We start from the raw sequence: 56,049 nt of genomic DNA on the forward strand, positions 1-56,049 counted from the left end.
GCCGGCCGCAAGAGGTCCGTCATCCCCGCGTCGACACCGACGACCGTCTCGTCCGGCGTCGGCTTCACGGTGTTCGCGCGCGTCAGGAGGACGCCCGCGTCGGCGACGACGTAGCGCCCGGGCTCTATCGCGAGGTCGACGACGTCGGGGAGCGGCGCGACCGCCTCGCGCGTCGCCTCGGCGACCGCCGGGAGGTCGAGCGCCGGGGCGTCTTCCTCGTAGGGGACGCCGAAGCCGCCGCCGACGTCGACGTATTCGAGGTCGAGGGGGTCGACGTCCGCGGTCGGTTCCTCTCCGCTCGGTTCGGCCAACTCCCGCGCCAGTTCGCCCATCCGCGCGACAAGCTCGCGGTGGCTGTCCAGCTGGTCCGGGTCGATGCCGGAGCCGGCGTGGGCGTGGATTCCGACCACGTCGAATCGCTCGGCCGCGTCTCGCGTCGCCTCCGCGGCGCGGTCGTACGGGATCCCGAACTTCGCGGCGCCGCCGGTGGTGACCTTCTCGTGGTGGCCCGCGCCGACGCCGGGGTTCACGCGAACGCAGACCCGACCGTCGTAACCCCGCGCCGCGAGGCGGTCGAGGGTGTCGACCGCGCCGACGGTGACGGTGAGGTCGGGCTCCGCCTCGGCGACGCCGGCGACGTAGTCGAGGTCGCGGGCGGGCGGGTTGACGGCGGTGTAGTGGAGCCGCGAGCCGCCGAAGCCGGCCGCGAGCGCGCGGTCGACCTCGCCCGCCGAGGCGCACTCGGCGCCGAGGCCGGCGTCGCGGACCGCCTCCAGCACGGCCCGGCCGGTGTGCGCCTTGACGGCGTACCGCACCTCGGCCTCCGGGAACGCCGCGAGCAGGCGCTCGCAGTTCTCGCGGACGCGGTCGAGGTCCTGGACGTACAGGGGCGTCTCGTACTCGGTCGCGAGCCCGCGGAGCCGCTCGGCGTCCCAGTCGCTCACGCGGCGGACCGGGGGGTTGTCGGCGGCGGGCTCGCCCGCTGCCTCCGTGCCTGCGTCGCCCCTACCACCCGCGTCGCCGTCGCTCATTCGCGGAGCGCGTCCTCCCGCCGCGTCGCTTCGAGGGTGTCCTCCTCGACGTGCGTCGCGACGACCGCGGGCTTGTACGCGCCGCCCTCGAAGAGGTCGTGGTCGCCGACGGACGATTCGACCATCCGGGTGAACGCGCGGCGCTCGGCAGGGAGGTGGCCGTAGATCACTTCCTCCTCGACGAGGTCGTAGACCGGGATCCGGGGCGTCAAGAGGGTGTTCTCCCCGACGATCGAGTTCTCGCCGACGCGGAACCCGGAGGTGACCCGGCAGCCGGCGCCGAGCGAGACGCCGTCCTCGAGTATCACCGGCGCGTCCTCGACGGGTTCGAGGACGCCGCCGATGAGCGTGTTGGCGCCAAGCTTGACGTTCTCGCCGAGCTGCGCGCAGGAGCCGACGGTGTCACAGGAGTCGACGAGCGTGCCGTCGCCGACGTACGCGCCCATGTTGACGAACGAGGGGCTCATCATGATGCAGTCGCTGCCGAGGTACGCGCCGCGGCGGATCGCCGTGCCGTCCGGCGTGTTCCGGGTGCCGCGCTCCGCGAGGTCGTCGGTGTCGCGCAGCGGGAGCACGTCGTGGTAGGTGACGCCGCCGTACTCGCGGGGCTCCGTCTCGCGCAGGCCGAAGTTGAGCAGGATCCCTCGCTTGACCCACTCGTTGGCCGCCCACGAGGTCACGTCGTCGCCGGTCTTCTCGGCGGCGCGGACCTCGCCGGCCTCCAGCGCGGCGAGGAACTCGTCGATGACCGCGGCGTCGGCGTCGGTCGCGTCCGCGGCGGTCAGCCCGTCTTGATAGCGGTTCCAGAGGTCGGTGACGTCGGCTTCGAGGCTCATTGGATGGCGTATAGATGAGTGACGGTATTTACCCGTCGATATCCGGATACTCGACGGTTATTCATCGACGGCCTCGTCGGCCCGGTCGTCGCCGGCGCCGCCCGCGTCCAGCACGTCGCCGAACCCGTACCAGCCCGTGTCGCGGTCGGCGAGCCACGCGGCGGCGTCGAGCGCGCCCTCGGCGAACACCCCGCGGTCGCCCGCGCGGTGCGTGAGTTCGAGCGTCTCGCGGTTGCCCGCCAGCAGGACCTCGTGCTCGCCGGTCACGTCGCCCGCGCGGCGGGCGTGGACGCCGATCTCGCCCGGGCTCCGCGGAGCGTCGCCCTCGCGGCCGTGGACGCGCTCGTCGAGGTCGTCGCGGGCGGCCTCCACGTCGTCGAGGATCGACTTCGCGGTGCCCGAGGGTGCGTCGCGCTTCGCGTTGTGGTGCGTCTCGGTCAGTTCGACGTCGTAGCCGGGCAGCGCCGCGGCGGCCTCGCGGACCGCCCGACGCAGCGCGGCCACGCCGCGCGCGAAGTTCGACGCCTTGAGGACGGGCACCGCCTCGCTCGCGGCCCGGAGGTCGTCGATCTGCGCGTCGGCGAAGCCGGTGGTCCCGGTGACGAGCGGGACGCCCGCGTCGGCGCACGCCTCGGCGTACGCGACCGCCGAGGCCGGCCCGGTGAAGTCGACGAGGGCGTCCGGCGTCTCGCTCGCGAGCAGGTCGTCGAGGTCGTCGGCGTCGTCGACCGCGACGCCCGCCACTGGGTCGGCCGGGGTTCTGTTGACCGCGACCGCGACGGCGACGCCCTCGCGGTCGGCGGCGGCTTCGATCACTTCTCGACCCATCCGGCCGCCGGCACCGGTGACGGCGATCCGGAGGTCGCCGTCGCCCGCGCCGCCGGCTGCGCCGCCCGCGTCGCTCATTCGGCGCCCTCCGTCGCCGGGGGTTCGAGAGCCGTTTGGTCGAGCGCTCCCGCTGCGTGCTCGTCGTACGCGGCCAGCAGCTCGCGGAGCGGCTCGCGACGATCCTCTGAGAGCCGCGAGAGCGGCGGGCGGACGCGGGGGCCGCCCCGCCCGCGGAGGTGCATCGCCTCCTTCACCGGGATGGGGTTCGTCTCGGCGAACAGCTCGCGGACGAGCGGCGACAGCTCGTGGTGGAGCGTCCGCGCGCGGTCGTAGTCGCCCGAGAGCGCGGCGCCGACCATCGCGCAGGTCCGCTCGGGCTCGACGTTGGCGACCACGCTGATCGTCCCCGTCCCGCCCACCGAGAGGACCGGGAGCGTGAGGCCGTCGTCGCCCGACAGCACCGCGAACGCCTCGTCGCGGGTGCGCTCGATCACCTCGCTTATCAGGTTCAGGTCGCCGGAGGCGGCCTTGTACCCCCGGATGTTCGGGTGTGCTGCGAGCTCGACGGTGACGTCGGCCGGGATCGACTGGCCCGTCCGGCTCGGCACGTTGTAGACGATCTGCGGGAGGTCGACCTCGTCGGCGACGGTCCGGTAGTGGTCGAGGAACCCCTGCGGCTCGGGCTTGTTGTAGTACGGTGAAATGAGAAGTAGGCCGTCGGCGCCGGCGTCGGCCGCGCGCTGCGACAGCGAGAGCGCCTCCGCGGTGTTGTTCGAGCCGGTGCCCGCGATCACGGGGATGTCGTCGAGCGCGTCGCGGACCGTCTCGATCACCGCGACGTGCTCGTCGTGGCTCATCGTCGCCGACTCGCCGGTGGAGCCGACGGGGACGACCCCGTCGACGCCGGCCCGCTCCAGGTAGCGGGCGTTCGCGGCGAGCTGCTCGTGGTCGACCGCGTCGTCGTCGGTGAAGGGGGTCGTCATCGCGGGGTAGACGCCCTCGAAGGGCGCGTCCGTCGGTTCGCTGTTCGTCTCCTCGTGCGTCGCGTATGGTGTCGTCGTGGTCGTGTCTGTCATGGGTGCTGCCGCGAGTCCGGGTCGGTAAGCGGACCTGTGCGCGCGCCGGGGGTCGTCCGGGACGGGGTCGCCACTCCCGCCGGCGGACGGTTCACGCGCGTTTCTTCGAGAAGAGCCGCGCCGCTGGCGTCGACGGCTGACCGCGTACGGACGCGGGACGGGTCACACCGGTGTATGGATCGGTCGCGCGCTTATAGGTTGTGCCTCGGGTCGAAACTGCCGCCGGGGTCGGTCGCGGGTCCGGCGTTCACTGGCGCGTCGGTCGCGGGTCCGGCGCTCGCGGGCGCGTCGGTCGCGGGTCCGGCACTCGCGGGCGCGTCGGTCGCGGGTCCGGCGCTCGCGGGCGCGTCGGTCGCGGGTCCGGCGTTCGCGGGCGCGGTCAGGCCCCGAGCAGGTCCGCGAGCTCGTGGAGCGTCTCGACGGTGACGTCCGGGTCGCCGCCGAACGGCTCCCACGGCGTTCCCTTCCGGTCGATCCACGCGGCCTGCATCCCGGCGTGGCGCGCGCCCAGCACGTCGAACCAGCCGGCGGTCGCGTGGACCACCTCGTCGATGGGCGTCCCGGTCCGGGCCGCGCCGTGGCGGTAGAGCTCGGCGGCCGGCTTGAACGTCTCCACCTCGTCGGCGCTGATCGTGTCCGCGACGAGGTCCGCGATGTCGGCGTGGTCGACGAGCGACGCGAGCATCTCGGGGTCGCCGTTCGAGAGGACGTAGCAGTCGTAGCCGGCGTCGCGGAGCCGCCCGATCGCGTCGCGCACGTCGTCGAACACCTCCAGCTCGTGGTACACCGCGAGGATCTCGTCGCGCTCCGCGTCGGGGAGGTCGACGCCGTGTGCGGCGAGGGCGTGCGTCAGCGCGTCGCGGTTCATCTCGTAGAACGGCTGGTAGGCGTCGACCGCGTTCGCGACGAACGTGTACGCCAGCGACCGCGACCGCCACAGCCGCGACACCGGCTCGGGGTCGGCGACGCGGTCCGCGAGCGCCGCCTCGGCGGCCTCCACGTCCACGAGCGTGCTGTACGAGTCGAACGTCACCGTCGAGACGCGGTCCGGGTCGAGCGCCATACCCGGGGCCACACCGGGCGGCCGGATAAGCGGTCGGGGCGCCGGCAGGATCCGTCGCGGTTCGGGCACCGAGTCGCCCGCTCCGGGCGCCGAGGGCGCGCGCCTCGCACATTTATCCCTGCCGGGCGACTGGTTGAGACGCATGAACGACCCCGCCGACGGCTCCGGCCCGACCGACCGCGACGACTCCTCCGACCGTGACGAGCCCGCCGACCCGACCGCGGATCACGATCCGACCGCAGAGGGCGCGCCGGCCGCGCGCGAGGGAGTCAACGCCGGCACCGACGCCGACCGGCACGAGTACGACCCGGACGCCGACCACGCGTTCCCGGACGACCGGCTCAACGAGGTCATGTCGCGGCTCACGTCGGACGAGGAGATCGTCACCTACCTGGAGGCGCAGAACGTCAACCCGGTCGCCCGGAAGGGGTATAACGACCACGGCGCCAAACACGTCGAGATCGTCCGGGACCGCGCGCTCCGGCTCTACGACCTGCTCAAGTCCGGCGGCGTCGAGTTCAACGGCGCCCGCCAGCAGGGGCTTGACGAGGCGGACGAGCCGGTGATCGTCGCGCTGGCGGCGACGCTCCACGACATCGGCCACGTCGTCCACCGCCACGACCACCCGTACTACTCGATCCCGCTGGCGGCGGACCTCTTAGACGATCTCCTCCCCTCTTTTTACGACGTGGCCGATCAGGTCCGCGTGAAGGCCGAGGTGCTCCACGCGATCTTATGTCACCACACGGAGGAGCAGCCGCTCACGCTGGAGGCCGGCGTCGTCCGGATCGCCGACGGCCTCGACATGGAGCGCGGGCGCTCGCGCGTCCCCTACGAGGAGGGCGGCCGCGGGATCAACACCGTCTCCTCGCAGGCGATCGAGCGCGTTTCGCTCCGCGAGGGCGACGAGACCCCGGTACAGGTCGTGATCCGGATGAACAACGCGGCCGGCGTCTACCAGGTCGACTCGCTTTTGAAGGCGAAGATCGACGGGTCGTTGCTCGAAGACCGGGTCCGGACCGTCGCGATCAACACCCACAGCGACGGGAACGACGGGAACGGGTCGATCGTTGATCGGATCGAGCTCTGACCGGTCGGCGAGGCGGGGTAGGGCGGTGGGGTAGGGCGGGGCGTCCCCGGCTCAGGGTCCGCGAAGCGTGTCGCCCGCCCCGTTCCGGTGGGCGGCCTCGTCGACGACGCTCGTCGCGGCGACGGTCGTCGTCCGCGCGAAGTACTCCGGCGTGAGCCCCCCGCACAGCTGGCTCCCCTCTGCGGTTCCGCCGCCCAGCACGGGCGCCGCCTCGAACCCGTTTGAGCGAGCGCCCGTCGCCGCGATCCCCGGCTGGTTGACGACGAGGCGCCCGGGGGCGAGCCGCGCCGCGACCCGGCGGGCGCGACGCTGTTGGGTGGTGTGGACCGCCGCGGCGTGCGATGAGCCGATCTCGGCGGCGAGGTCGAGCGCGGCGTCGAACCCGCTCCGACCGTGGACCGCGACCGCGGGGATCCCTGGCAGCGTCGCGAGCCGGTCGTCGGCGCCGTCGGGCTCGGCGACGAGGAACGCCGCTTCGCGGGCCGGGGTCGGGAGGTCGAGCGCGGCCGCCAGCCGGCGCGGCGAGTTCCCGCGGGGGTCCGCCTCGTCGCTTCCACCTCCTCCGAGCAGCGCGCGGAGGCGGTCGCGCTCGGCGGCGTCGAGGACGTACCCGCCCTCGGCTTCGAGCGCAGAACACAGCGGGTCGACCGCCGGGGAAACCGTGACGACCGCGGCGTCGCCCGCGGGGTGGGCGCCGAAGTCGTAGGTCGCGCCCACCGAGACCCGCGTGGCCACGGCCTCCGCCGGGACCGAACCGTCCGCGACGGCGACGACGCCGTCGGCGCTGGTCGCGGCGTTCGGCGTGCCGCACCGCTGCCCGGCGGCGACCGTCGCCGCGGAGCCGGCCGCGACGACGAAGTCCGCACGCTCGAACAGCGCGTCGGTCCCCGGCTTCGAGGCCGGCGCCGGCAGCATCGAGACCGCGCCGGTCGGCGCCCCCGCGTCGGCGAGCGCGCGCCTGACGGTCTCGACGACGACGTCGCACGTCTCCACGGCCGAGGGAGAGGGCGCGAAGACGACCGCGTTCCGGCCGGCGAGCGCGTACAGCGAGACGACGGCGGGGATCACGACCGGGTGCGTCGCGGGGACCGCCGCGCCGACGACGCCGATCGGTCCGGCGAGCGTCACCGTGCCCGTCGCGCCGTCGCGGTCGACCACGCCGGCGGTCGGCGCGTCCCGCAGCGTCCGTCTGGCCGCGTCGAGCGCGGTAGCGACCTTCTCGGTCTTCGTTCCCGGGTGGCCGCGCCCCGTCTCGTTGGCCGCCGACCGCGCGAGGCGACTGACCGTCTCCCTGTCCGCCAGGCGCTCGCCGACCGACCGCACGAGCGCGGCGGTGTCGTCGGGGTCTCGGCATGCGAGTTCGTCCGCCGCTTTTCGCGCGGCCGCGACGGCACGCGACGCGCGGTCGGGCAGCTCGGAGGTGCTCGCTCCGTACCGGCCGCGCGCCGGAGTCGCTCCGTCCGGGTCGGTCCCGGCCGCCGCGTTGACACGCTTTCGCCCCGTCTCGTCGCCTCGGTCCGCTTCCGTCTCACCGGTCCCGTTCGCCGCGCCCGGATCGTCGCTCTCGCCCGCGGGGTCCCCGTCCATGGGTCCGATTGCGGCGTCGTCCGGCTTATTCTCACCCCGTGAAACACTGTGTCACCGCGCGCGGCGAGTCGTCACCGAAGAAACAGTTATGTCGGTGGGGTCGGTGCGGGGTGACGTATGACGGAGCCGTCGGAGCTCGTGGGCGTCGTCGAACGCCGCCTCGACTTCCTCGAACGGCTCGCCGCGGAGCCGCTGCGGAAACACGAGCTCGTCGACGCGCTCGGCCACTCCCGGTCGACGGTGAACCGCGCGATAGACGAGCTGGAGGCGGCGGGGCTCGTGGCCGGCGAGACGGACGGCTACCGCACGACGCTCTCCGGCCGCCTGCTCGCGAACGGCTACCGCGAGTTCCTGACGGTCGCCGACGACCTCGCGGCCGCGGGCGACGTGCTCGACCCCCTCGGCGCGGACGCCGACGTCGACTCCGCGGTCCTCCGCGACGCGGAGACGTACCGGGCCGCGGCCCCGGACCCCTACCGGCCGCTCGAGGTCCTCGACGACGCGCTCGCCGACGCGGACGCGATCGCCGCCGCGCTGCCGGCCTTCCCGTACCCCCAGGTCGCGGAGCGGCTCCGGCGCGCGGCCGGCGGCGGCGGGACCGTCGACCTCGCGCTGGCGGACCGGGCGTACGGACACGCGGCCGAGCGCTTCGCGGACGACCTCGCCGCCGTCGCGTGCCGGGAGGGCTGTCGGGTCGCCGCGGTCGACGCCGTCGACGCGGGGGTGGTCGCGGCCGACGAGACCGCGCTGCTTCTCACCTTCGACGGCGACGGCACGCTCCACGGCGCGGCGGCGTCGACCGACCCCGAGGCGGTCGCGTGGGCGGAGGCGGCGGTGCGCGAGCTGGTCGACCGCGGACGCGACGCGGGCGAGGCGCTCGCGGCGATGGACCGGGCCGAGTCGGAGACGGCCGGCGGCGAACGCCCCGACGGCTCGCGGGGGGCGGACGAGAGGGGCACGAGCGCCGCCGGCAGCCTCTTCGGACAGATCGGTCCGAGCGACGCCGGTCCGGGCACGCTCTCGACGCAGGGGTTCCACGCGGTCGACGAGGACCGGCTCACCGGCGACCCGGACCCGTACGGACCGCTCCGCGCCACCGCGTCGTTCTCGGAGGTGGACGCAGGATACGTCCTCGACAGGACCGCGGCGCGGGGCCGCGACCGGCGTTCGCTCGCCGGGCTGCTGGTCGACGGCCTCGCCGAGGGAACCGACCACGCGCTGGTCGGCCCGCCGGGGAGCGGGAAAAGCACCGTCTGCCGGAGCGTCGCGGTCGAGTGGTTCCGGTCGGGACGCGGCCCCGTGACGTACCGCCCGAGCGACGGCGGCGACCCATTTTCCGCGACGGAGCGGCTGCGCAAGCGCGTCACAGAGGGCGACGGCCACCACCTCGTCGTCGTCGAGGATGCCGTCGATCCGGGGGCCGCGGAGGCTATCGGCGTCGCCCGCGAGCTGGCCGACCGCGACGACGTGTCCTTCCTGTTCGACGCCCGCGAGGGGCCGTACGACGACCCCGACGGACTCCCGCTGTCGCCCGCCGACCTCCGCTACCGCCGAGCGATCGAGACCGTGCGGATGCCGCGGCTCGACGAGCGCGAGGTGGAACGGTTCGTCGACCACGTCGCCGACCGTACCGGAACCGTGCCGGCGGCCGACCCTGCTGCGCTCCTCGATGACGTGCGGCGCACCGACGACGAGCGCGTCGGCGAGCTGCTCGCGCTCGTCCACCGCCTCGTCCGCGCGACCGGCGACGGCGCGGGCGGCGTCGGCGATGGCGGCGGCAGCGCCGCGGCCGGGTCGTTGGCCGGCGGCGACGCCGGCAACGCGAGTGGTGCGACGGGCGTGCGCGACGGCGACGCGGGCCCCCAGTCCGGGCTGGAGGCGGCGGTCGCGGAGGCGGTCCGGGAGGTCCGGAACCGCCCGCCGCCGACCGCCGACGTCGCGGTACTCGTGAACCTCCTCAACGTCGCCAGCGTGGGCGAGGTCTCAACTCTGGCGTACGCGCTCGTCGACGGGCCGGAGCGGAGCGATGGATCGGAGGCCGGCGGGTCGGGGGCCGACGGCGATCCCTCGACGACCGCCGACCGCTCGCCGACCGTCGACGGGGTTCGCCGCGCGCTCGACCGCCTCCTCGGGAGGGTCCTCGTCGGGTCGGGCGACGGGGAGTACCGCGCCGTCCACGACGAGTGGTCGGTGCTGTTCTTAGAGCGGCTCGTGGAGCGGGAGCCGGCGCCGGTGGTCGCCAGACGCGTGGGCCGGACCGTCTCTCGGGTGCTCGCGCTCGCGGACGATCCCGCGCGTCGCTCCCGAGTCCGGCGGGCCGTCGGCGGTGACGCGCCGACGGTGAGCCGGATCGAGCGCGACCCGGCCGCGTGGGCGGCGGAGACGGTCCGGGCGGTGTACGGCGTCGGGCGGCGCTACCCCCGGCTCGCGGCGCTGTACGGGCGCGTCCGCTACGCCTGGATCGACCTCCCGGACGCGTGCCCGGACGACCTGCGCGACCGGCCGCCGGAGTGGGTGGCGCGGATGTACATCGACGCCGGCGACCTCGGCGGCGCGACGGAGGCGCTCGACGCGTGGCGGCCGGTCGACGAGGCGGGAGCGGCCGAGCGGCAGCGCGGGTACGGCGACGTCGCGCGGCGGCGCGGCGAGTACGACGTGGCGCGCGAGCGGTACGAGCGCGCGGAGGAGCTGTTCGACGCCGCGGGCGACCGCGGCGGCCTCGCGGCGGCGGTCCGGGGCCGAGCGCAGGCGGCGCACTTCGACGGCGACTACGAGGTCGCCTACGAGGCGGCCTCGAGAGCGTACGCCATCGCGGCCGAGGTCGGCGACCCGATCGCGACGGCGAAGGCGCTGATGGACGTCGGGAACGCGCTTGACGGGCTCGACGGGACCGACGCCGTCCTCGATCACTACCGGGTCGCCGGCGGCCTGTTCCGGGCCTACGACGACACCCACGGGGCGGCGAACGTCCGGGCGAACCTCGCGGTCGCGCTGCGGCGCCGTGGTGACCTCGACGCGGCCAAGCGTTCGGCGAGCCGCGCGCTCGACGGCTACCGAACGGTCGGCGACAAACACCGCGAGGCCATCTCGCTTTTGAACCTCGCGGTGGTCGCCGAGCAGCGCGGCGCGGTCGGCGAGGCGATCGCCCGCGCGGCGGAGGCCCGAACCATCGCCGAGCGGATCGGCTCGGAGCTGTACGAGGCGTTCGCGCTGAGCCACCTCGGCAGCGCGGCGCACGTCGCCGGCGATCTCGACCAGGCCGAGCGGTTCCTGACCGCCGCGCTGGATCGCCTCGACGCGCTCGACGCCGACACGCGCTGCGCGATGGTGACCGCGATCCTGGCGGAGGTGGCGATCGACCGCGGCAACCTGACCGAGGCCGAGCGGCGGATCGAGCGGACCGCGTCGCTGCTCGACGACCACGCGGGCCGCAAGCGGCTGGCCGAACTGGACCGGGTCCGGGGGCGGCTGGCGCTCGCCCGGGGCGATGGCGACGACGCGGCGTCGGCGCTGGAGTCGGCGGTCGAGTCGGCCCGTGACGGCGGGTTCACGCAGGTCGAGGCGCAGGCGCTCGCGGCGCTGGGGGCCGCGGCGGCCGAGCGCGGCGACGCCGTCGCGGCGGTCGACCGGCTGACCGCGGCCCTCGATCTGGGCCGCCGGATCGAGGGCGCGCGGGCGACCGTTTCGGCGGCCGATCGGCTCGCCGACCTGCTCGCGGGGAGCGCCGCCGGGTCGAGTTCGATCGACCGCGAGGCCCTGACCGAGGCGCTCCGGGAGTCGCCGCCGGAAGCGGTCCCGGCGGAGTCGGCCGCGGACCCCGAAGCGTACAGGGAGATCGCCGACCGCTGGCGCGTCGACGGCGAGGACGTCGCGGCGGCGTACCCCCCGCTCGGCTGAGGGGAGCGGTCACGGTACAACCGGGAACCGGTGTCGCAACCGCTTTCAGCGCGCGCGGGGAACCGCGACCATGACCGACGCCGACACGCTCGCGGACCTGCGGACCGCCGCCGACTACCAGTTCGGCGCCGGCGCGGGCGAGGCCCTGTTCCCGCCGGACGACGCCCTCACCGTGCGCCGATCGAGCGGCGGCCGCCCGCGGCAGGTGATCGACGGCGACGTCGACGACACCCCCGGCAGCAGCGAGGGCGACCGGCTCGTCTCGTACGGCACCGACGGCCGGTTCACGCTCGGGCTCGCGGGCGGGAAGCGGATCGCCGACGCGTTCCCCGAACCGCGACACCGGATGGTCGTCGGCGAGGAGAGCGAGCCGTTCGTGCGCGAGGGGCGCAACACGTTCGCGAAGTTCGTGACCGCAGCCGACGACGGGATCCGCCCGGGCGACGAGGTCCTCGTCGTCGACGAGACGGACGAGATATTCGGGGTCGGCCGCGCCGAGCTCTCCGGCACTGAGGCCGAGGAGCTCGGCTCCGGCGTCGCCGTCAAGACGCGCGACGGGAACCCCGCGGACGACGACTAACGAATTTCTCTGCGGTGAATTCTCTGCGGTGGCGCGTGCCTGCGAGGCCGCCTTGCGGCCGAGCAGCACGCGCGAGGGAGTCGGTCGTCCGGAGCGAAGCGGAGGACGACCGACGAGGCTGGGGAGGTGTGAGGTGCCGTGCGGTTGTGGTCGGGCGGGACTCGAAGGGGCAGCCGCGAGGCGGGCGCAGGCGACGTAAGCACTGGAGGGAGCGAGCACCGCGAGCGACCGAAGCGCGCAGCGAGCGTGCGCCCGCCTCGCGGCTGGGGCTTCGGTGGTGGTCGTGTCGATCGGCAGTTTATAAACAATATCATCGTACAGCCGAGCGGCTGGGGCTTCGGTGGTGGTCGTGTCCCTCAGCGATTTATAAACACAGTCGTCGTACGGCGAATATATTTAAAAGAACCCCGCGAGCCCCAGCGCCTCGAGCAGCGGGACCCCGGCGACGACCGAGCCGATCAGGTAGCCGCCGATCGCGCCGCCGTTTAAGAGGGGAAGCCCCGCGTGCGGCCGACCCTGTATCACCCAGCGCATGAGGACGATCAGCCCCGCGAGCGTCCCGACCATCGCGAGCAGTGCGGGGAGGTTGACACCGAGGAGCGGGACCGCGAGGTCCGCCGCCGGCGAGAACCTCGCCGCGCTCGCGATGAGCACCGTCGGGATGACGGCGTCGCCGAGGCCGATGAAGAAGGCGTCGCGGTCGCCGTCCTCGTCGGGTTCGGCGGCCGCGACTTTCTCCTCCTTGTCGGCGGAAGCAGCCTCGGGATCCGCATCCGCGTCCGCCTCCTCGCCCACGCCCGAAGCCTCCTCGCTCGCTCCCTCGCCGTCGAGCAGCGAGTACGACAGCGACAGCGGGATCACCAACACGACGGGGATGTTCAGGTCCATCACGCCCTCCGCGAGCGACAGCATGTGTTCGGTGCCGTACACCGAGATCGCGTCGTAGACGGCGAGGACGGCGAGGAGGATTAGCGCGGGCAGCAGGCCGAACGAGATGCCGAAGAGGCCGGCGGCGCCCGCGCCCATCAACACCCCGGCGGTGTCGATCACGTACCACTCCGGGTGGACGAGCAGGCCGACGGCGACCGCGACCGCGGGGACAGCGGCCGCGAGCGGCGAGACGAGCGCGGAGAACACGTACCACGAGAGCCACGCGGAGACGCCGACGATCAGCAGCCGGATCGCCCCGTCGAAGTCGTAGCGGAACGCCGCTAACATCAGTCCGGTCATCGCGACGATGGCGACGACGTACAGCACGCTGTTCGTGGGGTTATCGGGGTTTTCGACCGCCTGATAGCCGCTCGCGGCGAACTCGGGGACCAGCGCCAGCGCGCCCACCTGGACGACTAAGAACAGCCCGACGACGAAGGCGACGCCGCGGTACTCGCGGGGGAACATTCGAACGCGGATTCGTCGGCCGAGGGTTTCCTCCTTGCGCTTCGACCCGGCCGGCGAGGAACGCGGTCGCTGTCCGGCGAAGTGGAGCGCGCACAGAAAGGGGTTCGGGCTCGGTGTGGGAGCGGGTGGACCCGAACCCAAGCCGACGGACGACGGACGGTGGAAGCGAGTGGCCGACCGGCCCGCCCGAAGCGGGATGGGGCCGGCCGGATGCGTCCGCGGCGTTTACTGCCTTTCCCGAGCGACGTATGAACTTACCGGCCGAGTTATCACGAGAGATACTCGGATCGGAGAGACGGCGGCAGCGGCGTGCGGTCGAAGAGGGTGCGACTGGACGAGGAGAAAGAGATGCGACTGGACGGCAGTCGAGGGCGGAGCGAAGAGAGCAGAAGGGGTGGAAGGGGTGGAAACGCGGAAAGGGTGGAAGCGAAGGGAGGCGGGCGAAAGGCGAGGCGGCGAGAGGCGGGCGGGCGGCGGCCGGACAGCGGACCCCCGGGCTGTCGTCGGCGACGCCGCCCAGCGGTCGGGACGGGCGCGCGGATCGATTAACGCCGAATTCCAACGAGAAAAGCGTCGGTCTTCGGCATGTTCGGCTACGTGCCTCACGCGTATAAATATGTGAGATCCGGATCCGGATTCGAGTCCCGATCGCGGACGCGGGAGGCAACGGACTCGGCCCGCGGACCGGAACCTCACCGGCGGTCGCGGAGCGCGGGGAACTCCTCGCGGACCGCCGCGACCCGCTCGGGGTCCACCGTCGCGGTGACGACTCCGGGCTCGTCGCCGACGGACGCGAGCGTCGTTCCCCACGGGTCGTACACCGCGCTCCGCCCGCAGAGCGCGTCGTCGCCGAACCGCCCGCTCCCGTTGACCGCGGCGACATACGTCAGGTTCTCGATGGCTCGCGCGCGGCCGAGCGTCCGCCAGTGTTCGATCCGCGGGTACGGCCACGCGCTCGGCACCACCACGCACTCGACGCCGGCTTCGACCATCCCGCGGAACTGCTCGGGGAACCGGAGGTCATAGCAGGTCGTCACCCCGACCCTGACCCCGCCGAGGTCGACCACGGGCGTCCGCTCGCCGGGGACCATCCGGTCCGTCTCCTCGGAGCCGTACCCGAACAGGTGGCGCTTCCGGTAGACGAGGCGCCGCTCGCCGTCGGCGTCGAACAGCACCGCGGCGTTGGCGAGCCCCGACTCGGCGGGCACGTCGAGGCCGTCCGCGGCCGACGCCGACAGGTCCTCGACGACGGTCCCCGCCAGTACCGCCACGTCGTTGTCGTCGGCCGCGGCCGCGAACCGGGAGAGGCGGTCGCCGGCGAGGCTCTCCGCGGCGCGGCCGTACGCGTCGAACGCGAAGTAGCCGACGTCGAACAGCTCGGGGAGCACGACGAGGTCGGCGCCCGCGGCCGCGGCCGCCCGAACGCGGTCGAGCGCCCGCTCGACGTTCGCCTCGATTTCGCCGCCCTCGACCGCCAGTTGGACGCCGGCGAGCCTCATGCCGGGGAGGCGAGCGAGGCGCGGAGCGCGTCCTCTAAGTTGTCCAGTTCGGCGTCGAAGTTGCGCTTGAAGAAGGACTCGACGCCGGGGAGCCGCCCGTCGACGACGAACTCGTTGGCGAGCCGGCAGCCGCCGTCGTCGGTCTCGGTGATCTCGTGTTCGCCCGTCACGCGGAAGGCGCGCGACTTCCCGACGAACTTCACCCGGTTCGGGGGGTCGCGCTCGACCTCCTCCGTCTCGACGTCGATCGTCGACCGGATCATCGGTATCGGGAGCGCGACGTGCCAGGTCGCGTTCCGGTCGTCGTGGACCTCGAAGGAGTCGACCACGCTGATGGCGCCCGCGCGCTGCTCCGCGTCCGAGATGAACGCCCACACGTCGGCCGGCGGCGCGTCGAACTCGAACGTCCGGGAGACTCGAACGGTCATACGTTCCCGTTTGGGGCGACGGGGGTTAAAAATGCGCGTCGACGGAGTCGGGTTCGGAGAACGCGGCGAGCGCGTCGGGACGCGACCGCGGCCCTACCGCCTCATCCTTCCGGCGTCACGCGCCAGGTCGTCGACTTGGCGCGGCCCCACTTCTCGATATCGACGTCGTCCGACTTCTCGGCGAGGCGGGGGAGCCGCGAGCCGACCTGCTTCGCGGTGAGCCCGATCGCGTCGGCGATCGTCTTCGAGCGAACGTACCGCTCGCCACGGGTGACGCTGTCCGTGAGGTACGCGAGGATTCGCTGTTCCTCCTCGGTGTACTCGCTCATTATCAGATATACACGTCTGACGTCCTTAACGGTTTCTCGTCTTCGCGACCGATCGGCCGGACGGGAACCGAGCGCGGACCGGCCGCATCGATCGACGCGGGACCACCCAGGTCGGTCGACGCGGGACTGCGGCGCGATCGGTCAGTCGAACAGCTGAACCGCGCCGACGGCGAACGTCGCGAAGACGAACGCGGCCGCGAACCCCCACGCCTTCCCCAACTGCCCGGGGTAGGCGAACATGACTACGGCGCCGACGACCGCGACGGCACCGAGCGCGAGCGCGACGCCGACCTCCTTGTCCGATTCGATGGAACCCTCGCTCATACGAACCGCTTCGCGGGGGGCCACTTAGTTCATGCGAACCGCGCGACGCGGTCGGCCAACGGCGGCGGGCGCCGGCCGCGTCAGCGCGAAGCGACCGCCGCGGTCAGATGATCTCGACGTGGTCAGACGCCTCGTTGAGCGCGAGGTTCGCGGCGATCTCGGCGTTCCGCATTGCGTACTCCGCGGTGTGCTGGAGGCTGACGAGCACCTCGCGGGTCATGAGCAGCGTCTCGTTGTCCAGGTCGTCCGGCAGCTCGGCGAGGATTTCCTGCTCGCGGTCCTCCAAGCGCGAGAACAGGTCGCGGCACTCGACGGTGAGGTCGTAGTCGCGCTCGACGACCGCCCGCACCGCGAGCGCGGTCAGATCGTCCACCTGGTCGGTGAACTCGCGGATCTGTCGCATCGTCGCGCTGTCGACGTCGAGGGTGTGCCCGTCGGCCTCCATCACGATCTCCGCGATGTCCTCCGCGTTGTCGGCGGTGAGTTCGAGGTTCTTCGCGACCGAGCGGTAGCCGATGAGCGGGAACCCCTCCTCGAGGCCGACCGCGCGCGCGAGGTTCGGGTTCTGGTAGGCCGTGAAGATCAGCCGGAGGAGGAGGACGAATATCTTGTTCGCCTGCCGCTCGCGGTTGAGCGCGCGCTGCGCGAGGTCGGGGTTGCCGTGCGCGAGCGCCTTCACGCCCTCGCCGCGCATCGTCGAGCCGGTGTTCTCCAGCCGTTCGAGCAGGTTGTCGAGGGTGAAATCCTCCGGATCGACCGAACAGCGGATCGAGATGTCCTCCGGGGTCTCCTCGATGACGCCGAGCCCCATCAGCTGGGTCTCAGCCTTGTACACCGCGTTGATGTGTTCGCTGTCGAGCGTCCCCTCGCTGCGGACGTGGATCACGCGCCGCCCGAGCACGTACTGCGCGACGATCGCGCGTTCGAGCGACCGCGCGTCGAGGCCGTCCGCGTTGATGACGGCCTCCGACTCCTCCGTGCTCACGGACTCGGGAAGCACCGTGAGCGTCCCCTTGCCACCCATCCGCAGCGACACCTCGTCGCCTTTGTTCACGCCGTGTTCCTGCGCCCACTCGGCCGGGAGAGTCATCGCCAGCGTCGACGGCCCCAACCGCTGGACCTTCCGCGTTTCCATACGCGACCGTATCGCGGGATACACCTTAACCTTGTTCCCATGTTCATTATATGCTTTATCGAATATACAAGGGATAGCGTTCGAGAAGGGGTCGCACTCCCGACACCGAGTCGCGCCCTATCCCCGACCGCGTTCGAACCCCGCGTGCCGAGTGATTCGAGCCTATCTTGCTGAGTGATTCGCGCCGTCCGTCTCATGCGATCCGCGCGCTTATATCGGTCAGGCCGGGATACACTGTATGACCGAGCGGGTGCTCGTCGTCGACGACTCCTCCTTCCAGCGGACCGTCGTCCGGGACGCGCTGGAGGACCGATTCGAGGTCGTCGACGAGGCGGAAAACGGCGCAGAGGCGGTCGAACTCTTCGAGGCGTACGAGCCCGACGCGGTGTCGATGGACGTCGTGATGCCGGAGGTGACAGGGATCGAAGCGACCGCGACGATCAAAGAGCAGCGGCCCGACGCGGTGATCGTGATGTGTACGAGCGTCGACCAGCAGGAGAAGATGATGGAGGCGGTGAAGGCGGGCGCCGACGGCTACGTGACGAAGCCCGTCGACGCCGACGAGCTGGTCGGCGAGTTCGAGAGCCACCTCGGGTGACGTTGTCGCGGAGCCGGCACGGAGTCAAGCGGGGTCGAACGACCGGAGGAGCGACGCGAGCGCGCTCGCCAGCTCCTCGAACCGATCCATCTCCATCGAGTCGGTGGTCACCCACACGCCGTGGTCGTTGGCGATCACGCGCGTGAGGTAGCCGTTCTCGAACACGCGAACCGTGAACTGGTACTCGCCGAGCTGGGTGTCCGCGTACATCGTCTGCGCGTGGAACCCGTGCCGCTCGTTCTCCGCGAAGCCGATCAGGTCGGCGGTCCGGCTCAGGTCGCTGCGGAGGTACAGCTGCTCGACGTCGTCTTCGGTGAAGTACGTGAGGCTCCGCAGCTCGTCGCCCGTCGCCGTGCGGGCGGCGCTCAGCAGCTCGTCGGCGTGGTCGTCCGGTGGATGTGACATACAACCACGATCAATGCTCACATACATGAGCGTGTGGGTGACCGCAGCACCCGCAGGGGCGGCGGCGTTGCGGGTGGCCCCTAGCGGCGGTGCGGGCGGCCCCCGGCCGCGACCGGGAGGGACAGAGTTTAGCGACTCCCGCGTGATCGCTCGCCTGATGAGCGATCACGACGACGTCTGCGTCCTGTTGCCGACGATGAACGAGGCCGAGACGGTCGCACGCGTCGTCACGGGCTTCCGCGACGCCGGGTTCGAGAATGTCCTCGTGATCGACGGGGGGTCGACCGACGAGACGCAGTCGATAGCCCGCGAGGCCGGCGCGCGCGTCGTCGAGCAGTCGGGCCGCGGGAAGGGACAGGCAGTCAGGGAGGCGGTCCGCGACCACGTCGCGGCGCCGTACGTGCTGATGGCCGACGCCGACGCCACCTACGACGCCGACGACGCGGCGGCGATGCTCGACCCGCTCTTCGACGGCGAGGCCGAGCACGTCATCGGCAACCGGTTCGCGGACATGCGCCCGGGCGCGATGACCCGACTCAACCGGATCGGCAACCGCCTGATCAACCTCGCGTTCCGGACGATCCACCGCGAGGGCTACCGCGACATCCTCTCGGGGTACCGCGCGTTCACCCGCGAGTCGTTCCGGCGGCTCCACCTCACCGCGGACGGGTTCGGGATCGAGACGGAGATGGCCGTCGAATGCGTGAAGAACCGCGTCCCCGTCTCCGTTGTCCCGATCACGTACCGAGAGCGCCCCGGCGGCTCGGCGACGAATCTCCACCCGATCCGCGACGGCGGGGTGATCTTCTTGGAGCTGTACCGGAAGGCGAAGACGAACAACCCGCTGTTCTACTTCGGGAGCGTCGGCGCGGCGTCGACCGCGGCGGGGATAGCGATGGCGGCGTTCGTGTTGTACCGGTACCTCGCGTTCGGTATCAGCCACGAGGTGGTCGCCGTCGGCGCGGTCGGCGCGACGATCCTCGGGATCCAGCTGCTCGTGTTCGGGTTCCTCGCGGACATGATCCACTCGCTCCACCAAGAGCAGATCGCGCGCTATGAACGCGCCGTCAGCGACGAGACATCGGATCGACCGTCCGAGAACGCGAGCCCCGACGCCCCCGAAGACCGCGGCTCCGGGCGCGACGACGAACCGGCGCGGCGCGAGGCGGCCGACGAAGCCGGCGACTGATCGCGTCGAAACGCCGGCAGAGACGGGATTTTCGGGCGATTCGATCCGGGATACCGGCCGTTTTTATCGTTCCGGGAACATTCGTGAACATGAGCTCCCGTGGCACGTCGTTACGAGACAGGATCCGCGAGCCGGAGTACACCGGAGCGAACCGGTGTGTCCCGTGTACCGTTCTGAACGGGATTCTCGCCCTCGCGCTGACCGCAGCGGCCGCGGTGTTCGGGCCGGTGGCCGCGGCGGTCGTGCTGGTCGCGTCGCTGGGGAGCATCTACTACCGGGGATACCTGGTACCCGGAACGCCGGAACTCACGAAGCGGTACCTCCCAGACCGCGTGCTCCGACTGTTCGGGAAGGCCCCCGAGGGACCCAGGGACGGCTGGGAGGAGGTGTCGACCGCGCGGTCCGGCGAGGTGACGGTGACCACGTTCGAACCGGACGGGACGGTCGACGAGACCACCGGCCGGGCCGGTAGCGACGCCGACGAAGCGGCCGACGCCGAGACCGCAGAGCAGGTCGACGCCGACGAACCGGAGTTCGAGACGATAGAGCGAATCCGCGACCAGCGGGAGAACGCCGTGGATCCGATCGAGTTCCTCCTGGACGTCGCCGTCGTCGAGCCGACGGACGACGGCGAGGACCTGATCTTCGAGGACGACTTCGCTGAGGCGGTCGAGTCGCGCGTCGCCTCGCTCGAACGCGAGGAGGTGCGGGCGGAGACGCTCGCCGAGATGTTCGGCGTGAGTCCGGACGACGTCGCCTTCGAGGACCGGTCGTATCCCGCGGTGACCGTCCTGCGACGCGTCCGGAAGTGGCCGGGCGACGGCGCGTACCTCGCGGACGTGGCGTCGCACCTCGCCCTCATCGAGCGCACCGACCGGTGGCTCGACGTGCCGGCCGAACAGCGGCTCTCGATCCTCCAGTCGCTCCGGTCGTTCCACGCTTCGTGCCCGGTGTGCGGCGGCGACGTCGCGGCGACCGCCGACACCGTCGAGTCCTGCTGTATGGCCCACGAGGTCGTCGCGATCCGCTGTGCGGACTGCGGCGAACACATCCTCGAACTCGACCCGGAAAAGGTCGCGACGCCGGGCGAAGACACGGGCATAACGCCCTGACCGCGCTTTGGGCGGACCTCACCCCATCTCGACCCGCGGGTCGAGGTAGCCGTACGCCAGGTCCTGAACGATGGTCCCGATCACGCCGACGGCGATCACGACGATGGTCCCGCCGAGAAGCACGGGGAGATCGCGGTCGGCGACCGCCCGCAACAGCAGGAGGCCGAACCCCTCGATGCCGAACAGGACCTCCGTCACGAACGCCGCGAGGACGAGCAGTCCGATCGCCTCGGTGAACAACATCGAGAAGAACGGAATGGCGGCGTTTCGGACGACGTGAGCGGCGACGCGGTACCCCGAGGCGCCCTTCGCCCTGACGAGCGAGACGAACTCCGCCGTGGCGTACTCCCGCGAGTGGGCCCGCGAGTAGCTGACGTATCCCCCGAGCAGCGCCGTGAACGTCAGTCCGATCGGGAGCAGGTGATCGAAGAGGAGCGGCGAGCGGTCCAGCCGCCCGTCGAGCGTGAGCGAGAAGAGCATCCCGCCGAGCCAGAAGCCGGGCAGGGCGAAGAGCAGATAGGCCGTCGCGACGCCGCCGGACCCGACGCGGCTCTCCGGGTACAGCGCGGCGAACATCCCGATCGAGACCCCGCAGACGACGGCCAAGCCGATCGCGGGGACGACGTACGCGGCCGTCCGGGCGGCCGCTTCCATCACGAGCGGAAACACCGGTTCGCCGGTCGACATCGAGCTCCCCCAGTCGAGGGTGACCATGTTTCCGAGCCAGTCGACGTACACCTCGGTAAGCGGCCTGTCGAGGCCGCGCGCCGCGAAGTACTCCGCTCTGATCTCCGCGAGCGCGTCGGGGTCGTTCTCGCCCGCGAACCTGGCGACGCCGATCTGCCCGGACAACACCCAGTCTTCGGTGAGCGTGAACAGCGCGAATATCGTCGTGAGGACGGCCCAAGCGGTCACGAGACCCATGAGCGCCCGCTTCGCGAGGATCCGGAGCGGGTTCATCGGATCGCACCCGGGTTCGGCGCGCGCGTCGTCGCGTGAGCGGTATCTGGAGGGAGGGCCGGCCGAGGCTTCGAGATCGATGCGGAGGACACGTTTGCGGGCACCACGAACGCGAAGATATTAAATCAGGGGCGTGTCCGCCGCGAGTCGCCGATTCACGGAGAGGGGGAGATACTAGTTGCCGTCGCGTCGCGAATCGGGCAGGTGGTTTTAACGTCCGTCCGTCGATACTACGGTTACCCTCCATATGCCGCCAACAGAAGACGCTCCGCAGTTCGAAGACCTCGATTGGGACGATATTCAACGGTCGAAGCGAACCGTCACGGCCGAGCGGGCGGCGCTGGTCGTCGGTGTGGCGCTTATCGCCCTCGTCCGGGCGTATCAGTGGTTGTCGGCGGGGCCGTATCTGATCGGTGACCTGCGGCCGGCGACCGTCGATTGGGTGTTCCTCCTCGCCGCGACGGTCGTCGCCGCCTACGGCGTGATCCCGTTCGCGAAGCGGCTCCGGCGGCGGCGAGTCTCGCTCTTCGACGCGCTTCGACGGCGACCCGCGGTGGCGCTCTCGAGCGCGTTCGTCGCCGGGCTCCTCGCGGTCGGGGTGGCCGGTCCAGCGCTCGGCGGCTCCCCGCCGCTCCGGTTCCACCACGCCTTCCACCCGCCGGTGGGATTCGCCAGTACGGTCCCCCCGCAGGAGTGTCTCGGCGTCGAGACGGGCGGCGCGTTCGACCGGGTGTGTCACGGGACGTGGGAGTACCCCCTCGGAACGAACAAGCGCGGGCACCCGCTCGGCTTCCTCCTGATAGCGGGCGCCCGAACCGCGGCGTACGTGACCGTCATCTCGGCGGCGTTCATCGTTCCGCTGGCCGCGGCGGTCGGCGTCGTCGCGGGAATCCGCGGCGGCGTCGTCGACGACCTGCTCTCGGCGTACGTCGACGTTCAGCTGTGTATCCCGGCGCTGCTTCTGTACTTCATCGGCTACGCCTACTACGGGCCCTCGCTGCTGTTGCTGCTCGCGACGTTCGGACTGCTCAGCTGGGGCGGGATCGCCCGGCTGGTTCGAAGCGAGGTGATCCAGCGCCGCGGGGAGGGGTACGTCCTCGTCGCTCGGAGCCTCGGGGCGTCCGGAGCGTACGTCGCTCGGCGACACATCATTCCCAACAGCACGAACACGCTCGTTCCGGCCGTGTTCCAGCTGCTTGCGCTGTTCGTCCTCATCGAGGCGGGCGTCGCCTTCCTCGGGTTCCACGAGGTCGGCACCTACTCGTGGGGGTCGACGATCAGCGAGTCGAGCAACGCGGCGATCGCCGGACAGCTCCAGGAGCGGGCCGAACAGCCCGCCTACAAGATCTGGTGGGCCTCGACGCTCCCGGCCGCCGCGCTGACGGCGACGCTCGTCGCGTTCAAGACGCTGGGAGATGGCGTTCGGGACGCGCTCGACCCGAGGGGTGACCGCTCGTGAGCCGCCGACGCGACGGCCCCGTCGAGACCCCGCTTCTCTCCGTGCGGGACCTCCGGACGCGGATCCGGACAGACGGCGGATGGCTCCACGCGGTCGACGGGGTGAGCTTCGACGTCGACCGGGGCGAAACGGTGTGTCTGGTCGGCGAGTCCGGCAGCGGCAAAAGCGTCACCTGCGAGTCGCTCACCGGGCTCGTCCCCCAACCGCCGGCTGAGGTGTCGGCCGACGCCGTCGAGTTCGACGGGGAGTCCGTCATCGATCGGTCGGCGACGGAACTGCGGTCGATCCGGGGGCGTCGGATCGCCCACGTGTTCCAGAACCCGCAGAGCGCGCTCGATCCGGTGTACGCCGTCGGCGAGCAGGTGACGGAGTCGATACGGATCCACGAGGACGTGAGCCGGTCGGCGGCGCGAGGCCGCGCGGTCGATCTGCTCCGGCGGGTCGGCATCCCCCGTGCGAGGGAGCGCCTCGACAGCTATCCGCACGAGTTCTCGGGCGGGATGCAACAGCGACTCGCCATCGCGGTCGCGCTGGCTGGCGACCCGGACCTGCTCATCGCCGACGAGCCGACGACCGCGGTGGACGTCACGGTACAGGCGCGGCTGCTCGACCTGTTCCGGTCGATCGTCGGCGACGGGACGAGCATCCTGCTCGTGACCCACGACCTGCGAGTCGTCGCCGCCGTCGCCGATCGCGTGCTGGTCATGTACGGCGGCACAATCGTCGAGCGGGGACCCGTCGAGGCGGTGTTCGGCGAGCCCTCCCATCCGTACACCCAGGCGCTGTTCGACAGCTACGGGGAGACCGATGGACCGTCTATCGACGAGCGGACCGCTCGCGGCGAGATCCCGGCCGACGGCTGCCGGTTCCGCGCGGAGTGCCCGCACGCGATAGACGAGTGCGCCGGCGGCGCGCAGCCGCCGTTCCACCGGGTCTCCGGGGCGGCCGCCCACGCGGCGTCGTGCGTTCACTACGGGGCGGACGGGGACCCGTCACCGATCCGCGAAAACGCGACGTCGCCGATGGACAGCCGAGCGGAGCGAGAGTCGGAGGGCGAGATCGCGGAGTCGTCATCGACGGCGACCCCAAACGCGGAGGGCGAGCCGCGATGAGCGGGGACCCGATCTGCTCGGTCCGCGACCTGAAGAAGCACTACCCGATCACCCGCGGGCTGCTCCGTCGCGAAGTCGGCCGCGTCCGCGCCGTCGACGGCGTGAGTTTCGACGTCGAGCGCGGGGAGGCCCTCGGGATCGTCGGCGAGTCAGGGAGCGGCAAGACGACGACGGCGCACACCGTCTTGGGGCTCGAAGAGCCGACTGCCGGCGAGGTCCGGTTCGACGGCGAGCCGGTGTCGGAGCTGACGGGCGAGGAGCGCGACGCGTTCCGCCGCCGCGCGCAGCTGATCGTTCAGGACCCCAACGACGCGCTCGACCCGCGGATGACGGTCGGAGAGGCGGTGGCCGAACCCCTCCGGATCCACGGTCTCGACGACGCCGAGCGGCGGAACGCGATCGTCGCGGACATCCTCGAACGCGTCGGGCTCTCCGGAGACGACGCGGACCGCTACCCCCACGAGTTCTCCGGCGGCGAGAAACAGCGGATCTCGATCGCGCGGGCGCTCGTCGTCAGCCCCGACCTCATCGTCGCGGACGAGCCGACGAGCGCGCTGGACGCGAGGGTCCGGTCCGAGATCCTCGACCTGCTGGACCGGATCCGGCGCGAGTTCGACATCGCCGTCCTGTTCGTCAGCCACGACCTCGACGTGATCCGACGGAGCTGCGACCGGGTCGCGGTCATGTACCTCGGCGAGATCGTCGAGCGAGGCGCGACCGATTCCGTGTTGGCGGACCCGGCACACCCGTACACGCGGGTGTTGCTCTCCTCCGTCCCCTCCCTCGACCCGACGGACCGAGAGCTCGGGCGGCCGCTGACGGACACGGTCCCGAACCCGAGCGATCCGCCCTCAGGCTGTCGGTTCCATCCCCGGTGCCCCGACGTGATCCCGCCGGCGGACCTCTCGGTGTCGGAGTCGACCTGGCGGGCGATCGCGGGCTTTCGCTTCTCGGTCCAAGCGGGAGAGCTTCCGGAGGCCGCCGTCGGGGACCCCGAAAGCGAGACGGGGACGGGCGGTGACCGCGCCGGCGAGGGACGCACCGCAGCGACAGTTCGACGCGCCGTCGGCCTAGCGGAAGAGCTCCCCGACCCCGACGCGGAGGCCGCGGTCGAGGACGCGGCCGCGGCGCTCGCGGCCGGCGACGTCGACGCCGCGGACGAGACGCTGGCCGCCGCCTTCACCAGCGTCTGCGAACGCGAGGCCCCGGCGGCCGTCGACCGGCCGGCGGACGCGGGAGCGGAACGGGTGACGACCGGCACCGTCAGCTGTCTCCGGCACGGTCGGAGCGGAAGCGCGGAAGCGGTCCGCCCGGACGGCGACGCCGAGACCGAGAACTGAACTCGGTGGGACGGGCGAGGAGGCGAGTGAGACGGGCGAGAAAGCGAGTGCCGCCGAGTCAGCGGACGATCCGTACCGTCGTCTCGTCTGTCAGGCCGCGCGTCTCGGCGTCCGTCGCGTTGACCGCGACGCCGATGGTGTGGCTCCCGGCGTCCGCCGGCTCCCACTCCCGTTCCGAGACCCTGAACAGCTGGTCCCACCGCTTCCGGAACTCCTTGCGCTCCCCGCGATCGAACGACAGTGTCCCCTCCTCGTCGGGCGGGTCCCGAATCGGAACCTCGGCCGCCTCGACGTTGCCGTCGACCGTCCACTCCCAGAGGAGCGGCGAGACCGTCGGGATCGATATCGGGAGCGGCAAGCGGTTGCGGAGGGTCACCGTGAAGGGGACGGGTTCGCCAACCCCGTACTCGTCTTCCGGCGTTTCGACGGCGACCGACACCGGGAGGTGACGCAGCCGTCGCGGGATCAGCAGGTCGCTCAGCGTCGACGACGGGACCGACCGCAGCGCCTGTAGCTTGGTCGGTCGCTCCTTTTCCGACGGGGCGTGTGCCTCCTCGTCGTCGCGGTGGAGGGCGTTCGACTCGTAGATCCGACGCATTAGGGTAGCTACGAGGAGCGAACGATAAAACATTACGCCGCACGGCCGACGCGGTCGACGCCGGGCGACCGAGACGGCTGGCGGCGGCTACGCCGCGTTACCGAACAGCTCCCGCTCGGAGTCGAACCGGTCGTCGAACCGGAGACACGAGATGTGGTGGTTCTCGCTCACCTCGTAGGCGTCCGGTTCGTGCGTCGAACACGGCGAGGTGAACGCGTCCTCCAACGACGTCGCCGCCTCGGAGAGCTCCTCGTCGCGGAGCAGGTCGATCGCCTCCGACACCGCGGCCTCCGCGTCGTCGTCCGGCAGGCGCTCCGGGAGGTCGAACTCGGTGCGGACCATCTCACCGAACTGCTCGCGCGATGCGTCGGTCGGGGACGTCCGGGATCCTGTCACCTCGCCTTCGAGCTCCGCGGTCACCGATCCGACGGAGTCCGCCTCTCGCGTCCGGAGCTTCATGTCCATGACCGACCGCCACGTCTCCTGTGAGAGGTCGTAGTCGGCGTCGCGGATCACCTTCGGACACCGGGTGTGGAACCGGCAGCCAGACGGCGGGTTCAGCGGAGAGGGAACGGTGCCGGAGAGGAAGATCTGTTCCCCCTCCCAGAGCGGGTCCGGTTCGGGGATCGCCGAGAGGAGCGCCTCCGAGTACGGGTGATACGGCGGTTCGAACACCTCTTCGGTCGGCGCGATCTCGGCTACCTCCCCGAGGTACATAACCGCGATCCGGTCGGAGATGTGTTCGACGACGCTGAGGTCGTGCGCGATGAACACGTACGAGAGCCCGAACTCCTCTTGGAGGTTCTCCATGAGGTTGAGGATCTGCGCTTGAACGCTCACGTCGAGCGCGGAGACCGGCTCGTCACAGACGATGACCTCGGGGTCGACGGCGAGCGCGCGGGCGATGCCGATCCGCTGCCGCTGGCCGCCGGAGAACTCGTGCGGGTACCGGTTCGCGTGGCTCGGGTTCAGCCCGACGGTCTCGAGCAGTTCGTAGATCCGCTCTTTCCGCTCCTCCCCGGACGCGATGTCGTGGATGTCCAGCGGCTCCCCGATGATGTCGCCGACGGTCAGGCGGGGGTTCAGACTGGAGAACGGGTCCTGGAAGATGTACTGGATGTCCTTCCGGAGGTTCCGGAGGTCCGAACTGGACAGGTCCGTGATGTCCTCGCCCTTGTAGTAGACCGAGCCGCCCGTGGGTTCGATCAGGCGGAGCATGCTCCGGCCGAGCGTCGTCTTGCCGCACCCGGACTCGCCGACGACGCCGAGCGTCTCGCCCTCGCGGAGTTCGAGGTCGACGCCGTCGACCGCTTTCACCCACTGCGACCGGCCGAGGAGCTTGTCGATGAACCCTCCGGTCGAGTCGTAGTACTTCTCTAACCCCTCGACGCGGAGGATCGGGTCGGCGCTACTCATCGCGATCACCGTCGACGTACTGCGCGGCGGCGCCGTCCGCCGGCCCGGTCGTCTCGACAGAGTAGGTGAGCCCCTGCGAGAGCCCCTCCGTGTACTCGAGGCAGGCGGCCGAGTGCTCGGTGCCGAGCGTTGCCTCCTCGCCCGAGTCCACGTCGGTGAGCGGCGGCTCCGTCCGGGTACACTTTTCCTCGGCGAACGGACAGCGCGGGTGGAAGCTACACCCGGACGGGAGCTCGACGAGGTCGGGCATCACCCCCGGGATGGTCTGAAGCCGATCCCGCTTGTCGTTCACGCGTGGTATTGAGCTCATGAGCCCGACCGTGTACGGGTGTTTGGGGTCGTAGTACAGCTCCTCGACGGGCGCCTTCTCGACCGGTTTCCCGGCGTACATCACCATGACGCGGTCGCAGACCTCGGCGATGACGCCGAGGTCGTGCGTGATGAGCTGGATCGCCGTGTCGAACTCGTCGGCCAGCTCCCTGAGCTCGTCGAGGATCTGCGCTTCGATCGTCACGTCGAGCGCGGTCGTCGGCTCGTCCGCGACGATGAGGTCGGGGTCACACGAGAGGGCCATCGCGATGATCGCCCGCTGTTGCATCCCGCCCGAGAACTCGTGCGGGTAGTCGGAGAACCGTTCCTCGGCCTCCGGGATGCCGACGCGGTCGAGCAGCTGGATCGTCCGCGCTTTCGCCTCCTTCGAGGAGTAGTCCAAGTGGTGTTCGATCGCTTCCGCGATCTGCCCGCCGACGGTGTAGACCGGGTTGAGCGCGGTCTGCGCGTCCTGGAAGATCATCGAGATCTCGTTGCCGCGGATCGAGCGGATCTCCGACTCGGACATCTCCAGCAGGTCCTGCCCTTTGAACAGGATCTCGCCGCTCTCGATCCGACCGGGGCTGTCGATCAGCCGCAGTACGGAGAGCGCGGTGACGCTTTTGCCCGCCCCGCTCTCGCCGACGACGCCGAACTTTTCGCCCTTCTCGATGCGGTACGAGAGGTCGTCGACAGCGGTTACCACGCCCTCTTGCGTGTAGAAGCGGACGGTGAGGTCCTTCACTTCGAGCAGCGCCACTACTCTTCACCCCCGCGACCGACACCCGTCTGCTGTGCGTCCAGTGCGTCGTTGATACCGTCACCGATCATGTTCATAGACATCACGAAGATGAAGATCGCCGCGCCGGGATACACCGTCGCCCACCACGGGATCTGTCCGCCCGGTCCCTGGATCAGCGTCGACCGCGTCGCGTTCAGCATCGTTCCCCACTCGGCCGAGCTGGGGTCTAACCCGAGGCCGAGGAACCCGAGCGCGGCGACGCCGATGACGACGCTACCGATGTTGAGCGACGCCAGAACGATGAGCGGCGGCATCGCGTTCGGCGCGATGTGTCTGAACACCACCGAGCGGTCGCGCGCGCCGAGCGCTTTCGCCGCCAGCACGTACTCGTTTTCTTTGATCTTCAGCACTTCTCCTCTCACGAGGCGGCCGTACCCGGCCCAGCCGAAGAGGCTGAACGCTAAGACGAGCTGCCAGTAGCCGCCGCCGAGGATGGCGACGATGATGAGCGCCAGGATGAGTCCGGGGAACGCGAAGATGGTGTCGACGATCCGCATCATCAGCTCGTCGACGTTCCCGCCGTAGTAGCCCGAGACGGAGCCGTAGATCAGCCCGAAGGAGGCCGTCAGCGCGACGACGACGAACCCGATCGAGAGGCTGTACCGGCCGCCGACGAGGAGCCGCGAGAACAGGTCGCGGCCGGAGCCGTCGACGCCCATCGGGTACTGCCACGACGGCGGGTCGTACACGTTCACGCTCGAATCGACGCCCAGATACAGGATCGTCGTCGGGTCGTACGGCGCCAGCGAGAACGGCTGGACGACCACGCCGAACATCTCGATAGGACGTGCGAAGAACGACGCCAGCGCCATCACGAGGACGACGAGAAGTGCGCCCATCGCGGAGCGGTTCCGCTTGAACTTCCGGAAGCCGCGCCGCCAGCGACCGACCGTTTCGCCGCTCGATTCGTCGGTCCAGTCGGACATCGGCTCTCGGTCTCTGACGCGGTCCGAATCGAAACCGGAGATGCGGATCCGGCCGCGTTCGTCGTGAGTGTGTCGGTCAGTCATATCGGATCCTCGGGTCGAGCGCTGCGTACACGATGTCGGCAACGAGGTTGGCGAGAATGACGAAGAACCCGGTGAACAGGGTGATCGCCATCACGACGTTGATCTCCCGCTGGTTGATAGCGTTAATGAACTCCCGTCCCAGTCCCGGCCAGTTGAACACGGTTTCCACGACGACCGAACCGGCCACGATGGACGCCGTGAGCGTCGCCGCGAGCGTGACGACCGAGATGAGGGAGTTCCGCAGTACGTGTTTGAGGATCACCGTCCGCTCGGGAAGCCCCTTCGCGCGGGCGGCTGTGACGTACTCCTTGTTCAGTTCCTCCGTCATCGAGGTCCGCATCACGCGCATGATACTCGCCGCCGAGGCGGTCCCGATGGTGATCCCCGGGAGGAGCAGATACCACAGCATCTCAGGAGAGATGAGGGACTGCCTCGAAGGGGCCAACACGGGGAAGAGACCCAGATACAGCGAGAATATCAGGATCAACATGAGCCCGAGCCAGAAGTTCGGGATCGAGATCCCGGACAGGGCGAGGAAGCGGCTGACGGTGTCCCCGAGCTGGTCTTTGTTGACCGCGGCGTAGATCCCCGCGGGGATGGCGATGATCAGCGCGAACGCCCACCCGAAGAGACCGAGCGCGATGGTCTCGGGAAGCCGTCTCCACACGATGTCGGAGACTTCACGGCCCGTCTGGAGCTCCAGACCGAAGTCGCCGACGAGCACGTTCGAGATCCATTCGAGGTACTGCTGCCACACCGGGCCGGAAAGTCCCCACCGCTCGCGGAGCGCGGCCTCTTCGGCCGCGCTCACGTCCGGATTCAACGCGACGAGTCGGGTGACCGGGTCGCCGGGAGTCAGGTGGAACAGCCCGAACGTGATCACCGAGACGCCGAACATGATCGGGATGATCGACAGCGTTCGTTTCAGTATGAAGCGTTGGAGGCTCATCGTTGCGTGGGTCTCACGGCGGGTTCAGTTGTCAGTAGACGTAATGAGGTCATTTGTGTGATCGAAACGGTGTCTCCGCGGAACGCCTCAGTTGTCCGCGGCGACCTGCTCGAGCAGCTCTTCGGCGCGTTCGACGTTGTACTCGTTCATCGGCCGAAGTTCGTCTTCCAAGGCCTCGGCGTCGGCGGTCCCGCTCCCCTGTGCCAGCTGCGGGATGGGCGTCCACGCCGGACGACCGTAGCCGCTGAACACGTTCTCGACGATCCGTTCGCGCGGGATCAGGTGGTTGATCGCCTGCCGCAGGCGCGCGTCGTCGAACGGCGCGACGTTGACCGGGTACTGGATGTACTCGTAGCCGCCCGTCTCGATCTCGTAGAGGAGGAAGTCCTCCGAGGAGTCGAACTCGTCGAGCGTCGACGAGTTCAGGCCGTACGTGGAGTCGATCTCCCCGTTCTGGAGCGCACCGGATCGCGTGGAGTCGTCGGGAACGATTTCGACCTCGAAGCCGTCGATGACCGGGCCGTCCGGGAAGTCGCTGGAGCCGTCGAACCAGCTGAACGCCTCGCTGACGCCCTTCTGTTCGGTCCAGTAGTTGTCGAACTTCGTGACCTCGAAGTACTGCTCGTCCTCGAACTCGGAGAACTCGTAGGGGCCCGTTCCGATGGGAGTGTTACCCTCCCGCGGGTCGATGGTACCCTTCTCGACTTCCCCGATCTGCGTGGCGTTGAGGATACTCAATGCGGGCAGCGAACGCTCAGCCTCGGCGTCGGCGACTTGGGCGTAGATGTCGACGGTGTACTCGTCGACCTCAACCGCGGTTAGCACCGAGTCGAACGTCTGCGGGGCCAGCACGGAGTTCTCGGCGTACTCGTAGGTCGCGACTACGTCCTCCGCTGTGAGCTCGTCGCCGTTGTGGAACTCGACGCCCTCCTGCAGGTTGTACCGGTACTGCATCCCGTAGGTACCGTCTTCGGCCGCCTCGACGGCGTCGTCCGGGAGCAGAACGCGAACTTCGTCGTCCTCCGCGGGGCTGTCCTCGGGGTGCTGGACGATGACCTGCTCGTCCGTGTCGACCGCGCCCTCCTCGGTCGTGCCGACGGTCGACATGTAGTCCGCGTACGCGGTCCGGTCGACGTCGGTCGTGTCAATCAGCTCGTAGCTCTCGGCGAGCCACGGGTGGACGTTACCCTGCGTGTCGTTGGCGATCAGGCCCTCGTAGATGAAGCCCTGCGCCAGCGTCGACGTCGTGTCGCTGCTGTGCGGCGGGTCGAACGACTCGATGTTCGCGCCGATGGCGATGGACATCGTCCCGCCCTCGGTGAGATCCGAGAGGTCGGAGTCGCCCGCGGCGTTATCGCGGTCGATCCACATGATCTGCTCGTCCTGCGGCGCGAACATGTTGTAGCTGTACATCCCCTCTTGGAAGGGCCACATCTCGAACCCGTGGATGTCGGTGTTCGAGACGGAGGTGGCGAGGTTGAAGTGGGTGATCGAGCTGTACCGCTCCTCGGCGAGGTAGTTCCAGACCTCGTCGTAGCGCTCGCCGCGGAGCTCGGAGTCCTCGGCCACCTCGACGCCGTACCGCGCGTCGTCCATCATCTCGTCCAGCTCGGAGTCGCTGATCCCGTTGAGGTTACAACACGCGCCGATGTTGCTCGAGTGGTGGAGGGCGTTACAGAAGCTCCCGGGGTTGAACGTCCCAGACAGCCCGATACAGGGAACGTACCCGTTGTTCTGGTACTCGGGGTCGAGCACGCGACCGACGTACGTGTTCCACTCGTACGTCTCGACCGTCGTGTTGAAGTAGCCGGTCTGCTCCATCGACTCGGCGATCAGCTCGACCATCTGGAGCCGGTCGCTGTTGTCGGCGTTGACTTCGAGCTGAACGTCGAGGGGGAAGAGCTCTCCGTCGCCGCCGTCGCTGCCATCCGAACCGTCGCCGCCGTCACCGCCGTCGGATTGGCCGCCACACCCGGCCAGGCTGGCCGCTCCAGCCGCTCCGATGGTGGCGATAACGTTGCGTCGATTTATAGTTTGATTGTTGTTAGATGCGTTGTGCCGACTTGGCATACAACATGCTACAACTGACTACTATAATATGTTACGATACGTCGGTAAACCGTATTCAACACTCATAATTGGACAAATTCAATTTATACGACGAAAACAAGTTTGAAATAGGAATGGACAGGCTCAGCAGGTGACAATCAGACATGAATAATGATTATGGAATGAATCAATATTTGCGATTTGAAATGATACTGCTTCAGAATACGTCAGCTTTGGCACAACAATGTCGCCGTGTATCGGATCGAGAGACGCGGCGCGACGGACGGAGTTCATGTTGGCGGAACCCCGTGAGATTGCTCTCCCAGACGAACCGTAACCCGGTCACGCGTGGTGAAACGGTCCGCGGTCGCCGGTCGCAGGCCTCGACAGTCGGCGAAGTCCCGCGACGAGTGGTGACCTCAACCCGGCGGTGAGTAAACGGCGACCGCGTCGACGCGTTCTCACAGAAGCGGGTCTCGAGACACTCAGATAAGAGATATTCTACATTATCTAACCCCGAAGTATCGAACGAAGGCAAGAGAGCCCCCATATCTGAGTAAACCGACAGATCTATCGGAGATATGATAGTGAGTCTGAAGTTTTTTGTATACGCGTTCGTAGCATGGTGTATGTCATCTCGAGACATGGAAGATGGTGACGATCCCCGACACGTCAACCGGCGGCAATGGCTCTCCGCGCTCGGCCTCGCCGGCGCGGTAACGCTTGCCGGCTGCTCCGGAAACGGCGGCGGCGGCGGCGGCGGCGACGGCAACGACACCGACGACGGCAGTGACGGCGGCGATGCGACCACGCAACAGGACGTGTACGCGACGGCGAGCGCCGCCTCGTTCACCACGCTTAATCCGATATACAACACCGAGAACGGCGCCGGGAACGCGATCGCTCGGACGCTCGATCAGGGGTACACGTTCGACGAGAACAATGAGTACGTTCCCCTGCTCTACGACATGTCCACCGAAGACGGTGAAGTGTGGACGTTCGAGGTCCGCGAGGGTCTCGAGTTCAGCGATCCCTACGGCGAGGTGACCGCGAGCGACTTCGTCTACCTGATTCAGGAGGTCCATCAGAGCAGCTGGGCGAACTCGGCCGCGACGACGAGCTGGCAGGGCGTCACCGTCGAGGAGACCGGTGAGTACGAGTTCGAGGCGACGCTGGAGAGCCCGTCGCTCCTCTGGCCCGAGAGCTACGACCCGCTGCTGTACCCGATCCCGCAGGAACTCCTCGAACCGTACGTCGAAGAGGAAGACACGGAGGGTCTCCAAGAAGACGAGGAGCTTCTCGAACTCCAGTTCGCCGGAAACCTCGGTCCGTACGTCCTCGACGAGTGGCAGCGGGACGCCGGGACTCGGTACAGCCGAAACGACGACTACTACCTCCAAGACGTCGACGAGCTTCCGGACGTCTTCAACGACGCGCCGTACTTCGAGGAGGCGGAGATCCGAGTGATCGAAGAGGAGGCCTCGCGGCTCGGTGCGCTGGAGACGGGCGAGGTCGACTCGGCCGCGATTCCGCCGGAGCAGGTCGAGTCGTACCAGAACAGCGAAGAGATCTACGTCAACCGGATCCCGCAGCCCTACAACGAGAAGATCTCGGTCAACATGCGCGACAACGGGTGGAACACCGGTCCGGGTAACATGTTCCGGCACACCCCGTTCCGGCAGGCCATGGCGGCCGCGATCGACAAGGAAGGACTGATCCAGGGCGTGTTCCGTGACTTCGCCGAGACGCATTTCACGTGGCAACCTCGGTTCAGCGAGTTCTACCCGCCGGAAGAGGAAATCCCGCAGTTCGGCGTCGGCGAGAACTACGGTAGCGAGGTGGCCCGCGGACTGGCCGAAGAGGCGTTCGCGGAGTCAGAGTACGACTACGGCTTCGACGGGGACGCGATGGTCAACCCCGACGGGGACCAGATTCAGCTCGACATCTACCACAGCGCGGGCCAAGACACGGAACAGCTGATGGCCGATTTCATCGCACAAGAGCTCGGCGAGAACCTCGGCATCGACGTGACCGTCGAGGCCATCGACGGCACCAGGTTTAACAACGAGTACTGGACCACGAGCGACTTCCCCACGCCGGAGACGAACGACGAAGGCGAGGTCACCGAGGTTCCGGACGAACTCGTCGATACGGTGAACGGAGAAGAGGTCGAGTGGACCGCTCCCACGTCGACCAATCCCGGCCCCCGTAACGTCACGACCAGCCAGGACTGGGACATGTCGGTCGTGTTCGGGCTGAACACGTACCCGCGGAACCCGATCACCAACAACGCCTTCTTCGACGGCCCGACTGCGTTCTACAACCCGGTGGGCTACTACCCCGGGTTCGACGCGGAGTCGCTGTTCGAACAGGCACAGGCGGCGACCTCGCAGGAGGAACTGGCCGACGCACTCGTGGAACTGTTCGCGAATCTCGCGGAGGAACAGCCCTACATCATGCTCGCGTTCCCCGACAGCACGGTCGGGTACCGCGAAGGACTCGAGGGGCCGATCGAGAACTTCTCGAACGGCTGGAACCTGCCGGCGTGGAGATACGAGTAGGACGACTCGTTCTGACCACACGGCATTTAACATATCAACATGGGATTTGGAAGGTACGTAACCGCTCGCGTTCTCTGGGCCGGAGTTGTATCGCTGGTCATCACCACGATCACGTTTCTGCTGCTGTCGGCCGCACCGAACCCCGACGTCCAGCAGGCGGCCACGCAGGCGGCGCTCCAAGGGGGGAACCCCGCAGAGGCGACCGAGCGGGTCAGAGAGCTCCGAGGGCTCGATCAGCCGCTCTACGTGCGGTACTTCGATTTCATCCGAGGCGTCTACACGCTCGACTGGGGCTGGTCCGAGAGCCGGAGCCAACCGGTGCTCGAGGCGGTCGGAAGCGCGCTGTACTACACCGCGCAGTACTCGATCCCGTGGACGATCCTCACGATCATCCTTGGACCGCTCGTCGGCGTGTACTCGGCTGCGAACATGTACAGCTGGAAGGACCACGCCGCGACAGGGTTCGCGTTCTTCGGATACGCCATCCCGAACTTCTTTTTCGGGATCATCCTGCTTCTGGTCTTCGGCGTCTGGCTCCAATTCATCCCCGTCACGTACAACACCGACGTGGCGGTGTTCAGCGTCGAAAACGCCGTACAGCTCACGATACCGGTGTTCGTACTCGTCACGGGCTCGATCGGGGCTGTCATGCGGGTCTCCCGGAACGAGTCGGCGGAGTTCCAGAACGCGGACTTTATGAAGACGGCGAAGGCGAAGGGCGTCTCACCGCTTCGTGCGTACGCGTACCACGTCATGCGGCCGACGCTCGTTCCGCTTTCGACGACGCTGGTCGGTCAGCTGCTCGCGCTGTTCCTCGGGTCGTCGCTGCTCGTGGAGGTCGTCTTCGCGATCCCCGGGCTCGGCCGGCTGACGTACAAGGCGCTGATCGCACAGGACACGAACCTCGTGTTGGGCACGACGCTGTTCTTCACGTTCGTCGCGGTCGTCGGGAACCTCCTCGAAGACATCGTGTTCACCGTACTCGACCCGCGAATCAGCTACGATGACAGATAACTCACCGAACAACGATGGCAACTAAGAAATCCGAAGAGTTCGACCAAGTCGACTGGAACGAGATCTCGCGGTCGGGGAGGTTCGACCTGTCCATCAACTCGATCGGGATGCTGGTGACGACGCTCCCGCTCGTGCTGCTGGCCGTGTACGACTGGCAGTTCCTCGGCGAGCGGACCCCGACGTTCCAGTTCGTCGGGGTCGACCGAGGGCTCGAGTCGGTGGACTTCTTTTTCATCTTCACGCTCCTGCTGGCGTTCTGGTTCCTCGTCTTACCGCTGTACCAGAACCCGCGAATGACGCGGTACTACTGGAAGGAGTTCAAACAAAACCGCCCGGCGGTCGTGAGCCTCGTCTGGCTCGGCGTCGTGTTCGTCGGCGGCATCGTCGGACCGATCGTGATGGACCCGCCCCAACAGGAGCTGCTCATCGCTTACCAGCCGCCGGTGTTCACCTCCGTCGTGGACACGACGCCGGCGACCTGCGTCGGCGAGGTGATGAACGGGCGGTGTTACGGAACGTGGGAACACCCGCTCGGGACGACGAACGCCGGCAAGGACGTGTTCACGATGATCGTCTACGGGATGACGATCAGCATGCAGATCGCCTTCATCACGACGACCATCGTCGCGACGATCGGGATCTCGTTCGGGACGCTGAGCGCGTACGCGGGCGGCTGGGTCGACGAGATCATGATGCGGTTCGTCGACATCATCCTCTCGTTCCCGACCTTCCTGATGTTCCTGCTCATCCTGTACATCTACGGCGGGGGACTCGGGATGTTCATCGTGGTTTTCTCGCTTTTCGCCTGGGGCGGCACGGCCCGGTACGTCCGGAGCAAGTCGCTGTCGATCTCCGAAGAGGAGTTCATCAAGTCCAGTCGGATCAGCGGTGCAAGCACGTATCACGTCATCCGCGGCCACGTGGTCCCGAACGTCGCGAGCAGCATCATCACGCAGCTCACGCTGCTGATCCCCGGCTTCCTGCTGTTCGAGGCGCAACTGGCGTTCCTCGGCATCGGCGACTCGACGGTCCCCTCGTGGGGACAGCTCATCTCCGCCGGCCGGAGCGACCTCTCGTTCGCTCCGTGGATCGTGTTGGCGCCCGGTATCGTGCTGTTCTTGACCATCCTCGCGTTCAACTTCCTCGGTGACGCGCTGTTGGACGCGTTGAACCCCGAAGCGGAGGCGGAGAACACATGACGTCCGACGATCAGCCACTGCTCGAGGTCGAAGACCTCACGACGACGTTCAGCACCGACGACGGAACGCTCACCGCGGTCGACGGGATCGACTTCGACGTCGAGACCGGGGAGACCGTCTGTATCGTCGGCGAGTCCGGGTCCGGAAAGACGGTCGCGACGGAGTCGATCACCAAGATCATCAAGACGCCGCCGGGGCATATCGAGGGGACGGTGCGGTACAAAGGCCGCGACCTGCTGTCGCTTCCCGAGTCGGAGCTTCGGCAGATCCGTGGCAACGAGATCGCGCACATCTTCCAGAACCCCCAGGAGGCGATGAACCACTGCTACACCGTCGGGTGGCAGATCACCGAAGCGCTCCAGATCCACCGGGACGTCTCCGACGAAGAGGCCCGCGCGAAGGCGGTCGACCTCATGGACCGCGTCGGGATCGCGAACGCGAGTTCGCGGTTCGACGACTACCCCCACGAGTTCTCCGGCGGGCAGAAACAGCGCGTGATGATCGCGATGGCGCTCGTCGGTGACCCCGACCTGCTCATCGCCGACGAGCCGACGACCGCGCTCGACGTCACGGTCCAGGCGCAGATCCTGCGGCTCCTCGACGACCTCCAAGACGAGTTCGACATGGGGGTCCTGTTTGTGACGCACGACCTCGGCGTCGTCGCGGAGATCGCCGACCGGATCGTCGTGATGTACGCGGGGAAGGTGATGGAGCGGGGCGACGTCCTCGACATCTTCGATCGCCCCGCACACCCGTACACCCAACAGCTGTTAGAGTGCCTGCCGGAGTTCGGCGGGACCGGCGGGGGGATACCGGGGACGCTGCCGGATCCGCACGACCCGCCGGACGGGTGTCGCTTCGCGCCCCGATGCGAGTACGCCGAGGAGGCGTGTCGCACCGGCGAGCAGCCCGAGGAGGTCGAGGTCGCCCCGGACCAGCAGGTCTCCTGCGTCCACTACGGGCCGGGCGGAAACCCCTCGATAGTGAGAAGCGAGGGGCACGGCCCCGGCGACGGCGCAACAGGCGGCGACAGCGAGGTGGGTCCCGCCGATGACTGAGCCGCTGCTCTCGGTCCGCGACCTGAAGAAACACTACCCGATCCGCAAGGGGCTGTTCAACCGACAGGTCGGCGCCGCACGCGCCGTCGACGGGATCAGCTTCGACATCGAACAGGGCGAGACGCTCGGGCTCGTCGGCGAGTCCGGCTGTGGGAAGTCGACCGCGGCGAATTCAGTCATCCACTTAGAGGAGCCGACCGCCGGAGAGGTCATCTTCAACGGAAACGGACGCGAGGGCGCGACGCGAAACACCGACGGAACTCACCCCAACGACGTGACGAAGTTCGACGACGGCGAACTGATGGAGTTCCGGCGAGGCGCACAGATGATCTTCCAGGACCCGTCCTCGAGCTTCGATCCGCGGATGCCGATCGGGAACGCCGTTGGAGAGCTCCTCAAGGTTCACGGGATGAGCGACCGCCACCGGCGCCGCGCGATCGTCGAGGACCTGCTCGAACGCGTCGGCCTCTCGGCGAACGACTTCGACCGGTACCCGCACGAGTTCTCCGGCGGACAGAAACAGCGAATCGCGCTCGCGCGCGCGCTCGTGTTGAACCCGGACCTCATCATCGCCGACGAGCCGGTGAGCGCGCTCGACGTCTCCATTCAGGCGGAGATCCTCTCGCTGATCGACGACCTACAAGAGGAGTTCGGGCTGTCGCTACTCTTCATCAGCCACGACATGTCCGTTATCCGCCAGATCTGCGACCGCGTGGCCGTGATGTACCTCGGCGAAATCGTCGAGATCGGGCCGGTCGAGGAGATCTTCACGAACCCGCAACACCCCTACACCGAGGCGCTGCTGTCCTCGATTCCGACGCCGGACCCGCGGGCGGAGCTCGGCGGCATCGAGCTGAGGGGCACCGTCCCGAGTCCGACGAATCCACCGAGCGGCTGCCGGTTCCACACCCGGTGCCACAAGGTGATCCAGCCAGAGGGGGTCGACATCGATCAGGGCGACTGGCGGGGGCTGTTGAACTTCCGTGAGAAAGTCATCACCGGCGAGATAGACATCGAACAGGTCCGTGAGAACGTCGCCGGCGGCGGGACCGAACCGACCGACTCAGAGGTTCGAGCGGAGGTCCGGCGCGAGTTCGACATCAGCGAGACGGTCGACGACCCGGACCTCGAGGAGACGCTCTCAGAGGCGATGAACCTTCTATTGGAGGACAACGCCGAGATGGCGGGGGAGTTCCTCTCGGAGGAGATCACGACGCCGTGCGCCGAGACGGAGCCCGGGACGACGGTTCACGCACCCGATCACGAGTCCGCCTGCCTCAGGCACGAGAGCCGAGCCGCCGCGGAGCCGAACCCCGCGGACGACTGAGACTGACGCGACCCGGTTCGAAGCGGATCAGTCGGCCGCCGACGCGATCGACGCGGGGTCGATCCGTCGCGGCTCCGGAACGTCCGCGTCTCCCGGAGCCACCGCCACGTCGCCGCGCGGTTCGTCGTCCGCCTCACCGTCGCCGGTCGACGGCGCGAGCACCGCGGTCCCGGCGACAGAGAGCGGAGCGACGAGCCCGGCCGCGAGCGCCGGCGCGTCGGAGAACGGTCGGCGGAGGACGACGCGCGTCCCCTCGTCCATCTCGCCTGCCTCGACGGCCGCCGCCGCGAGCGAACACAGTTCGCGGTGGCTGCGCTCCCGGTCCGGCCCCGCCACGACGGGGTCGTCCGGTTTCACGTCGCTCGGCGGGGTTCCCGGATTCTCGCTCCACAGCTCCTTTTCCCAGTGCGTGGTGTCGGGACGCTCCGGCGAGCCGCCGAAGGCGGCGAGGTTCGTGCCCGGGGCCGGATCGAAGGTCGCCGCGGTCGCGACCGGTGCGAGGACGACCCGGTCGCCCGCGTCGATCCCCGCCGCCGGGTCGAAGCGGACGGGCGCGCCGACGGCGGCGGCGCCGAGGAACGCGAGCGTCGTGTGAAACCCCGGCGTCGACTCGACGGCAACCGTCGCGCCGGCGCGGGCGCCGAGGTACCGAAACACGTTCGCCGCCTTGTAGCCGTTCGTTATCAGGTCGTGGTAGGTCCGCTCGCGGCCGTCCGGCGTGACGAGCGCCGCGTCCCGGGAGCGACGGTCGCGCGCGAGCAGGTCCCCGACGAGGTCCATATGCGACCCTCGGGGCGCGCGAGCCTTAACGCTGCGGCGTCAACCGATCGGGTCTCGCCGACGGATCCGGTCCCCGCGTCGCCGACGCTCAGGGTGCGCCGGCGATGACCATCTTCGAGCCGTCGGCCGAGAAGGTGAGGTCGCGCGTGGATCCGGGGTCGACCCGGACGGCATCGCCGGGTGCGAGGTCGACCGCGTCCCCGTCGACGGTGAGCGTCGCCTCGCCGTGAAGCAGCACGTACACCTCCTCGTGGTCGCCGTCGGCGTGGTCGTGTTCCATCCCCTCCCAGCCGTCGTCGGCCTCGACGACGGTCACGCCGAGGTGCTCGCAGTCGAGCGCGTCGCGGAGAAAGTACATCCCGGGCGCGCGCGGTTCGACATCGTCGTAGGCCGTCGCGTCGTAGCCCATGCGTGGTCCGACGGTCCGGGGGACGGAAAAGCTACGGACTGCGGAGCGTCAAAAGGAGCTCTTCAGCTTCTCGAAGAAGCCGCCGCCGACATCGATGTCCTCGCCGCCGGCCTCGGCGAACGCCTCCAACGCCTCGCGCTGCTCGTCGTTGAGCGACTCGGGGACGACGACGCCGACCTGTACGTAGAGGTCACCGCGGCCGCGACGACGGAGCCGCGGCATTCCCTTCCCCTGAAGCCGGAACGTCTCGCCGCTCTGCGTGCCGGCGGGGACGTCCATCTCGACGCTGCCGTCGACCGTCTCCACCTCGACGGTGTCGCCGAAGACGGCCTGCGGGAAGGAGATGGCCTCGTTGACGCGGAGGTCGTCGCCGTCGCGCTCGAACCGCTCGCCGACGTCGACGTCGACCTCGATGAGGAGGTCGCCCTTCGGCCCGCCGTTCTCGCCGGGCGCGCCCTCGCGCTCCATCCGGAGGCTCTGTCCGGAGCGGATCCCGGCCGGGATCTCGACCGAGAGCGTCGCCTCCTCGCGGACGACGCCGTCCCCGCCGCAGTCGGGACAGTCCTCGCTGTACAGCTCGCCCTCGCCCTCGCAGCGGGGGCACGTCGACGTCTGCTGGACGCGGCCGAGCGGCGTCTGCTGGACCTGCTGGACCTGTCCGCGGCCGTTACACTGGGGACACGTCTCCACGTCCGCGTCCGGCGGGTGGCCCGCTCCGTCGCAGGTGTCGCACTCGGTCGGTCGCGTGAGCGTGACCTCCTTGGTCGCGCCGTGGAACGCCTCCTCGAGGTCGATCGTCAGCCCCGTCTTGAGGTCGCGGCCCTGCCGGGGTCGGTTGCCGCCACCGCCGCCGCGGCCGCGACCGCCACCGCCCCCGAAGAACTGGTTGAAGATGTCCTCGAACCCGCCGGCGCCTCCCGCGCCGCCCGCACCGCCGAATGGACCGCCCGCGCCGCCCGGACCGGCGCCGCCGCCGGTCGCGCCGCGCTTGTCGGCCTCGGTGAACCGGTCGTGGCCCATCTGGTCGTACTGCTGGCGCTTCTGCTCGTCGGTGAGCACCTCCTTGGCCTTCTGTATCTTCTTGAACCGCTCCTCGGCGTTCTCGTCGTCGCTGACGTCGGGGTGGTGTTTCGCGGCCTGCTTGCGGTACGCCTTCTTGATCTCGTCTTCGCTGGCGTCCCGCGACACGCCGAGGACGTCGTAGAAATCTTCGCTCATGCGTTGCGTTCGTTGATTGGTGTTGATCGACGGGTCGGTTTAAGCGGCGGGTTCGAAGCGTCGAGAGCCGGGTCGGCGGGGGTTACTCGTCGTCGTCTTCGTCCACGTCCTCGAAGTCGGCGTCGACGTACTCCTCGTCGTCCGCGTCGCCGCCGGGACCGGCGCCGCCGGGGCCCGCAGCGCCGCCGGGACCGCCGGCGCCGCCCATCCCGCCCATGCCGCCGGGACCGGCGCCGGCCGCGCCGCCCGCGCCGCCCGGACCGGCCTGCGCGGCCTGGCCCTCGTACATCTGCTTGCCGATCTCCTGGAGCGCCTCGGTGAGCGCCTCGGTGGCGGACTCGATCTCGTCGGTGTCGGCGTCCTCGTCTTCGAGGACCGCCTCGACGTCCTCGATCGCGTCCTCGATGTCGCCGATGAGGTCCTCGTCGAGGTCTTCCTCGTTCTCTTCGAGGAGCGTCTCCGCGCGCTGGATCGTCGTCTCGGCCTCGTTGCGGGCCTCGATCCGCTCGCGGCGGGCCTCGTCCTCCTCGGCGTGCTTCTCGGCCTCCTCTTGCATCTCCTCTATCTCCTCGTCGGAGAGGCCGACGCCGCCCTCGATGGTGATCGACTCGGCGTTGCCCGAGCCCTGGTCTTCGGCCTCGACGTTGACGATGCCGTTCTCGTCGATGTTGAACGAAACCTCGATCTGCGGGGTTCCGGCGGGCGCCGGCGGGATGCCGGAGAGCTGGAACGCGCCGAGCAGCTCGTTCTCCTCGGCGATCTCGCGTTCGCCCTGGAAGACGCGGACGTTGACGGAGGTCTGGTTGTCCGCGGCCGTGGTGAACACCTTCGACTCCTCGGTGGGGATCGTGGTGTTCTTCTCGATGAGCCGCTCGAAGAGGCCGCCCTTCACCTCGATCCCGAGCGAGAGCGGGGTGACGTCCAGCAGCACGATGTCGTCGACGTCGCCGGAGAGGACGCCGCCCTGAACCGCCGCGCCGAGCGCGACCGCCTCGTCCGGGTTGACGTTCTTTTTCGGCTCCTGCCCGACGAGCTCCTCGACCTGCTCTTGGACCTGCGGCATCCGGGTGGAGCCGCCGACGAGGATGACCTCGTCGATGTCGGACTTCGAGTAGTCGGCGTCCGCGAGCGCCTGCTCGGTCGGCTCGACGGTGCGATCGATGAGGTCCGAGGTGAGGTTCTCGAACGTCGCGCGGGTGACGGACTGTTCGAGATGGACCGGACCGCTGTCGGTCGCGGTGATAAAGGGGAGGTTGACCGTGGTCTCTTTCTTGTTCGACAGCTCGATCTTCGCCTCCTCGGCGGCGTCCTTCAGCCGCTGGAGCGCCTGCCGGTCGTCGCGGAGGTCGATCCCGTGGTCGTTCTGGAACTCGTCGGCGAGGTGGTCGATGAGCGCCTCGTCCCAGTCGTCGCCGCCGAGGTCGTTGTCCCCGTTCGTGGCGACGACCTCGTAGACGCCGCCGCCGAGGTCGAGGACCGACACGTCGAACGTGCCGCCCCCGAGGTCGTACACGAGAACGGTCTGGTCGGACTCGTCGTCGAGGCCGTACGCCATGGAGGCGGCGGTCGGCTCGTTGACGATGCGCTCGACCTCGAAGCCGGCGATCTCGCCGGCGTCCTTCGTCGCCTGGCGCTGCTTGTCGTTGAAGTAGGCGGGGACGGTGATGACCGCCTTCTCGACGTCGTCGCCGAGGTACTCCTCGGCGTCGCGCTTGATCTTCTGGAGGATCATCGCCGAGACCTGCTCCGGCGTGTACTCCTCGTCGCCGATCTCGACGGTGTAGTCTTCGCCCATGTGCCGCTTGATCGACTGGATCGTGCGGTCGGGGTTCTGGACGGCCTGATTCTTCGCCGGCTTCCCGACGAGCCGCTCGTCGTCGTCGGCGAACGCGACGACCGAGGGCGTCGTCCGATCGCCCTCGGCGTTGGCGATGATCTCGGGCTCGTCGCCCTCCATCACCGCGAACGCGGAGTTGGTGGTACCGAGGTCGATACCGAGAATTTTGTTGCTCGCCATCTTGGTCACAGATAGCGGCTTGTTTCGGTTAAAGGTTACTAGATGCTGCCGTTCGGCCACGAGAATGAACCCGCCGCGGTCATGCGTTTTCTTGATCGTGTGAGTCGCTCACATCGATGTCTTTATACAGATCCGCAAACGCAGCGGCGGTTCGGTACCGGCCCCAAAGTCGGGTGCGACTCTCGTCTCCGATCACCGACTCAGATCTCTATCTTAGATGCCCGTCTTAGATGTCCGTCTTAGATGTTCGTTTTAAATGCCAATCTCAGATCCCGCTTACGAGGTCCTCCAACACGGCCTCGGGGTCATCCGCCTTCGCGACGCCGGAGGCGAGGAGGACGCCGGCGGCGCCGAGGTCGCCCGCGGTCGAGACGTCTTCGCCGGTCGAGACGCCGGCGCCGCAGAACACGTCGACCGCGGGGTCGACTGCCTCAGCGGCCGCGACCGCGTCCTCGACGATCCCCGGGTCCGCGGTGGCGACCGAGACGTCGCCGCCGATGAGCTCCGGGGGCTCGACGGCGACCGCGTCGGGACCGAGCGCGGCCGCGGCGCCGACCTGCGCGGGGTTGTTCGCGCAGACGATGGTCTCCAGGTCGGCGCGCTCCGCCGCGCGCACGGAGCCGTCGACGTCCGCGAGCTTGAGTCGGTTTTCGGAGTGGTTGACCAGCGTCCCCTCCGCGCCGTTGTCAGCGACGGCCTCGGCGAGGGTCGACCCGGTGTGCGAGCCATGCGCGTTCGGCGAGACGTGCTGCGCCCACGTCTCGACGCCGGTGTCCGCGACGCGGGCGACGTCGGCCGCCTGCGGCGAGACGGCGATCCGCGCGCCGGACGCCTCGGCGACGTCGCGGGCCGCAGTCGCTACCTCGATCGGATCGCACGGGTACGCCTTGAGGTTCACCAGGATGAACATACGCCCACTCGGGGAGCGCGGCGCAAATAGGTTCGTGCTTCGCGACGCTCGCTCTCGGTCGCCGTGCGCGCTCGCGAGCCGCAGAACCGAGTGCCCCGCGGGCCCGAGAGCAGAAACGACCTTATACCCCGCTGCTGTGGGTCCGGCAAGGGATGTCCCTCATCGAGCTCATCGCGGGCGTGGAGGCGCACGAGGCCACGCTGACCGTGTTCAACGCCGATCCGGCGGTTACGGAGGAGCTCCGGGAGTACTTCGCCGACCGCAACGTCCGGATCGTCGACGACCAGACCGCCTCCGGCCCGGAGGAGTTCGCGGTGTTGGCGCGGGACGGGGAGTTCGTCACGGCCGTGACCGTCGACGACCTCTTGCCGGGCCGAGAGGGGGACGGAAGCGGGGAGACAGACGGCGACGGGACCGCCGGGGGCGTCGGGAGGCCCGTCTTGGACCACCTCGACGAGACGATGTTCACCTCCTACTCCCGCGAGGACATGGTCGCCGCGTCGCGGGAGATCGAGGACCGCGCCTGGCGGGTCGGGGACGGAGAGCTCCACGCGGGGTTCCAGACGCTCGACGTGCTCACCGGCGAGGCGGACACCTACGACCTGCTCGGCGAAAAGGAACGGCTCGACGTCCACGCGTACGCCGCGGACGAGGGCGAATCGCCCGACATCGAACACTACACCGTTCACGTCGGCGAGACGGCCGAAATCCGCGAGACGTGGTTCGTCGCGTACGACGGGGGCGGGTACGAGGACGCCAAATGCGCGCTGCTCGCGGAGGAGCGCGCTCCGGGAGAGTTCTACGGCTTCTGGAGCTACGACCCCGAGACGGTCGATTACATCATCGACTACCTCACCGAGCGGTACGGGGGGTCGGAGCAGACGGACGACGGCGGCGCGACGGTGTGAGACCGCCGAAAGGTCAGAAATCACATCGTCGGCACGCGATACCGCGTCTGAGAAGACGTGCGAGCCGCGGTCCGGACGGGCCGGTCGTCAGTCCTTCCGTTTGACCACGTCGCCGAGGGTCATCGTCCCCGCGTCGTCGGTCTCCCAGTCGGCGTCGTCCGACGACTGCCCCTCGACCAGCGAGATGTCGAGCGCGCGTTCGAGCTTGCGCTGGACCTCGTCTGTCGGGAGCGTGTCGCCGCGTTCGAGCTTGCGGATGAGGCTCGCCTTCTCGTTGAGCTGGTCGGCCAGTTCCTCCTGGCTCAGCCCGCGCGACTCCCGCGCCTCCCGGATCCGCTCGTCGTAGTCGGTGGCGATCTCGTCCATGTCGTCGAACATGTCGCGGGGTCGAGTCGAGCCGCTCGACGAGCCGGACGAGCCCGAGGAGCCGGACGACGATGACGACTTCCCGGTGCTGGAGCTGGTGGAGTACTTGCTGCCGCCGGAGCTCGTCGACTCGTCGCGGACCTCGGTGCCGAAGTCCGTACACGAGCTACAGAGCTCCAGTTCGGCGCCTTCGACCTTCGTCGTCGTCAGCGAGGCCTCCTCGGCGCCGCACATCTCACACTGGGGCATACGCGACGCTAACGCTCCCGTTGGTATAAAGGGTGTGCCGCGGCCTCGCGGCGGGGGGAGAGCCGACGTGGTCCGGCGCCGCACGGACCGCAATCGTGCCGCGGCCGGTACCGACTTGTCGCCGCGGCCGGCAGAGTGGATATGGACGTCCACATCACGCGCTCAGACCTCCGAGGGGCCGCCCGCGCGCCGCCGTCGAAGAGCTACACCCACCGTGCGCTGCTCGCGGCCGGCTACAGCGACGGCGCGACCGTCGAGTCACCGCTGATCTCCGCGGACACGCGGGCGACCGCCCGCGCCGTCGCGGCGTTCGGCGGGTCCGTCGCGCCCGCGAGAGGACAGGCGGAATCTACTTCAGAAGCCGACGGCGACTTCGCCGGCGCCGACGCGCTCGCGGTCGAGGGGTTCGGCGGCCGCCCCGCGGTCCCCGACGACGTGATCGACTGCGCGAACTCGGGGACGACGATGCGGCTCGTCACCGCCGCGGCCGCGCTCGCCGACGGCACGACCGTCCTCACCGGCGACGGCTCCCTCCGATCGCGGCCGCAGGGGCCGCTCCTCGACGCGCTCGACGAGCTCGGGGTCCGCGCGGAGTCGACGCGGGCGAACGGGCAGGCCCCGCTCGTCGTCGCCGGGCCGCTCGCGGGCGGCGAGGTCGCCATCCCCGGCGACGTCTCCTCGCAGTACGTCACCGCGCTGCTGATGGCCGGTGCGGTCACCGACGAGGGGGTCGAAGTGGAGCTCACGACCGACCTCAAGTCCGCCCCGTACGTCGATATCACGCTCGAACTGCTCGCCGACTTCGGCGTCGAGGCGACCCCGATCGACGCGGCCGGCGATCCCCTCGACGGCGCCGCCGGCGCCGCCGGCTTCTCGGTCCCCGGCGGGCAGACCTACGAGCCCGCGGGCGGCAGCTACGCCGTGCCGGGCGACTTCTCCTCTATCTCGTACCTGCTCGGCGCGGGCGCGGTCGCGGCCGTGCCCGGCGAGACAGTCCGGATCGAGGGCGCCCGCCCGAGCGCGCAGGGGGACGCCGCGATCGTCGAGATCGTCGAGGAGATGGGCGCGCCCGTCGACTGGGACCGCGAGGCCGGCGAGATAGCGGTGGAGCGCGCGGACCTCTCCGGCGTCACGGTCGACGTGGGCGACACGCCCGACCTCCTGCCGACGATCGCCGTGCTCGGCGCGGTCGCGAACGGTGAGACCCGGATCGAGAACTGCGAGCACGTCCGCTACAAGGAGACCGACCGCGTCGCCGCGATGGCCGAGGAACTGGAGAAGCTCGGCGCCGAGACGACTGAAGAGCCCGACGTCCTCACGGTTCACGGCGGCGAGAGCGATCTCGAGGGAGCCACTGTCGACGGCCGCCACGACCACCGGATCGTGATGGCGCTGTCCGTCGCCGCGCTCGCCGCCGAGGGGACGACGACCGTCCGCGGCGCCGAGCACGTCGACGTCTCGTTCCCCGGCTTCTTCGACGCGATGGCCGACCTCGGGATGGACGTCGAGCGCGACGGCGCGATCGAATAATCCTTTATAAATAAACGGCAGTGCGGTGGCGCGTGCCTCCGAGCGCCCAACGGGCGCGAGGAGCACGCGCGAGGGACGCGGCGACCGAAGCGAAGCGGAGGGAGCCGCGAGGCTGGGGAGGCGTGAGGTGCGGTTGCGGTCGGGTGGGACTCAAAGGGGCAGCCGCAAGGCGGGCGCAGGCGATGTAAGCACCGCAACGAGGGAGCGAACGCAGTGAGTGACCGAGTGAGGAGCGCAGCGAGCGTGCGCCCGCCTTGCGGCTGGGGCTTTGGAGGTGTTCGCGATGGATCCGTTATCAGTCATTTATAAGCGAGTGGCTGAGTCTCTGTGGGTGTTCACTGTCGATCCATACTCACCATTTATAAACGATCGACTGAGGATTCAAGGAAGTTCGCCGCAGAAACTGCGTAGCTATCTTCTCGGGACCGACGGGTACACAAACCCGCCGCGACGACAGTTCGGTATGGACGACATCGACGTCGAGCCCGTCGACCGCGTCGACGAGCCCGAAGACGAGAGCGCCGTCGAGCCGGCCGACGACGAACCCCTCACCGTCGACGACGATCTCGCCGACCTCCCGGCGGGCGTCGAGGCGCCCGACTACGTGCTGTACGGCGGGAAGGGCGGCGTCGGGAAGACGACGATGGCGGCCGCGACGGGGCTCGCCTCGGCCGCGGGCGGCGTCCGGACGCTCGTCGTCTCCACCGACCCCGCACACTCGCTCTCGGACACCTACGAGACGGAGATCCCCGCGGAGCCGGCGCGCATCCGCGAGGAGATTCCCTTATACGCCGCCGAGATCGACCCCGACGCCGCGATGGAGGAGGGGATGTTCGGCGCCGACGCCGACCCCCTCGGCGGCCTCGGCGAGATGGGCGACGCGATGGGCGGGATGGGCGGCGCCGGGGGTCCCGGTGACGGCGACGGGATGGCGGGCGAGGACGGAGAGGGGCTCGGCGGCCTCCTCGGCGGGACGATGCCCGGCGCCGACGAGGCGGCGGCGATGCGCCAGCTGCTGGAGTACTTGGACGACCCGCGGTTCGACCGCGTCGTCGTCGACACCGCGCCGACGGGTCACACCCTCCGGCTGCTTCAGCTGCCGGAGATCATGGACTCGATGCTCGGCCGCGTGATGAAGCTCCGCCAGCGCTTCTCCGGGATGATGGACGGGATAAAGGGCATGTTCGGCGGGGGCGACGACGACCCCGACCCCTCTGCCGACCTCGAAGAGCTGCGCGGGCGCATCGAGCGCCTGCGGGCGGTCCTCCGCGACCCCGCGAAGACCGACTTCCGCGTCGTGATGATCCCCGAGGAGATGAGCGTCGTCGAGTCCGAGCGGCTCGTCGCGCGCCTCGACGAGTTCGAGATTCCGGTGAACACGCTCGTCGTCAACCGGGTGATGGAGGGCGTCGGCGACGTGACCGGCGGGGACGGACCGAGTATCGACCCCGACTGGGTGGTCGAGCCGAACCCGGACACCTGCGAGTTCTGCGCGCGCCGCTGGGAGGTCCAGCAGAACGCGCTCCGCGAGGCGACAGACCTGTTCCGCGGCCGCGACGTGAAGCGCGTGCCCCTCCTCGCGAACGAGGTTCGGGGCGAGGCGGCGCTGCGGGTCGTGGCGGCCTGTCTGGCGTAGGCGCGCCGGAACTCAGCCCTGCGTGCGAGTCAGTAGCTGGTCGCGGACTCGCTCCGCGAGCCCCGACAGGTGCGCCTGCCCGAACAGCCCCACGAGGATCGCGCCGACGGTGTTGTACGTGAGATCGGAGATTGTGTCTTCGAGCCCGTGTTGGGCGAGCGGCATGTCGATCCCGGTCTCGGTGGCGATGATGTCGAGCCCGAACTCGAACAGCTCCCAGAGCACGCCGAACGCCAGCACGACGACGACGATGAAGACGAACGCGAACCGCGACGGGATCCGGATCCCGTCGCTGTGGAGGTCGACCCCCCGGAGCGCCGTGTAGCCTGCGGCCGCGACGACCGAGGCCGAAAGCGAGTGGGTAACGTGGTCCCACCACTCGATTCGCGCGTAGAAGCCGGCGGACCCGACGGTGTGGAGGAAGACGGCGGAGGTGATCCACAGCGCGAGCCACGGGTCGAGCGGGAGGTCGTACCGCCGCTCCGAGGCGGCGGGGATCAGCGTGACGAAGAACCCGATTATCCCGTTGCTTATCGCCTTCTGCTCGCCCGCGAGGAAGCCGTACGCGACGATGCCGACGAGGAGGACCTGCATCGCGCCCGTGAGCCGGCGCTGCGACGCGAGCGAGGGGCGGGGGAGCAGCGTCATCGCCGCATCACCCGCCGGATTGCGCGGCGGAGCACGAGCCCGCGTTGCCGGAAGTAGCCGTCGAAGAGTACCCCGGCCGCGAGCCCGGCCAGCGTGACGTAGATCCACTCGATCATCAGGGCGTCGTTCGTCGTCAGGAACTCGGTGCCGACGCGCTGGTCGAGGTTCCAGCGCAGCACCGTCCACACCGCCGCCGTCGCCAGCGTCGCCAGCACGACGAAGGCGACCGCGAACCAGTGAGTGAGCCGCAGCGTCGTGAACATGTGGAGGTCGACGACGATCACGAGCGCCAGCGCCGCGATGGCGACGTACGTCGCAAACGTCCCCAGCTCGCCGCCGAGGAACACCCGAACCAGGACCGGCAACAGCGCGAGTCCGACCAGCTCGGCCGGGAGCATCGCCCGCCAGTCTCGGGCCGCGGCCGTCGGCGCGAGCACGACCGCGCCGAGGCCGACGACGATCGCCGCCGACAGGAGGTCGTACGCGAGCGCGCTCTCGACGAGGACCCCCGCCAGGACCGCGATCATCGCCCACGCCGCGAGCGCGTTGACCCGCCCGTCGCGGACCAGTCGCGCCAGCCGGTCCTCGACGGACTCCGGCTCGCCGGCGAGCGCGTCGTCGGACTCCGAGTCACCGGGGTCCGCGTCGGCGCCGGCGTCGCCGTCGCGGCGTCGGTCTCCGTCCATGTCCGGTACGGAGGCCGGCGAGGGTTATAAGCTGTCGTTACCGTCCGCCGTCGGACGTACCGATCGGCCGTCGCTCGGCCGCCGAACGGACGCCCTTTTATCTTCCACGACCGTCCGATCGGTATGAACTGCCGGCGGTGTGGGACCCCGTTAGCAAAGCCCGGGGACTACTGTCTGACCTGTAACACCGCCAACGCCGACGCGGTCGTCGCCGAGTTCGAGCCGGACCGCGCGCACCTGACACTGCTCCGCGAGGACGACGTCGTCGGCGAGACGACGGTCACCACGCGACCGGAGGACGAGGAGCGCCTGACCGAGGTCCAGCTGCGGAACTTCGCGGGTCGCGTCGCCGACGAGATCCGCCGGAAGCGCCCCGACACCGTCTACGCCGCCGGCGAGCGCGAGCCGCTGCGCGAGACGCGCGCACAGCTCCACCACGAGTTCTACCGCGTCCCCGACGGAGGCGCGGACGAGAGCGGTCGGGGCGGCGGAACCGCCAGCGACTCCCCGAACGACGGCCCCGAGACGGAGGTGAGCCCGGTCGTCCGATGGGTGCTCGACCGACGGGGCGACCGGTCGCTGGCGGTGGTCGAGACCCCGCCGCGCGAGAAGATCGGCGGGTCGCACTCCACGCTCATCGGCGACCGCAAGGGGCGGAAGGCCGTCCAGACCGTCGCGGAACACCCGCACGTCAAGAAGATCGTTCCCGGCCCCATCGACGCCGGCGGGACGGGCTCGCGGACGGGCCTCCGCGCGAAGGCGACGCGCGCGGGGACGAACGGCAACGTCCGGCTCCTCCTCCGGGACGGCTCCAGCGTCCAGGAGAACCGGATCGTCACCACGGCGATGGACCGCGAGACCGGCGAGCGCGTCCGCGAGGACCTCAACGAGGCGCTCCGCGACGCCGAGCTTCAGGACGCCTAGCCGCGGGACCGACGCGGGCGGAGCGCGTCGTCCCGTCGGGCTCCGCCCGCCCGACCGTGATCGGATCTGTCCCTCGCCGTGATCGGATCTGTCCCTCGATGCGTCGATCTCGGGCGTGCGGCCCGGAATCGACCGCTACCGACCGCCTCTCTGTCGCGAGGTTTTTCACGAAACCGGGCGTTGCGACGGGTGTGAGTACCTTGGTATCGCTCGGTGCGGGCGTCGTCTTCGGCCTGGCGCTCGCGGCGCCGCCCGGCCCGATGAACGCGGTGATCGCGGAGGAGTCGGTCCTCCGCGGCCGTCTCGCCGGCTTTCAAGCCGGGCTCGGGGCGGCGACCGCCGACGCGGTCTTCTTCGTCCTCGCGTACGTGGGGGTCGTCGCGGTCGTGGAGTCGCTCCCGCTGCTCCGAGCGGCGATGGTCGCGGTCGGTGGCGTTTTGATGCTGTACTTCGCGGTCGACGCCGCCCGCGGCGCCCGCGCGTCGTTCCGGCCCACGTCGGGCGACGAGCCGGCGATCGGATCGGGGGAGGGGTTTCGCAAGGCGCTGGTGCTCGCCTTAACGAACCCGTATCAGGTGCTGTTCTGGCTGACCGTCGGCGTCGGGATGCTCCGGCCCGGCGAGCTCGACGTCCTCGCGCGCCTCCCGGTGGTCGGTGCGGACCTGGCGGGGACGTTCGTCGTGGCCACCGGCTCGCCGGCGCTCATCGGCGGCTTCTTCCTCGGCGTGCTGACGTGGATCGTGGGGTTCCCGACCGGTCTCGTCGCCGCCGAACGCCGGATCGAGACGCTCGCGCCGGTCGTCGCGATCGGCTCGGCGATCGTCCTCGCCGGCTTCGGCGTTTACTTCCTCTACGACGCGGCGACGACGATAGACGCGCTGGCGCTCCTCGCCGGAGTCGTGTGAGTGGCGTGGGGTCGACCAGAGCGCGGACGAAGCGGCCGCGACGCCGGGGTCGCTGTCGCTTACTTATAAACGGCTGCTGGCGAGGCGAGGGCGAACGCCGTTGAATCCCAACCGTTCGCTTATAAACACCTGATAACAGATCGGCGGAGAACACCGCCAAAGCCCCAGCCGAGAGGACGCCGGTGGCGGCCGCTCGGAGGCGCGCCACCGCGTCGGACGCGGTGCGCGTTGTCTATTTATACGTAGCTGCCGCGATCCGGCTCGGTCCGCGGCGGCGGGTTCCGCTTCGCGGGCTCGGCGATCCGTTCGAAAATCCGCATCTTCTAGACCCTCCGGTCGCGTATCTGAGCCATGTTCGAGAAGACGACGTGGATCAAGCTCCCGCGCAACGTCCTCGTCGGGCACGACGTCATCGACGACCTCGGGGAGGCGGTCGGCGAGCTGTACCTCACGGGGCGGCCGCTGATCGTGACGAGCCCGACGCCCAACGAGATCGCCGGCGACCGCGTCCGGGCGCAGTTCGACGACCCGGCGACCGCGGTCGTCGAGGACGCCTCCTTCGCCGCGGTCGAGGAGCTCACCGAGACCGCCGAGGCGGTCGACCCGGGCTACCTGATCGCCTTGGGCGGCGGCAAGCCCATCGACATCGCGAAGATGGCCGCCGACCACCTGGACGTCGGCTTCGTCTCCGTCCCGACGGTCGCCTCCCACGACGGTATCGTCTCGGGGCGCTCCTCGATCCCCGAAGGGGACACGCGCCACTCCGTCGCCGCCGACCCGCCGCTGGCCGTCGTCGCGGACACGACGCTGCTCGCGGAGGCGCCGTGGCGGCTCACCACCGCGGGCTGTGCCGACATCATCTCGAACTACACCGCCGTGAAGGACTGGCGGCTCGCCCAGCGCCTGCGCAACGTCGAGTACAGCGAGTACGCCGGCGCGCTCTCGGAGATGACCGCGGAGCTCCTCGTCGAGAACGCCGACATGATCCGGCCCGGCCTAGAGGAGTCCGCGTGGGTGGTCGTGAAGGCGCTCGTCTCCTCCGGCGTCGCGATGTCCATCGCCGGCTCCTCGCGGCCCGCCTCCGGGGCGGAGCACCTCATCTCTCACCAGCTCGACCGCATCGCGCCCGGCAAGGCGCTCCACGGACACCAGGTCGGCGTCGCCTCGATCATGACCGAGTACCTCCACAGCGGCGAGAACGGGCGGTGGAGCGCCATCCGCGACGCCCTCGACGAGCTCGACGCCCCCACGACCGCGAGCGAGCTGGGGATCGACGACGCGGAGCTGCTCGCCGCCCTGACGAGCGCCCACGAGATCCGCGACCGCTACACCATCCTCCAGGGCGGGATCAACGAGGAGGCCGCGGTCGAGGTCGCGACCGCGACGGGCGTCATCGAGCGGTAGTCCCGCCGGGGCGAGAGCGGGCGAAACCTCCCGACCGGCGGGAGGACCCGAAGCCGACTTATCGCTCCGCTCCCTCCCTCCGATATGTCTACCGCCAGCGTTCGCGAGCGGGCGAAAGAGCGGGCCACCGCGATAACCGTCCTCCTCACCGTCGTCGGCTACGGCGCCGTCGGCGGCGTCTTCCTCGTCCCCGAGTTCCAGGCGCTGTTCCCGACGCTCACGAAGGGGACGGTCGACCTGCTCGCGCACGCCATCGCCGCCGTCAACACGGTCGCCGTGCTCACCCTCTCGCTCGGCTGGTACTGGATCCGCAACGACGAGGTGAAGAAACACGCCGCGGCGATGACGACCTCCTTCGGTCTCATCCTCCTCTTCCTCGCGATGTACCTCCCGAAAGTCGCCGGCGGCGGCACCAAGGAGTTCGTGCTGGACTCCTCGTACGCGTGGGTCCCGCTGTGGGACTGGGTGTACCCCGCGTACCTGATCATGCTCGCGATCCACATCCTGCTCTCGGTCGTCTCCGTGCCCGTCGTCCTCTACGCCATCGTCCTCGGGCTCACGCACAGCGAGCAGGAGCTGCGCACCGAGACGCCCCACCGGCGCGTCGGGCGGATCGCGGCGAGCGCGTGGATCCTCTCGCTCGCGCTCGGGGTCGTCACCTACCTTCTCTTAAACCACCTGTACGACTCGACGTTCGCGGCCGCCGAGGCCGCGACGGTCCTTCTGCCGGTCGTTCCGGTCTGAGCGGCTCTCCCCGCCTAACCGCCCCGTCACCCGGCCGCTCCGCCGCCCAACCGGCACGCTCCCGCCGCCCAACCGGCACGCCCCCGCCGCCCCACCCTCGCCGCCCGGTTCCGGCCGCCCCCGCCGCCACCGAAACGCTTGAGCGGCGGCCGCGACACCCCTACCCATGACACAGTGGATCGGCGAGACGTTCACGAGCGACGCGGGCTGGAACCACCTCCTCAACCTCGTCGACGTCGGCGACCGGATGGCCGGCTCGGCGGGCGAGCGCGAGGCCCTAGAGCTGACCCGCGACGCGTTTGCCGACGCGGGCGCGCGGAACGCGGCGATCGAGGAGTTCGAGATCCAGGGCTGGGAGCGCGGCGACAGCGCGGTCCGGGACGCGGCGACGGGCGAACCGGTCGCGGTCGGCCCGAACGAGTGTATCGCGCTGCCGCGCAGCCCGAGCGGCGAGGCGAGCGGCGAGTTCGTCGACCTCGGCTACGGGATTCCAGAAGACTTCGAGGCCGACCTCAACGGGAAGGTCGTGATGGTCTCGTCGGACACCCCCGACGCCGTCGACCGGTTCATCCACCGTCGCGAGAAGTACTACCGCGCCGTCGACGCCGGCGCCGCCGCCTTCGTCTTCGCCAACCACGTCGAGGGGACGCTCCCGCCGACCGGGAGCGTCGGGACCGCGGACGCGCCGATCGGGGCGGTCCCGGCGGTCGGCGTCTCGAAGGAGACCGGCGCCCGGCTCGCGCGACGGAACGAGGGCGACGACCTCACCGTCGCGGTCGACTGTAAGACGCCGACGGCGACGAGCGGGAACGCCGTCGCCGAGTTGGGGCCCGACACCGACGAACACCTGATCGTCTCCTCGCACGTCGACGCCCACGACCTCGCGGAGGGGGCGATGGACAACGGCGCCGGGACCGCGACGATAGTCGAGGTCGCGCGGGCGCTCGCGGCGCGCGAAGAGGAGCTCGACGTGAAGGTGCGGTTCGCCGCCTTCGGCGCCGAAGAGGTCGGGCTCGTCGGCTCCTCGGTGGCCGCCGAGACCGCCGACCGAGCGGCGGTCCGCGCCGTCGTCAACGTCGACAGCAACGTGTTCGGCCGGACGCTGCGGCTCGACCACCACGATTTCGACGCGCTGGCCGCCGCCGCC

The 56,049-nt window shown here is 69.5% G+C and carries 50 protein-coding genes (2 of these 50 cut by a window edge); 22 read left to right on the plus strand and 28 right to left on the minus strand.

Going from position 1 to position 56,049, the window contains the following annotated elements; genetic code table 11:
- From lysA to F3H13_RS00535, 5 genes are all read right to left on the minus strand, one after another.
- A protein-coding gene (gene lysA / locus F3H13_RS00515; RefSeq protein ID WP_149797121.1) for a diaminopimelate decarboxylase crosses the window boundary here: on the minus strand, nucleotides 1-1,031 show its 5' portion. Its footprint begins 379 nt before the window's first position; only the first 1,031 of its 1,410 coding nucleotides appear in the window; the start codon lies at nucleotides 1,029-1,031; its stop codon lies off the left edge, out of view.
- Nucleotides 1,028-1,867, minus strand: a complete 840-nt coding sequence (locus tag F3H13_RS00520) for a 2,3,4,5-tetrahydropyridine-2,6-dicarboxylate N-succinyltransferase (protein ID WP_149797122.1) — start codon at nucleotides 1,865-1,867, stop codon at nucleotides 1,028-1,030. Before F3H13_RS00520 ends, lysA begins: the two co-directional genes overlap by 4 nt.
- Before the next feature lie 57 nt (nucleotides 1,868-1,924).
- Nucleotides 1,925-2,773, minus strand: a complete 849-nt coding sequence (dapB, locus tag F3H13_RS00525; RefSeq protein WP_149797123.1) for a 4-hydroxy-tetrahydrodipicolinate reductase — start codon at nucleotides 2,771-2,773, stop codon at nucleotides 1,925-1,927.
- Nucleotides 2,770-3,771: a 4-hydroxy-tetrahydrodipicolinate synthase gene (gene dapA / locus F3H13_RS00530; RefSeq protein ID WP_149797124.1), complete on the minus strand. Its 1,002-nt coding sequence runs from the start codon at nucleotides 3,769-3,771 to the stop codon at nucleotides 2,770-2,772. Before dapA ends, dapB begins: the two co-directional genes overlap by 4 nt.
- Nucleotides 3,772-4,150: 379 nt before the next feature.
- A complete protein-coding gene (locus F3H13_RS00535; protein WP_149797125.1) occupies nucleotides 4,151-4,834 on the minus strand; it encodes a haloacid dehalogenase type II in 684 nt (227 codons plus the stop codon).
- Nucleotides 4,835-4,976: 142 nt separating this feature from the next.
- On the opposite strand from F3H13_RS00535, the gene F3H13_RS00540 reads away from it, so the two are divergent.
- Nucleotides 4,977-5,924: an HD domain-containing protein gene (locus F3H13_RS00540; protein WP_149797126.1), complete on the plus strand. Its 948-nt coding sequence runs from the start codon at nucleotides 4,977-4,979 to the stop codon at nucleotides 5,922-5,924.
- A gap of 51 nt (nucleotides 5,925-5,975) precedes the next feature.
- Here F3H13_RS00540 and F3H13_RS00545 read toward each other — a convergent pair whose 3' ends face one another.
- Nucleotides 5,976-7,511 carry an aldehyde dehydrogenase family protein gene (locus F3H13_RS00545; protein ID WP_149797127.1) on the minus strand — a complete coding sequence of 512 codons (1,536 nt, stop codon included), beginning with the start codon at nucleotides 7,509-7,511 and terminating at the stop codon, nucleotides 5,976-5,978.
- A 117-nt stretch (nucleotides 7,512-7,628) separates the two neighbouring features.
- Here F3H13_RS00545 and F3H13_RS00550 point away from each other — a divergent pair, with 117 nt between their 5' ends.
- Together F3H13_RS00550 and F3H13_RS00555 are read left to right on the plus strand one after the other, a co-directional pair.
- Entirely contained in the window at nucleotides 7,629-11,408 is a 3,780-nt protein-coding gene (locus tag F3H13_RS00550; protein WP_149797128.1) for a transcriptional regulator FilR1 domain-containing protein, read from the plus strand.
- 70 nt (nucleotides 11,409-11,478) lie between these two features.
- On the plus strand, nucleotides 11,479-11,988 hold the full coding sequence (locus F3H13_RS00555; RefSeq protein WP_149797129.1) for a PUA domain-containing protein: 510 nt from the start codon (nucleotides 11,479-11,481) through the stop codon (nucleotides 11,986-11,988).
- Nucleotides 11,989-12,384: 396 nt separating this feature from the next.
- On the opposite strand, the gene F3H13_RS00560 is transcribed toward F3H13_RS00555, so the two are convergent.
- From F3H13_RS00560 to F3H13_RS00585, 6 genes are all read right to left on the minus strand, one after another.
- The gene (locus tag F3H13_RS00560) at nucleotides 12,385-13,386 is read right to left on the minus strand and encodes a presenilin family intramembrane aspartyl protease PSH (RefSeq protein WP_149797130.1); all 1,002 of its coding nucleotides are present in this window, start codon (nucleotides 13,384-13,386) and stop codon (nucleotides 12,385-12,387) included.
- Nucleotides 13,387-14,078: 692 nt separating this feature from the next.
- Nucleotides 14,079-14,885 carry a nitrilase-related carbon-nitrogen hydrolase gene (locus F3H13_RS00565; RefSeq protein ID WP_149797131.1) on the minus strand — a complete coding sequence of 269 codons (807 nt, stop codon included), beginning with the start codon at nucleotides 14,883-14,885 and terminating at the stop codon, nucleotides 14,079-14,081.
- Entirely contained in the window at nucleotides 14,882-15,313 is a 432-nt protein-coding gene (locus F3H13_RS00570; RefSeq protein ID WP_149797132.1) for a CoxG family protein, read from the minus strand. The genes F3H13_RS00565 and F3H13_RS00570 overlap by 4 nt, the downstream gene beginning before the upstream one ends.
- A 101-nt stretch (nucleotides 15,314-15,414) precedes the next feature.
- Nucleotides 15,415-15,642, minus strand: coding sequence for a DUF7123 family protein (locus F3H13_RS00575; RefSeq protein ID WP_008440311.1), 228 nt, complete (start codon nucleotides 15,640-15,642; stop codon nucleotides 15,415-15,417).
- A gap of 141 nt (nucleotides 15,643-15,783) precedes the next feature.
- Nucleotides 15,784-15,966, minus strand: coding sequence for a DUF7525 family protein (locus tag F3H13_RS00580; RefSeq protein WP_149797133.1), 183 nt, complete (start codon nucleotides 15,964-15,966; stop codon nucleotides 15,784-15,786).
- Nucleotides 15,967-16,069: 103 nt separating this feature from the next.
- Nucleotides 16,070-17,101, minus strand: coding sequence for a phosphate signaling complex PhoU family protein (locus tag F3H13_RS00585; protein ID WP_149797134.1), 1,032 nt, complete (start codon nucleotides 17,099-17,101; stop codon nucleotides 16,070-16,072).
- A 238-nt stretch (nucleotides 17,102-17,339) separates the two neighbouring features.
- Here F3H13_RS00585 and F3H13_RS00590 point away from each other — a divergent pair, with 238 nt between their 5' ends.
- Nucleotides 17,340-17,699, plus strand: a complete 360-nt coding sequence (locus tag F3H13_RS00590) for a response regulator (RefSeq protein ID WP_149797135.1) — start codon at nucleotides 17,340-17,342, stop codon at nucleotides 17,697-17,699.
- 24 nt (nucleotides 17,700-17,723) lie between these two features.
- Here F3H13_RS00590 and F3H13_RS00595 read toward each other — a convergent pair whose 3' ends face one another.
- A complete protein-coding gene (locus F3H13_RS00595) occupies nucleotides 17,724-18,104 on the minus strand; it encodes a DUF7522 family protein (RefSeq protein WP_149797136.1) in 381 nt (126 codons plus the stop codon).
- 157 nt (nucleotides 18,105-18,261) lie between these two features.
- On the opposite strand from F3H13_RS00595, the gene aglJ reads away from it, so the two are divergent.
- On the plus strand, nucleotides 18,262-19,293 hold the full coding sequence (aglJ, locus tag F3H13_RS00600; protein WP_223174351.1) for an S-layer glycoprotein N-glycosyltransferase AglJ: 1,032 nt from the start codon (nucleotides 18,262-18,264) through the stop codon (nucleotides 19,291-19,293).
- Nucleotides 19,294-19,382: 89 nt separating this feature from the next.
- Nucleotides 19,383-20,405, plus strand: coding sequence for a hypothetical protein (locus F3H13_RS00605; protein ID WP_149797137.1), 1,023 nt, complete (start codon nucleotides 19,383-19,385; stop codon nucleotides 20,403-20,405).
- Between the two features lie 18 nt (nucleotides 20,406-20,423).
- Here F3H13_RS00605 and F3H13_RS00610 read toward each other — a convergent pair whose 3' ends face one another.
- A complete protein-coding gene (locus F3H13_RS00610) occupies nucleotides 20,424-21,365 on the minus strand; it encodes an ABC transporter permease (RefSeq protein ID WP_149797138.1) in 942 nt (313 codons plus the stop codon).
- Between the two features lie 247 nt (nucleotides 21,366-21,612).
- Between F3H13_RS00610 and F3H13_RS00615 the strand changes: the two genes are divergently transcribed.
- From F3H13_RS00615 to F3H13_RS00625, 3 genes are read left to right on the plus strand one after another with little or no spacing between them, the layout of a single operon-like run.
- Complete coding sequence (locus F3H13_RS00615) at nucleotides 21,613-22,824, plus strand: ABC transporter permease (protein WP_149797139.1); 1,212 nt, start codon at nucleotides 21,613-21,615, stop codon at nucleotides 22,822-22,824.
- Entirely contained in the window at nucleotides 22,821-23,936 is a 1,116-nt protein-coding gene (locus F3H13_RS00620; RefSeq protein WP_149797140.1) for an ABC transporter ATP-binding protein, read from the plus strand. The genes F3H13_RS00615 and F3H13_RS00620 overlap by 4 nt, the downstream gene beginning before the upstream one ends.
- Complete coding sequence (locus tag F3H13_RS00625; RefSeq protein WP_149797141.1) at nucleotides 23,933-25,276, plus strand: ABC transporter ATP-binding protein; 1,344 nt, start codon at nucleotides 23,933-23,935, stop codon at nucleotides 25,274-25,276. Before F3H13_RS00620 ends, F3H13_RS00625 begins: the two co-directional genes overlap by 4 nt.
- A gap of 58 nt (nucleotides 25,277-25,334) precedes the next feature.
- Here the strand turns inward: F3H13_RS00625 and F3H13_RS00630 are convergent, their stop codons facing one another.
- The 6 genes from F3H13_RS00630 to F3H13_RS00655 all read right to left on the minus strand — a co-directional run bounded on the left by F3H13_RS00630 (nucleotide 25,335) and on the right by F3H13_RS00655 (nucleotide 32,205).
- Nucleotides 25,335-25,874: a hypothetical protein gene (locus F3H13_RS00630; protein WP_149797142.1), complete on the minus strand. Its 540-nt coding sequence runs from the start codon at nucleotides 25,872-25,874 to the stop codon at nucleotides 25,335-25,337.
- A gap of 87 nt (nucleotides 25,875-25,961) precedes the next feature.
- Complete coding sequence (locus F3H13_RS16570) at nucleotides 25,962-27,290, minus strand: ABC transporter ATP-binding protein (protein ID WP_149797143.1); 1,329 nt, start codon at nucleotides 27,288-27,290, stop codon at nucleotides 25,962-25,964.
- A complete protein-coding gene (locus F3H13_RS00640) occupies nucleotides 27,283-28,359 on the minus strand; it encodes an ABC transporter ATP-binding protein (protein WP_149797144.1) in 1,077 nt (358 codons plus the stop codon). The genes F3H13_RS16570 and F3H13_RS00640 overlap by 8 nt, the downstream gene beginning before the upstream one ends.
- Entirely contained in the window at nucleotides 28,359-29,411 is a 1,053-nt protein-coding gene (locus F3H13_RS00645) for an ABC transporter permease (protein ID WP_149797145.1), read from the minus strand. The genes F3H13_RS00640 and F3H13_RS00645 overlap by 1 nt, the downstream gene beginning before the upstream one ends.
- Nucleotides 29,404-30,360 carry an ABC transporter permease gene (locus F3H13_RS00650; protein WP_188127965.1) on the minus strand — a complete coding sequence of 319 codons (957 nt, stop codon included), beginning with the start codon at nucleotides 30,358-30,360 and terminating at the stop codon, nucleotides 29,404-29,406. The genes F3H13_RS00645 and F3H13_RS00650 overlap by 8 nt, the downstream gene beginning before the upstream one ends.
- An 87-nt stretch (nucleotides 30,361-30,447) precedes the next feature.
- Nucleotides 30,448-32,205 (minus strand): ABC transporter substrate-binding protein, encoded by a 1,758-nt coding sequence (locus F3H13_RS00655; protein ID WP_149797521.1) that lies wholly within the window; start codon nucleotides 32,203-32,205, stop codon nucleotides 30,448-30,450.
- An 833-nt stretch (nucleotides 32,206-33,038) separates the two neighbouring features.
- Between F3H13_RS00655 and F3H13_RS00660 the strand changes: the two genes are divergently transcribed.
- Genes F3H13_RS00660 through F3H13_RS00680 form a run of 5 tightly spaced genes read left to right on the plus strand, consistent with a single transcriptional unit; the run spans nucleotide 33,039 to nucleotide 39,568 of the window.
- Nucleotides 33,039-34,970, plus strand: coding sequence for an ABC transporter substrate-binding protein (locus F3H13_RS00660; protein ID WP_149797146.1), 1,932 nt, complete (start codon nucleotides 33,039-33,041; stop codon nucleotides 34,968-34,970).
- 39 nt (nucleotides 34,971-35,009) lie between these two features.
- Entirely contained in the window at nucleotides 35,010-35,984 is a 975-nt protein-coding gene (locus F3H13_RS00665) for an ABC transporter permease (RefSeq protein ID WP_149797147.1), read from the plus strand.
- Between the two features lie 14 nt (nucleotides 35,985-35,998).
- Complete coding sequence (locus tag F3H13_RS00670; RefSeq protein WP_149797148.1) at nucleotides 35,999-37,183, plus strand: ABC transporter permease; 1,185 nt, start codon at nucleotides 35,999-36,001, stop codon at nucleotides 37,181-37,183.
- Complete coding sequence (locus tag F3H13_RS00675) at nucleotides 37,180-38,241, plus strand: ABC transporter ATP-binding protein (protein WP_149797149.1); 1,062 nt, start codon at nucleotides 37,180-37,182, stop codon at nucleotides 38,239-38,241. Before F3H13_RS00670 ends, F3H13_RS00675 begins: the two co-directional genes overlap by 4 nt.
- Nucleotides 38,234-39,568: an ABC transporter ATP-binding protein gene (locus tag F3H13_RS00680; protein ID WP_149797150.1), complete on the plus strand. Its 1,335-nt coding sequence runs from the start codon at nucleotides 38,234-38,236 to the stop codon at nucleotides 39,566-39,568. The genes F3H13_RS00675 and F3H13_RS00680 overlap by 8 nt, the downstream gene beginning before the upstream one ends.
- Before the next feature lie 27 nt (nucleotides 39,569-39,595).
- Here F3H13_RS00680 and F3H13_RS00685 read toward each other — a convergent pair whose 3' ends face one another.
- From F3H13_RS00685 to tpiA, 5 genes are all read right to left on the minus strand, one after another.
- Complete coding sequence (locus F3H13_RS00685; RefSeq protein WP_149797151.1) at nucleotides 39,596-40,348, minus strand: acyl-CoA synthetase family protein; 753 nt, start codon at nucleotides 40,346-40,348, stop codon at nucleotides 39,596-39,598.
- Nucleotides 40,349-40,436: 88 nt separating this feature from the next.
- Nucleotides 40,437-40,757 (minus strand): cupin domain-containing protein, encoded by a 321-nt coding sequence (locus tag F3H13_RS00690; RefSeq protein ID WP_149797152.1) that lies wholly within the window; start codon nucleotides 40,755-40,757, stop codon nucleotides 40,437-40,439.
- 48 nt (nucleotides 40,758-40,805) lie between these two features.
- Complete coding sequence (dnaJ, locus tag F3H13_RS00695; protein ID WP_149797153.1) at nucleotides 40,806-41,975, minus strand: molecular chaperone DnaJ; 1,170 nt, start codon at nucleotides 41,973-41,975, stop codon at nucleotides 40,806-40,808.
- 82 nt (nucleotides 41,976-42,057) lie between these two features.
- Nucleotides 42,058-43,992, minus strand: coding sequence for a molecular chaperone DnaK (dnaK, locus tag F3H13_RS00700; RefSeq protein ID WP_188127966.1), 1,935 nt, complete (start codon nucleotides 43,990-43,992; stop codon nucleotides 42,058-42,060).
- A 265-nt stretch (nucleotides 43,993-44,257) separates the two neighbouring features.
- Nucleotides 44,258-44,902, minus strand: coding sequence for a triose-phosphate isomerase (gene tpiA, locus F3H13_RS00705; RefSeq protein ID WP_149797155.1), 645 nt, complete (start codon nucleotides 44,900-44,902; stop codon nucleotides 44,258-44,260).
- A gap of 152 nt (nucleotides 44,903-45,054) precedes the next feature.
- Between tpiA and F3H13_RS00710 the strand changes: the two genes are divergently transcribed.
- On the plus strand, nucleotides 45,055-45,810 hold the full coding sequence (locus tag F3H13_RS00710; RefSeq protein ID WP_149797156.1) for a DICT sensory domain-containing protein: 756 nt from the start codon (nucleotides 45,055-45,057) through the stop codon (nucleotides 45,808-45,810).
- A gap of 87 nt (nucleotides 45,811-45,897) precedes the next feature.
- Here F3H13_RS00710 and F3H13_RS00715 read toward each other — a convergent pair whose 3' ends face one another.
- Nucleotides 45,898-46,425: a multiprotein bridging factor aMBF1 gene (locus tag F3H13_RS00715; RefSeq protein ID WP_149797157.1), complete on the minus strand. Its 528-nt coding sequence runs from the start codon at nucleotides 46,423-46,425 to the stop codon at nucleotides 45,898-45,900.
- Nucleotides 46,426-46,566: 141 nt separating this feature from the next.
- Between F3H13_RS00715 and aroA the strand changes: the two genes are divergently transcribed.
- Complete coding sequence (aroA, locus tag F3H13_RS00720; protein WP_149797158.1) at nucleotides 46,567-47,955, plus strand: 3-phosphoshikimate 1-carboxyvinyltransferase; 1,389 nt, start codon at nucleotides 46,567-46,569, stop codon at nucleotides 47,953-47,955.
- Between the two features lie 463 nt (nucleotides 47,956-48,418).
- The gene (locus F3H13_RS00730; RefSeq protein ID WP_149797160.1) at nucleotides 48,419-49,591 is read left to right on the plus strand and encodes an ArsA family ATPase; all 1,173 of its coding nucleotides are present in this window, start codon (nucleotides 48,419-48,421) and stop codon (nucleotides 49,589-49,591) included.
- A 12-nt stretch (nucleotides 49,592-49,603) separates the two neighbouring features.
- On the opposite strand, the gene F3H13_RS00735 is transcribed toward F3H13_RS00730, so the two are convergent.
- Complete coding sequence (locus F3H13_RS00735) at nucleotides 49,604-50,239, minus strand: hypothetical protein (RefSeq protein ID WP_149797161.1); 636 nt, start codon at nucleotides 50,237-50,239, stop codon at nucleotides 49,604-49,606.
- On the minus strand, nucleotides 50,236-50,925 hold the full coding sequence (locus F3H13_RS00740) for a hypothetical protein (protein ID WP_149797162.1): 690 nt from the start codon (nucleotides 50,923-50,925) through the stop codon (nucleotides 50,236-50,238). Before F3H13_RS00740 ends, F3H13_RS00735 begins: the two co-directional genes overlap by 4 nt.
- A gap of 123 nt (nucleotides 50,926-51,048) precedes the next feature.
- Here F3H13_RS00740 and F3H13_RS00745 point away from each other — a divergent pair, with 123 nt between their 5' ends.
- The 5 genes from F3H13_RS00745 to F3H13_RS00765 all read left to right on the plus strand — a co-directional run.
- On the plus strand, nucleotides 51,049-51,849 hold the full coding sequence (locus F3H13_RS00745) for a DUF2103 domain-containing protein (protein WP_149797163.1): 801 nt from the start codon (nucleotides 51,049-51,051) through the stop codon (nucleotides 51,847-51,849).
- A gap of 191 nt (nucleotides 51,850-52,040) precedes the next feature.
- The gene (locus F3H13_RS00750) at nucleotides 52,041-52,754 is read left to right on the plus strand and encodes a LysE family translocator (protein WP_149797164.1); all 714 of its coding nucleotides are present in this window, start codon (nucleotides 52,041-52,043) and stop codon (nucleotides 52,752-52,754) included.
- A gap of 351 nt (nucleotides 52,755-53,105) precedes the next feature.
- A complete protein-coding gene (locus F3H13_RS00755; RefSeq protein ID WP_149797165.1) occupies nucleotides 53,106-54,158 on the plus strand; it encodes an NAD(P)-dependent glycerol-1-phosphate dehydrogenase in 1,053 nt (350 codons plus the stop codon).
- A gap of 84 nt (nucleotides 54,159-54,242) precedes the next feature.
- A complete protein-coding gene (locus F3H13_RS00760) occupies nucleotides 54,243-54,902 on the plus strand; it encodes a DUF420 domain-containing protein (protein ID WP_149797166.1) in 660 nt (219 codons plus the stop codon).
- Nucleotides 54,903-55,068: 166 nt separating this feature from the next.
- Nucleotides 55,069-56,049 carry the 5' portion of a M28 family peptidase gene (locus F3H13_RS00765; RefSeq protein WP_149797167.1) on the plus strand. Its footprint extends 342 nt past the window's final position, so 981 of the gene's 1,323 nt are visible here — the first part of the coding sequence; its start codon is at nucleotides 55,069-55,071; its stop codon lies off the right edge, out of view.

This window comes from Halorubrum xinjiangense (assembly GCF_900102375.1).
In the GTDB taxonomy this organism is placed as follows: Archaea; Halobacteriota; Halobacteria; order Halobacteriales; family Haloferacaceae; genus Halorubrum; species Halorubrum xinjiangense.

Excerpts from the sequence above, each read along its gene's own strand:
- F3H13_RS00520 (WP_149797122.1), bottom strand. The coding sequence starts at position 1,867 with ATGAGCCTCGAAGCCGACGTCACCGACCTCTGGAACCGCTATCAAGAC.
- dapB (WP_149797123.1), bottom strand. The coding sequence starts at position 2,773 with ATGAGCGACGCGGGCGGCGCAGCCGGCGGCGCGGGCGACGGCGACCTC.
- dapA (WP_149797124.1), bottom strand. The coding sequence starts at position 3,771 with ATGACAGACACGACCACGACGACACCATACGCGACGCACGAGGAGACG.
- F3H13_RS00535 (WP_149797125.1), bottom strand. The coding sequence starts at position 4,834 with ATGGCGCTCGACCCGGACCGCGTCTCGACGGTGACGTTCGACTCGTAC.
- F3H13_RS00540 (WP_149797126.1), top strand. The coding sequence starts at position 4,977 with ATGAACGACCCCGCCGACGGCTCCGGCCCGACCGACCGCGACGACTCC.
- F3H13_RS00545 (WP_149797127.1), bottom strand. The coding sequence starts at position 7,511 with ATGGACGGGGACCCCGCGGGCGAGAGCGACGATCCGGGCGCGGCGAAC.
- F3H13_RS00550 (WP_149797128.1), top strand. The coding sequence starts at position 7,629 with ATGACGGAGCCGTCGGAGCTCGTGGGCGTCGTCGAACGCCGCCTCGAC.
- F3H13_RS00555 (WP_149797129.1), top strand. The coding sequence starts at position 11,479 with ATGACCGACGCCGACACGCTCGCGGACCTGCGGACCGCCGCCGACTAC.
- F3H13_RS00560 (WP_149797130.1), bottom strand. The coding sequence starts at position 13,386 with ATGTTCCCCCGCGAGTACCGCGGCGTCGCCTTCGTCGTCGGGCTGTTC.
- F3H13_RS00565 (WP_149797131.1), bottom strand. The coding sequence starts at position 14,885 with ATGAGGCTCGCCGGCGTCCAACTGGCGGTCGAGGGCGGCGAAATCGAG.
- F3H13_RS00570 (WP_149797132.1), bottom strand. The coding sequence starts at position 15,313 with ATGACCGTTCGAGTCTCCCGGACGTTCGAGTTCGACGCGCCGCCGGCC.
- F3H13_RS00575 (WP_008440311.1), bottom strand. The coding sequence starts at position 15,642 with ATGAGCGAGTACACCGAGGAGGAACAGCGAATCCTCGCGTACCTCACG.
- F3H13_RS00580 (WP_149797133.1), bottom strand. The coding sequence starts at position 15,966 with ATGAGCGAGGGTTCCATCGAATCGGACAAGGAGGTCGGCGTCGCGCTC.
- F3H13_RS00585 (WP_149797134.1), bottom strand. The coding sequence starts at position 17,101 with ATGGAAACGCGGAAGGTCCAGCGGTTGGGGCCGTCGACGCTGGCGATG.
- F3H13_RS00590 (WP_149797135.1), top strand. The coding sequence starts at position 17,340 with ATGACCGAGCGGGTGCTCGTCGTCGACGACTCCTCCTTCCAGCGGACC.
- F3H13_RS00595 (WP_149797136.1), bottom strand. The coding sequence starts at position 18,104 with ATGTCACATCCACCGGACGACCACGCCGACGAGCTGCTGAGCGCCGCC.
- aglJ (WP_223174351.1), top strand. The coding sequence starts at position 18,262 with ATGAGCGATCACGACGACGTCTGCGTCCTGTTGCCGACGATGAACGAG.
- F3H13_RS00605 (WP_149797137.1), top strand. The coding sequence starts at position 19,383 with ATGAGCTCCCGTGGCACGTCGTTACGAGACAGGATCCGCGAGCCGGAG.
- F3H13_RS00610 (WP_149797138.1), bottom strand. The coding sequence starts at position 21,365 with ATGAACCCGCTCCGGATCCTCGCGAAGCGGGCGCTCATGGGTCTCGTG.
- F3H13_RS00615 (WP_149797139.1), top strand. The coding sequence starts at position 21,613 with ATGCCGCCAACAGAAGACGCTCCGCAGTTCGAAGACCTCGATTGGGAC.
- F3H13_RS00625 (WP_149797141.1), top strand. The coding sequence starts at position 23,933 with ATGAGCGGGGACCCGATCTGCTCGGTCCGCGACCTGAAGAAGCACTAC.
- F3H13_RS00630 (WP_149797142.1), bottom strand. The coding sequence starts at position 25,874 with ATGCGTCGGATCTACGAGTCGAACGCCCTCCACCGCGACGACGAGGAG.
- F3H13_RS16570 (WP_149797143.1), bottom strand. The coding sequence starts at position 27,290 with ATGAGTAGCGCCGACCCGATCCTCCGCGTCGAGGGGTTAGAGAAGTAC.
- F3H13_RS00645 (WP_149797145.1), bottom strand. The coding sequence starts at position 29,411 with ATGACTGACCGACACACTCACGACGAACGCGGCCGGATCCGCATCTCC.
- F3H13_RS00650 (WP_188127965.1), bottom strand. The coding sequence starts at position 30,360 with ATGAGCCTCCAACGCTTCATACTGAAACGAACGCTGTCGATCATCCCG.
- F3H13_RS00655 (WP_149797521.1), bottom strand. The coding sequence starts at position 32,205 with ATGGTCGAGCTGATCGCCGAGTCGATGGAGCAGACCGGCTACTTCAAC.
- F3H13_RS00660 (WP_149797146.1), top strand. The coding sequence starts at position 33,039 with ATGTCATCTCGAGACATGGAAGATGGTGACGATCCCCGACACGTCAAC.
- F3H13_RS00665 (WP_149797147.1), top strand. The coding sequence starts at position 35,010 with ATGGGATTTGGAAGGTACGTAACCGCTCGCGTTCTCTGGGCCGGAGTT.
- F3H13_RS00670 (WP_149797148.1), top strand. The coding sequence starts at position 35,999 with ATGGCAACTAAGAAATCCGAAGAGTTCGACCAAGTCGACTGGAACGAG.
- F3H13_RS00675 (WP_149797149.1), top strand. The coding sequence starts at position 37,180 with ATGACGTCCGACGATCAGCCACTGCTCGAGGTCGAAGACCTCACGACG.
- F3H13_RS00680 (WP_149797150.1), top strand. The coding sequence starts at position 38,234 with ATGACTGAGCCGCTGCTCTCGGTCCGCGACCTGAAGAAACACTACCCG.
- F3H13_RS00685 (WP_149797151.1), bottom strand. The coding sequence starts at position 40,348 with ATGGACCTCGTCGGGGACCTGCTCGCGCGCGACCGTCGCTCCCGGGAC.
- F3H13_RS00690 (WP_149797152.1), bottom strand. The coding sequence starts at position 40,757 with ATGGGCTACGACGCGACGGCCTACGACGATGTCGAACCGCGCGCGCCC.
- dnaJ (WP_149797153.1), bottom strand. The coding sequence starts at position 41,975 with ATGAGCGAAGATTTCTACGACGTCCTCGGCGTGTCGCGGGACGCCAGC.
- dnaK (WP_188127966.1), bottom strand. The coding sequence starts at position 43,992 with ATGGCGAGCAACAAAATTCTCGGTATCGACCTCGGTACCACCAACTCC.
- tpiA (WP_149797155.1), bottom strand. The coding sequence starts at position 44,902 with ATGTTCATCCTGGTGAACCTCAAGGCGTACCCGTGCGATCCGATCGAG.
- F3H13_RS00710 (WP_149797156.1), top strand. The coding sequence starts at position 45,055 with ATGTCCCTCATCGAGCTCATCGCGGGCGTGGAGGCGCACGAGGCCACG.
- F3H13_RS00715 (WP_149797157.1), bottom strand. The coding sequence starts at position 46,425 with ATGCCCCAGTGTGAGATGTGCGGCGCCGAGGAGGCCTCGCTGACGACG.
- aroA (WP_149797158.1), top strand. The coding sequence starts at position 46,567 with ATGGACGTCCACATCACGCGCTCAGACCTCCGAGGGGCCGCCCGCGCG.
- F3H13_RS00730 (WP_149797160.1), top strand. The coding sequence starts at position 48,419 with ATGGACGACATCGACGTCGAGCCCGTCGACCGCGTCGACGAGCCCGAA.
- F3H13_RS00735 (WP_149797161.1), bottom strand. The coding sequence starts at position 50,239 with ATGACGCTGCTCCCCCGCCCCTCGCTCGCGTCGCAGCGCCGGCTCACG.
- F3H13_RS00740 (WP_149797162.1), bottom strand. The coding sequence starts at position 50,925 with ATGGACGGAGACCGACGCCGCGACGGCGACGCCGGCGCCGACGCGGAC.
- F3H13_RS00745 (WP_149797163.1), top strand. The coding sequence starts at position 51,049 with ATGAACTGCCGGCGGTGTGGGACCCCGTTAGCAAAGCCCGGGGACTAC.
- F3H13_RS00755 (WP_149797165.1), top strand. The coding sequence starts at position 53,106 with ATGTTCGAGAAGACGACGTGGATCAAGCTCCCGCGCAACGTCCTCGTC.
- F3H13_RS00760 (WP_149797166.1), top strand. The coding sequence starts at position 54,243 with ATGTCTACCGCCAGCGTTCGCGAGCGGGCGAAAGAGCGGGCCACCGCG.